This window comes from Geodermatophilus sp. SYSU D01176, assembly GCF_054050015.1.
Map to the genome: position 1 here is coordinate 1 of NZ_JBJGYN010000032.1, position 55035 is coordinate 55035.

53 protein-coding genes are annotated in these 55035 nt (G+C 74.4%); 26 read left to right on the forward strand and 27 right to left on the reverse strand.

Annotation, left to right across the window (positions count from 1 at the left end; translation table 11 throughout):
* Positions 1–90: 90 nt before the first annotated feature.
* Positions 91–1737 (reverse strand): toll/interleukin-1 receptor domain-containing protein, encoded by a 1647-nt coding sequence (locus tag ACI78Z_RS16605; protein WP_457037643.1) that lies wholly within the window; start codon positions 1735–1737, stop codon positions 91–93.
* Between the two features lie 466 nt (positions 1738–2203).
* Between ACI78Z_RS16605 and ACI78Z_RS16610 the strand changes: the two genes are divergently transcribed.
* From ACI78Z_RS16610 to ACI78Z_RS16620, 3 genes are all read left to right on the forward strand, one after another.
* Positions 2204–3142, forward strand: a complete 939-nt coding sequence (locus tag ACI78Z_RS16610; protein WP_457037644.1) for an integrase core domain-containing protein — start codon at positions 2204–2206, stop codon at positions 3140–3142.
* 160 nt (positions 3143–3302) lie between these two features.
* Positions 3303–4499, forward strand: coding sequence for a cyclase family protein (locus tag ACI78Z_RS16615; protein WP_457037645.1), 1197 nt, complete (start codon positions 3303–3305; stop codon positions 4497–4499).
* 319 nt (positions 4500–4818) lie between these two features.
* Positions 4819–5235: a PaaI family thioesterase gene (locus ACI78Z_RS16620; RefSeq protein WP_457037646.1), complete on the forward strand. Its 417-nt coding sequence runs from the start codon at positions 4819–4821 to the stop codon at positions 5233–5235.
* Here the strand turns inward: ACI78Z_RS16620 and ACI78Z_RS16625 are convergent, their stop codons facing one another.
* Positions 5236–6525: a hydroxyacid-oxoacid transhydrogenase gene (locus ACI78Z_RS16625; RefSeq protein WP_457037647.1), complete on the reverse strand. Its 1290-nt coding sequence runs from the start codon at positions 6523–6525 to the stop codon at positions 5236–5238.
* Positions 6526–6569: 44 nt separating this feature from the next.
* Here ACI78Z_RS16625 and ACI78Z_RS16630 point away from each other — a divergent pair, with 44 nt between their 5' ends.
* The 5 genes from ACI78Z_RS16630 (at position 6570) to ACI78Z_RS16650 (ending at position 12213) form a co-directional block, all read left to right on the forward strand.
* The gene (locus tag ACI78Z_RS16630) at positions 6570–7646 is read left to right on the forward strand and encodes a cyclase family protein (RefSeq protein WP_457037648.1); all 1077 of its coding nucleotides are present in this window, start codon (positions 6570–6572) and stop codon (positions 7644–7646) included.
* Positions 7647–7652: 6 nt separating this feature from the next.
* Positions 7653–9302: an AMP-binding protein gene (locus ACI78Z_RS16635; protein ID WP_457037649.1), complete on the forward strand. Its 1650-nt coding sequence runs from the start codon at positions 7653–7655 to the stop codon at positions 9300–9302.
* A 201-nt stretch (positions 9303–9503) separates the two neighbouring features.
* Positions 9504–10958 (forward strand): amino acid permease, encoded by a 1455-nt coding sequence (locus tag ACI78Z_RS16640; protein ID WP_457037650.1) that lies wholly within the window; start codon positions 9504–9506, stop codon positions 10956–10958.
* Positions 10959–11054: 96 nt separating this feature from the next.
* Complete coding sequence (locus ACI78Z_RS16645; RefSeq protein ID WP_457037651.1) at positions 11055–11666, forward strand: hypothetical protein; 612 nt, start codon at positions 11055–11057, stop codon at positions 11664–11666.
* A 46-nt stretch (positions 11667–11712) separates the two neighbouring features.
* Positions 11713–12213: a DUF2505 domain-containing protein gene (locus ACI78Z_RS16650; RefSeq protein WP_457037652.1), complete on the forward strand. Its 501-nt coding sequence runs from the start codon at positions 11713–11715 to the stop codon at positions 12211–12213.
* A gap of 89 nt (positions 12214–12302) precedes the next feature.
* On the opposite strand, the gene ACI78Z_RS16655 is transcribed toward ACI78Z_RS16650, so the two are convergent.
* The gene (locus tag ACI78Z_RS16655) at positions 12303–12881 is read right to left on the reverse strand and encodes a universal stress protein (RefSeq protein ID WP_457037653.1); all 579 of its coding nucleotides are present in this window, start codon (positions 12879–12881) and stop codon (positions 12303–12305) included.
* A gap of 187 nt (positions 12882–13068) precedes the next feature.
* Here ACI78Z_RS16655 and ACI78Z_RS16660 point away from each other — a divergent pair, with 187 nt between their 5' ends.
* Genes ACI78Z_RS16660 through ACI78Z_RS16670 form a run of 3 tightly spaced genes read left to right on the forward strand, consistent with a single transcriptional unit; the run spans position 13069 to position 14975 of the window.
* Positions 13069–14307, forward strand: a complete 1239-nt coding sequence (locus ACI78Z_RS16660) for a serine/threonine-protein kinase (protein WP_457037654.1) — start codon at positions 13069–13071, stop codon at positions 14305–14307.
* Positions 14308–14341: 34 nt separating this feature from the next.
* Positions 14342–14464: a hypothetical protein gene (locus tag ACI78Z_RS16665; protein WP_457037655.1), complete on the forward strand. Its 123-nt coding sequence runs from the start codon at positions 14342–14344 to the stop codon at positions 14462–14464.
* Between the two features lie 4 nt (positions 14465–14468).
* Positions 14469–14975 carry a mycothiol transferase gene (locus tag ACI78Z_RS16670; RefSeq protein WP_457037656.1) on the forward strand — a complete coding sequence of 169 codons (507 nt, stop codon included), beginning with the start codon at positions 14469–14471 and terminating at the stop codon, positions 14973–14975.
* On the opposite strand, the gene ACI78Z_RS16675 is transcribed toward ACI78Z_RS16670, so the two are convergent.
* The gene (locus ACI78Z_RS16675; RefSeq protein ID WP_457037657.1) at positions 14948–16003 is read right to left on the reverse strand and encodes an ion channel; all 1056 of its coding nucleotides are present in this window, start codon (positions 16001–16003) and stop codon (positions 14948–14950) included. The two genes, ACI78Z_RS16670 and ACI78Z_RS16675, sit on opposite strands and share 28 nt — an antisense overlap.
* 146 nt (positions 16004–16149) lie before the next feature.
* Between ACI78Z_RS16675 and ACI78Z_RS16680 the strand changes: the two genes are divergently transcribed.
* Positions 16150–17337: an acyl-CoA dehydrogenase family protein gene (locus tag ACI78Z_RS16680; RefSeq protein WP_457037658.1), complete on the forward strand. Its 1188-nt coding sequence runs from the start codon at positions 16150–16152 to the stop codon at positions 17335–17337.
* Positions 17338–17359: 22 nt separating this feature from the next.
* Here ACI78Z_RS16680 and ACI78Z_RS16685 read toward each other — a convergent pair whose 3' ends face one another.
* Positions 17360–17620 (reverse strand): hypothetical protein, encoded by a 261-nt coding sequence (locus ACI78Z_RS16685; protein WP_457037659.1) that lies wholly within the window; start codon positions 17618–17620, stop codon positions 17360–17362.
* A 126-nt stretch (positions 17621–17746) separates the two neighbouring features.
* Here ACI78Z_RS16685 and ACI78Z_RS16690 point away from each other — a divergent pair, with 126 nt between their 5' ends.
* Positions 17747–18331, forward strand: coding sequence for a hemerythrin domain-containing protein (locus tag ACI78Z_RS16690; RefSeq protein WP_457037660.1), 585 nt, complete (start codon positions 17747–17749; stop codon positions 18329–18331).
* A gap of 62 nt (positions 18332–18393) precedes the next feature.
* Positions 18394–18702 (forward strand): hypothetical protein, encoded by a 309-nt coding sequence (locus ACI78Z_RS16695; RefSeq protein ID WP_457037661.1) that lies wholly within the window; start codon positions 18394–18396, stop codon positions 18700–18702.
* A gap of 2 nt (positions 18703–18704) precedes the next feature.
* Here the strand turns inward: ACI78Z_RS16695 and ACI78Z_RS16700 are convergent, their stop codons facing one another.
* From ACI78Z_RS16700 to ACI78Z_RS16715, 4 genes are all read right to left on the reverse strand, one after another.
* Positions 18705–19466 (reverse strand): glycerophosphodiester phosphodiesterase, encoded by a 762-nt coding sequence (locus tag ACI78Z_RS16700; protein ID WP_457037662.1) that lies wholly within the window; start codon positions 19464–19466, stop codon positions 18705–18707.
* A 93-nt stretch (positions 19467–19559) separates the two neighbouring features.
* Positions 19560–22187, reverse strand: a complete 2628-nt coding sequence (gene nhaA / locus ACI78Z_RS16705; protein WP_457037663.1) for a Na+/H+ antiporter NhaA — start codon at positions 22185–22187, stop codon at positions 19560–19562.
* Complete coding sequence (locus tag ACI78Z_RS16710; protein ID WP_457037664.1) at positions 22184–23698, reverse strand: MFS transporter; 1515 nt, start codon at positions 23696–23698, stop codon at positions 22184–22186. The genes nhaA and ACI78Z_RS16710 overlap by 4 nt, the downstream gene beginning before the upstream one ends.
* A gap of 3 nt (positions 23699–23701) precedes the next feature.
* Entirely contained in the window at positions 23702–24430 is a 729-nt protein-coding gene (locus ACI78Z_RS16715; RefSeq protein ID WP_457037665.1) for a glutamine amidotransferase, read from the reverse strand.
* Between the two features lie 140 nt (positions 24431–24570).
* Between ACI78Z_RS16715 and ACI78Z_RS16720 the strand changes: the two genes are divergently transcribed.
* Genes ACI78Z_RS16720 through ACI78Z_RS16735 form a run of 4 tightly spaced genes read left to right on the forward strand, consistent with a single transcriptional unit; the run spans position 24571 to position 28260 of the window.
* Complete coding sequence (locus tag ACI78Z_RS16720) at positions 24571–24828, forward strand: hypothetical protein (protein WP_457037666.1); 258 nt, start codon at positions 24571–24573, stop codon at positions 24826–24828.
* Positions 24825–25655, forward strand: coding sequence for a hypothetical protein (locus tag ACI78Z_RS16725; protein ID WP_457037667.1), 831 nt, complete (start codon positions 24825–24827; stop codon positions 25653–25655). The genes ACI78Z_RS16720 and ACI78Z_RS16725 overlap by 4 nt, the downstream gene beginning before the upstream one ends.
* Positions 25655–27451: a fumarate reductase/succinate dehydrogenase flavoprotein subunit gene (locus ACI78Z_RS16730; RefSeq protein WP_457037668.1), complete on the forward strand. Its 1797-nt coding sequence runs from the start codon at positions 25655–25657 to the stop codon at positions 27449–27451. The genes ACI78Z_RS16725 and ACI78Z_RS16730 overlap by 1 nt, the downstream gene beginning before the upstream one ends.
* Positions 27448–28260, forward strand: a complete 813-nt coding sequence (locus ACI78Z_RS16735) for a succinate dehydrogenase/fumarate reductase iron-sulfur subunit (protein ID WP_457037669.1) — start codon at positions 27448–27450, stop codon at positions 28258–28260. Before ACI78Z_RS16730 ends, ACI78Z_RS16735 begins: the two co-directional genes overlap by 4 nt.
* 61 nt (positions 28261–28321) lie before the next feature.
* Here the strand turns inward: ACI78Z_RS16735 and ACI78Z_RS16740 are convergent, their stop codons facing one another.
* On the reverse strand, positions 28322–28540 hold the full coding sequence (locus ACI78Z_RS16740; RefSeq protein ID WP_457037670.1) for a hypothetical protein: 219 nt from the start codon (positions 28538–28540) through the stop codon (positions 28322–28324).
* A 224-nt stretch (positions 28541–28764) separates the two neighbouring features.
* On the opposite strand from ACI78Z_RS16740, the gene ACI78Z_RS16745 reads away from it, so the two are divergent.
* The gene (locus tag ACI78Z_RS16745; RefSeq protein WP_457037671.1) at positions 28765–30396 is read left to right on the forward strand and encodes a glycoside hydrolase family 13 protein; all 1632 of its coding nucleotides are present in this window, start codon (positions 28765–28767) and stop codon (positions 30394–30396) included.
* A gap of 258 nt (positions 30397–30654) precedes the next feature.
* Here ACI78Z_RS16745 and ACI78Z_RS16750 read toward each other — a convergent pair whose 3' ends face one another.
* Together ACI78Z_RS16750 and ACI78Z_RS16755 are read right to left on the reverse strand one after the other, a co-directional pair.
* Positions 30655–31143, reverse strand: coding sequence for a hypothetical protein (locus tag ACI78Z_RS16750; protein WP_457037672.1), 489 nt, complete (start codon positions 31141–31143; stop codon positions 30655–30657).
* A 142-nt stretch (positions 31144–31285) separates the two neighbouring features.
* Positions 31286–31735, reverse strand: coding sequence for a nuclear transport factor 2 family protein (locus tag ACI78Z_RS16755; RefSeq protein WP_457037673.1), 450 nt, complete (start codon positions 31733–31735; stop codon positions 31286–31288).
* A 108-nt stretch (positions 31736–31843) separates the two neighbouring features.
* Here ACI78Z_RS16755 and ACI78Z_RS16760 point away from each other — a divergent pair, with 108 nt between their 5' ends.
* The 5 genes from ACI78Z_RS16760 (at position 31844) to ACI78Z_RS16780 (ending at position 40238) form a co-directional block, all read left to right on the forward strand.
* A complete protein-coding gene (locus tag ACI78Z_RS16760; protein WP_457037674.1) occupies positions 31844–34690 on the forward strand; it encodes an FAD-binding and (Fe-S)-binding domain-containing protein in 2847 nt (948 codons plus the stop codon).
* 1 nt (position 34691) lies between these two features.
* The gene (locus ACI78Z_RS16765) at positions 34692–35840 is read left to right on the forward strand and encodes a MalY/PatB family protein (RefSeq protein WP_457037675.1); all 1149 of its coding nucleotides are present in this window, start codon (positions 34692–34694) and stop codon (positions 35838–35840) included.
* A 412-nt stretch (positions 35841–36252) separates the two neighbouring features.
* On the forward strand, positions 36253–39012 hold the full coding sequence (locus ACI78Z_RS16770) for an AAA family ATPase (protein WP_457037676.1): 2760 nt from the start codon (positions 36253–36255) through the stop codon (positions 39010–39012).
* Positions 39013–39112: 100 nt separating this feature from the next.
* Positions 39113–39808 carry a hemerythrin domain-containing protein gene (locus tag ACI78Z_RS16775; RefSeq protein WP_457037677.1) on the forward strand — a complete coding sequence of 232 codons (696 nt, stop codon included), beginning with the start codon at positions 39113–39115 and terminating at the stop codon, positions 39806–39808.
* A 1-nt stretch (position 39809) separates the two neighbouring features.
* On the forward strand, positions 39810–40238 hold the full coding sequence (locus ACI78Z_RS16780) for a hypothetical protein (protein ID WP_457037678.1): 429 nt from the start codon (positions 39810–39812) through the stop codon (positions 40236–40238).
* Here ACI78Z_RS16780 and ACI78Z_RS16785 read toward each other — a convergent pair.
* From ACI78Z_RS16785 to ACI78Z_RS16845, 13 genes are all read right to left on the reverse strand, one after another.
* A complete protein-coding gene (locus tag ACI78Z_RS16785) occupies positions 40208–40678 on the reverse strand; it encodes a hypothetical protein (protein ID WP_457037679.1) in 471 nt (156 codons plus the stop codon). The genes ACI78Z_RS16780 and ACI78Z_RS16785 overlap by 31 nt on opposite strands.
* A gap of 11 nt (positions 40679–40689) precedes the next feature.
* Positions 40690–41136 (reverse strand): hypothetical protein, encoded by a 447-nt coding sequence (locus tag ACI78Z_RS16790; protein WP_457037680.1) that lies wholly within the window; start codon positions 41134–41136, stop codon positions 40690–40692.
* 643 nt (positions 41137–41779) lie between these two features.
* A complete protein-coding gene (locus ACI78Z_RS16795; RefSeq protein ID WP_457037681.1) occupies positions 41780–42469 on the reverse strand; it encodes a response regulator in 690 nt (229 codons plus the stop codon).
* Positions 42466–43113, reverse strand: a complete 648-nt coding sequence (locus ACI78Z_RS16800) for a dioxygenase family protein (RefSeq protein WP_457037695.1) — start codon at positions 43111–43113, stop codon at positions 42466–42468. The genes ACI78Z_RS16795 and ACI78Z_RS16800 overlap by 4 nt, the downstream gene beginning before the upstream one ends.
* 10 nt (positions 43114–43123) lie before the next feature.
* The gene (locus ACI78Z_RS16805) at positions 43124–43270 is read right to left on the reverse strand and encodes a hypothetical protein (protein ID WP_457037682.1); all 147 of its coding nucleotides are present in this window, start codon (positions 43268–43270) and stop codon (positions 43124–43126) included.
* Positions 43271–43368: 98 nt separating this feature from the next.
* Entirely contained in the window at positions 43369–45516 is a 2148-nt protein-coding gene (locus ACI78Z_RS16810; RefSeq protein WP_457037683.1) for a putative bifunctional diguanylate cyclase/phosphodiesterase, read from the reverse strand.
* Between the two features lie 86 nt (positions 45517–45602).
* Positions 45603–46376 (reverse strand): glycerophosphodiester phosphodiesterase, encoded by a 774-nt coding sequence (locus ACI78Z_RS16815; protein WP_457037684.1) that lies wholly within the window; start codon positions 46374–46376, stop codon positions 45603–45605.
* Positions 46377–46529: 153 nt separating this feature from the next.
* The gene (locus tag ACI78Z_RS16820) at positions 46530–47111 is read right to left on the reverse strand and encodes a hypothetical protein (protein WP_457037685.1); all 582 of its coding nucleotides are present in this window, start codon (positions 47109–47111) and stop codon (positions 46530–46532) included.
* Positions 47112–47124: 13 nt separating this feature from the next.
* The gene (locus ACI78Z_RS16825) at positions 47125–48273 is read right to left on the reverse strand and encodes a zinc-dependent alcohol dehydrogenase (RefSeq protein WP_457037686.1); all 1149 of its coding nucleotides are present in this window, start codon (positions 48271–48273) and stop codon (positions 47125–47127) included.
* 124 nt (positions 48274–48397) lie between these two features.
* Positions 48398–49408 carry a cytochrome d ubiquinol oxidase subunit II gene (locus ACI78Z_RS16830; RefSeq protein ID WP_457037687.1) on the reverse strand — a complete coding sequence of 337 codons (1011 nt, stop codon included), beginning with the start codon at positions 49406–49408 and terminating at the stop codon, positions 48398–48400.
* A complete protein-coding gene (locus tag ACI78Z_RS16835) occupies positions 49405–50790 on the reverse strand; it encodes a cytochrome ubiquinol oxidase subunit I (RefSeq protein WP_457037688.1) in 1386 nt (461 codons plus the stop codon). Before ACI78Z_RS16835 ends, ACI78Z_RS16830 begins: the two co-directional genes overlap by 4 nt.
* A gap of 192 nt (positions 50791–50982) precedes the next feature.
* Positions 50983–51804, reverse strand: coding sequence for a sulfurtransferase (locus tag ACI78Z_RS16840; protein ID WP_457037689.1), 822 nt, complete (start codon positions 51802–51804; stop codon positions 50983–50985).
* Between the two features lie 66 nt (positions 51805–51870).
* Complete coding sequence (locus ACI78Z_RS16845) at positions 51871–52098, reverse strand: hypothetical protein (protein ID WP_457037690.1); 228 nt, start codon at positions 52096–52098, stop codon at positions 51871–51873.
* Positions 52099–52312: 214 nt separating this feature from the next.
* On the opposite strand from ACI78Z_RS16845, the gene ACI78Z_RS16850 reads away from it, so the two are divergent.
* On the forward strand, positions 52313–53281 hold the full coding sequence (locus ACI78Z_RS16850) for a beta-carotene 15,15'-dioxygenase, Brp/Blh family (RefSeq protein WP_457037691.1): 969 nt from the start codon (positions 52313–52315) through the stop codon (positions 53279–53281).
* Positions 53282–53296: 15 nt separating this feature from the next.
* Here ACI78Z_RS16850 and ACI78Z_RS16855 read toward each other — a convergent pair whose 3' ends face one another.
* Positions 53297–53899 (reverse strand): ATP-binding protein, encoded by a 603-nt coding sequence (locus ACI78Z_RS16855; RefSeq protein WP_457037692.1) that lies wholly within the window; start codon positions 53897–53899, stop codon positions 53297–53299.
* 183 nt (positions 53900–54082) lie between these two features.
* Between ACI78Z_RS16855 and ACI78Z_RS16860 the strand changes: the two genes are divergently transcribed.
* Positions 54083–54373 carry a DUF1540 domain-containing protein gene (locus ACI78Z_RS16860; protein ID WP_457037693.1) on the forward strand — a complete coding sequence of 97 codons (291 nt, stop codon included), beginning with the start codon at positions 54083–54085 and terminating at the stop codon, positions 54371–54373.
* Positions 54374–54478: 105 nt separating this feature from the next.
* Here the strand turns inward: ACI78Z_RS16860 and ACI78Z_RS16865 are convergent, their stop codons facing one another.
* Positions 54479–54907 (reverse strand): hypothetical protein, encoded by a 429-nt coding sequence (locus tag ACI78Z_RS16865; RefSeq protein ID WP_457037694.1) that lies wholly within the window; start codon positions 54905–54907, stop codon positions 54479–54481.
* Positions 54908–55035 lie beyond the last annotated feature (128 nt).

The following is a 55035-nucleotide window of genomic DNA, read 5'->3' on the forward strand; positions in this document are numbered from 1 at the left end:
GCCCTTGCGGGCCACGGCGATCACGTCACGACGGAACTCCGCCGGGAACGGCTTGGGCACGATGCTGATCCTTCCAGCGAGGCCGCAGCCTCACAGGCAAGGAGTCAACCGAACCGGGGGCAGTCCCAACACCTCGCCATCCGGGCTGAAGGCCACAGCATTGACGACGTCGGGGTGGGTGAATGGCTCACCCTGAGGCTGCCCGGTGGCCACGTCCCACAGACGCAGGGTGCCGTCAGCACTCGCCGAGGCGAGCAGCTCACCATCGGGACTGAAGGCCACCGCGTTGACGACATCGGTGTGGCCGGTGAGTGGCTCGCCTCGAGGCTGCCCGGTGGCCACGTCCCACAGACGAACCGTCATGTCGGGACTCCTCGAGGCGAGCAGCCTGCCGTCAGGGCTGAAAGCCACCGCAGTCACCGAATCGGTGTGACCGATGAGTGGCTCACCGCGAGGCTGCCCGGTGGCCACGTCCCACAGACGAACCGTCTCCTCAGCACCGCCCCAGGCGAGCAACGTGCCATCAGGGCTGAACGCCACGCTGTTGCCGCCGCCGGTGGGGCCGACCAGAGGTTCTCCGTGAGGTCGTGCGGTCCCCACGTCCCAGAGGCGCACGGTGGTGTCACCTGTGGAGGCGAGCAGCTCACCGTCGGGGCTGAACGCCACGGCTTGTACGGGAGCGGTGTGCCCCCTCAACGGTTCTCGGTAGGGCCGGCGGGAACCGACGTCCCACAACCGGACAGCGGCATCCTGGTCGCCCATGGCGAGCAGCCCTGCTCGGGGGCTGAACGAGACGGAGAAACTCCCGGGCGTCCGGTAGCGCTCGGATACGTGGTGGAGATTGGCGAGCCCGGTGACGAGCCCGGCCGGCGGCTGCGGCTGCTGCCCCCTCCCCACGCTCAGACTCTGCAGTCCCACGAGGACAGCAGCCTCCGGTCGGGTGTCGACGATCCTGTCCGACTGCGCCGCCAGGAGTCGAGATATCGCGAGGTCGCGCTGTTCTCGTGCCTCGTTCCGCTGCGCCAGGAACTGCACCGAGGACAACCCCGTGGCCAAGGACAGGACGACGAGCGCGGCGATGGCTGAGTTCCGCCAGCGGGTGGTGCGTCGCTGCTGCCGAATGTCCTCCCCGATCAGGTCCTCCTTGCCAACGCCGTGCAGTGGCGCGGCCAGGTCTGCGACCACCTCGCGGAACGCCGGGTGGCGCAGCGACACGTGTTCGTCATCCCGTATCGAGCGCGCATCCACCCAGAGGGGTTCTTCGCGGAATGCCCCTCTCAGGGCGGGTGGCAGTGCAGTCGATGCGACCGGGTCGAAGTCTCCGGTGCTGTGATCCCAGGTCAGGTCGCCGTCGGTCAAGGCGATCAGCAGGTTTTGTCGGGGCTTGTGCTCCAGCCACCAGGTCACCTCCTGGTTCACCCACTCAGAGGCTGCCGCTTCGGGGGAAGCCAGCAGGATGAAGAACTCCGAGGTGGCGAGTGCCTCTTCGATGGACGACCACAGCGCAGGCGTGGCCGACAAGCTGGTGGTGTCGCGGAATACCCGGAAGGCAGGCATCCGGTACCAGGGCTTGGCGAGCCGGTGCAGACCGCGCTGCAGCGCGGGGGCCAACTTGCCGTCGGCGGCGTGGCTGTAGGAGATGAACGCCCGATACCGGCCTTCTTCGGTCGGCTGTGCCGTGGCTGCCCGATTCTCCTCCTGCGCGGGCTGTTGGCCTGGAACTGCGCTGCTGTCCATGATCCCTGCTTCGGGCTTCTTCTGTGTCGTTGACAGAAAGCACTCGTGGACCGGGCTGCCCCACATCTCATCTGCACCGGGATCCGCCCGACCCGAGCGATCTGTCGCCGACCTATCAACAGGCGGCGACAGGAGCGGCCTGCCGTTCGAGTCTCGCTCGTCGGTGTCACTGATCCATCACCGAACCGACAGTGATCAGGCCGCGTGGTACCGCTGACCGTCACACGATGGTCCCTCCGCGTGGGTGACGTCCCGCCGGGTGGTGCAAGTCCAGGTCACGACCGTGTGGGTGATCAGGTGCGAGGGCCATCGTGTGATGGTCAGCGAGACCACGGCAATGGTTCTCGCGGAAGGACACAGCACACGATGGCCCTGGACCAGTCTGCCCTGCTCGAGGTGCTCGACGCACTGAAGGCCGCCGATGTCGAAGACCGAGTTCGCGGCGGCCACCACGATCTACTAGGCGTTGATCGACAACGGCACGGTCTACCCCACCCGCTTCGCCGGCGGCCGCGGTGGCCGCAACCACCTCGAGCTCGAGCTGCGCCGGCTGGGCATCGTGCAGAAGAACTCCCGGCCCAACCACCCCACCTGCGGCAAGGTCGAGCGCTTCCAGCAGACGCTGAAGAGGTGGCTCGCCGCCCAGCCCGCCCAGCCGGCCACGCTCGCCGAGCTGCAGGCGCTGCTCGACGTCTTCGTCCCGGCCTACAACCACCAGCGCCCGCACCGATCGCTGCCCCACCGGGCCACCCCCGCGACCGCCTACGCCGCCCGCCCCAAAGCCACGCCCGGCACCGACCGCGACCGCGACACCCACGACCGCGTCCGCGTCCGCACCGACAAGACCGATCGACCGGATGCGTCACCCTGCGCCTGGCCGGCCGGCTGCACCACATCGGCATCGGCCGAACCCACGCCGGAAGCCACGTCCTGCTGGTGGTCCAGGACCAGCACGTCCGCATCGTCGACACCGCCACCGGCGAACTCCTCCGCGAGCTCACCATCGACCCCACCCGCGACTACCGGCCCACCGGCAAGCCACCCGGACCCATCCCGGAAAAGCAGTAGGCCGGACCCACGAATCGTGGGTCCGGGCTATGCCGATGTCCTGCGACATCACGTGTTGAGCCAGGACACCACCCGCCCCACCGGTATATGTGCAGGTCAAGACCCGGCATCTGATCGCCGATCTGGACGGCAGGGCCCCGAGCCCACACTACGCACCGTCACGATTTGTAACGGACACCTCGAGTGCGGCGTCCATGCGTTCCGAGGGCGCGCCGAGGTCGTCTCGAAGAGCCCGGGGCAGACGTCGAGGGTCATCGCCGCCGAGCCTGCTGGTGGCCAGCGGCGCGAACGTCAAGGAGGGGAACGGGGAGATGTCCGTAGGACGGCGACCGCTTGACCGGCTGGGGCAGCGGGATCTCCGCGCGCCCCGCTCGGTGGGCGTCCAGCAGGCCAGGGGCTCGTCGGTCGGTTGCACGCGACGGGGTGGTCCGGAGGCCGTGTTGCCCGCGTCACACCGGCGCCCGTACGGTCGGACCCCCTGCGTCCTGAGGAGCACGATGCGTCCCGACCTGTTCGTGGCTCACACCGCCTTGTCCCGCCGCTCCGCCCTGGGGCTCGCCGGCGTGGCCGCTCTCGGTGTCGCTGGTCTGGCCGGCGCGTTGCCGGCCGCTGCACACGAATCCAGCGCAGGGATGGACGGCGCGGGCTACGACGACGTGATGTTCGACGTGGCTGTCGCCGAGGGCGGTGGCTGGGCGCCGTCCCGCTACGGCCCGACCGACCAGCGCGGCACGTTCAACGAGGTCACCGCCGCCAAGACCGCCGCCGCCCTGGGGCTCCTGGCCGACAGCCATCCGGTGAAGACCTACAACCTCGGTGAGCTGATGACTAACGGGTTCCCGGCTTACCAGACCACGCCGCCGCGGGTGTACCAGCAGCGGCTCACCGTCCTCGGGTACCAGCCGCCCGCTGGTTTCACCGAGGGCGGCGGGATCCTGCAGGGCACCGAACCGCTGGGTCCCAACCGGGTCAGCGTGCACGAGGAGCGCTTCCCCGAGGAGTACACGTACCAGATCGTCACGCAGCTCGATGGGCTGAACCACATCGGCGTCGGGCCGACCTTCTACAACGGCTTCCAGGGCCCGGACATCGCGACGTCCACCGGGACGACGAGGCTCGGGAACGAACACATGGGGCCGATCGTCACCCGCGGCATCCTGCTCGACGTGCTGGGCCTCAAGCTCGACGAGGGAGCGAGCGACGCGCTGTCGCGCAGCAAGGACGGCGACCCGGTGCTGCGCGACAACTACCGGATAACGATCTCGGACCTGACCGCCGCGGCGGCCCGCGGCGGCATCCGAGGCATCCACCCCGGCGACGTCGTGCTGCTGCGGACCGGCTGGAACAAGATCGCCCGGAGCGAGCCGGAGCGCTATCTGGCCCAGGAGCCGGGCATCTACCTGGCCGAGGCGCGTTTCCTGGCCGACCGACGCCCCGCCATCATCGGCTCGGACTCCTGGGCGCTCGAGGTGCTGGGCAACCCGGTGGTGCAGGCCGTGTTCCCCGTGCACCAGGAACTGCTCGTCAAGCACGGCATCCGGATCGGTGAGGGCATCATCACCGACGAGCTCGCGGCGGACGGTGTCTACGAGTTCGTCTACCTGACGACGCCGCAGTACGCGAAAGGCGCGACCGCGGGCAACGCGCCGCCGGCCGCGCTCGGACAGCCGGGGCGCGGCAGCGGCCGCGGATGACGAGGCAGCGCGACGCGGGGTGACCGGCCGGCCGCAGGTCGTGCCCCACGACGTGCAGCGGCGGGGAACTCGGCTTCGTCACGGACGTCGAGTCATGGCTGCTCCGGCGGAGCCGTACGTCATGGCCGGTGCTGCATCCAGGTCGACGAAGACCGCGGTCGGCGATGACCGTGGTGACGGCGGTGGCGCTGGTCGTCCACGACGTCGGCCACCCGGTCGAGACCGTGGTCCTCATGCGGAGGACACCACGGTCGGCCCGATCGGCTGACGGCTCCCGCGTGCGAGGTTCGATGCAGCCCCCGACGAGAGGTTGGTCCTCGTGCCGTCAGACCACGTGCTCGCCGCCCGGGTGCAGGCCGTGCTCGACATCCCGCTGAACCGGTTCCTGGGCATGCGGCTGCGGGACCCGGCGGACCCGTCGGCCGGCGTCTGGTTCCCGGTGGGCCCCTCCGCGCAGAACCAGGCCGCGGTGCTGCACGGCGGCGTCGTCACCACGCTGCTCGACACCGCGAGCTACCTCGCGCTGCTCCCGTCGCTGTCCGACGCCGAGCACGCGGTGACCCACGACCTCACGGTGTCGCTGCTCCGGTCGGTGGCCGCCGACCGGCGGGTGGACATCACCGCGACGGTGCTCCGCCGCGGCCGCGCAGTGGCCTTCATGCGCGCCGAGGCGACGGTCGACGGCGAGCTCGTCGCCGCCGCCCAGGTCACCAAGAGCGTCGTCCGGCTTGGCTGATCACCAGAGCGACAGCGACCGGCGGAAGATGCCGGCGATGTCGTCCTCGGTGACCTCGCGCGGACAGGTCGCCAGCAGCCGCTGCTGCTTCATCGTGCCCTCGACCAGGTCCGGGATGTCACCCTCGCCGAAGCCGACCGCCCCCACGCCGTTGGGGATGTCGATGTCGCGCATCAGGTCGGTCAGGACCAGGGGCAGGAAGTCCACCGGCTCGGTCGGGATGCCCGCATTGGGCGCCAGCAGCTGGGCCGCCCGCACGTGCCGCTCCGGGGAGGCCTCGAAGGTGAAGCGGAAGGCCTCCGGCGCGGTCAGCGCGACCGACATCCCGTGCGGGACCATCGGCTCGTCGGCCGGGTAGTCCTTGGGGTGGAAGTCCTTCACCTGCCCGGCGATCGGGTAGCCGTTGGCGTGCGGGATGTGCACGCCGGCGTTGCCGAAGCCCATGCCGGCGAAGGTCGCGGCCATGGCCATGTCCGTCCGGGCCTGGACGTCGTCCCCGTGCCGGACCGCCCGCCGGAAGGAACCGGCCAGCAGGGTGAGCGCCTTCTCGCACCACATGTCCGAGATCGGGTTGGAGCCGCAGTAGGGCACCCGCTGCTCGGGCGTCTTGTGCTCGTAGGTCGTGTACCAGCGCGCGGTGTAGCTCTCCAGCGCATGGCAGAGGATGTCCATGCCCGCGGCCGCGGTCACCCCTGGCGGCTGGGTGAGGGTCAGGTCGGGGTCGATGACCGCCAGCGTCGGGCGCAGCATGGCGTGGCTGATCCCGGTCTTCACCCGCGCGGCGATGACGTCCATGATGCAGACCGTCGTGCTCTCCGAGCCGGTGCCCGTCGTCGTCGGCACCGCGACCAGGGGCTTGAGCGGCTGCGACGGCGCCTGCCCCTTGCCGACGGGCACGTTGACGTAGTCCATGAGCTCGCCGGGGTTCGTGGTCAGCAGGTTGATCGCCTTGGCGGTGTCGATGGCCGACCCGCCGCCGACGGCGACGAACGCGTCCCACGGCCCCGACGAACGGGCCTCCTCGATCGCGGCGACCAGGCTGACGTCGGTCGGCTCGACGTGCACGCCGTCGTACACCCGGGCCTCGATGCCGAACCGCGCCATCTGGTCGGACACCCGCTGCGGGATGCCGGTGGCTGCCAGGCCCGCGTCGGTGACCACCAGCACGCGGCGGACGCCGTACCGGCTCAGGTCGTAGCCGATCTCGTCGGAGGCCCCGCTCCCGAACTTCAGCTGCGGCGACCCGTAGGTGAAGACGGACTCGGGGTGGGCGGGCGAGACGGTGGTCATGACGTCCCTCTCTGCGGGTCGGACGGCGGGTCGGACGCGGTCGGTTGCACCGACTGTTGCACGCCGGTTGTGGCGGCCACCACAGCGGCGGATCATCCACCGCACCGCCCCGCCCGTCCGCACGAGGGCACCCGCTCGCAGTCCAGGAGGCCCCCCTGACCGACGCGCCCCCCACCGCGCCCGCCCTCGACGACCTGCTCGCCGACTCGCCGACGAACTGGGGCAAGTGGGGGCCGGACGACGAGGTCGGCGCCCTGAACTACCTGGGCCCGGAGCAGGTGCTGGCCGCCGTCCGGCTGGTCAGCTCGGGCAAGGTCTTCACCCTGCAGCGGCTCATCGGCGACCCGAAGGGCGACCCGGTGTGGCCCGGCCGGAGACCCGCCCAGCGGACCCAGCTCCTCGACGAGTCGACCTGGGACTCCGCCGACGCGCCGCAGTTCCCCGGCGGCGCGCACTGCGCTGACGACAGGATCAAGGCCTTCCTCCAGGGCTCGACGCAGTACGACGGGCTGGGCCACGTCTGGTACGGCGGGAAGCTCTGGAACGGCTACGACGCCCGCACCACCATCGGCGGTCTGGACAAGGCCAGCGTCGAGCCGATCGCCCAGCGCGGCGTCGTCGGCCGGGCGGTCCTGCTCGACATGGCGCGCTTCCGCGGCAAGGACACCCTGGACAAGGGCGAGACCTTCAGCCACGAGGACCTGCTCGAGTGCGCCACGTCCCAGGGCGTGGAGATCCAGAAGCGGGACATCCTGCTCATCCGGACCAACTTCCTGCAGCTGTTCTTCGAGCAGGGCGAGGCCTTCTACGAGGGCTTCAACGAGCCGGGCCTGGTGTACAGCCCCGAGCTGGTGCAGTGGTTCCAGGACATGGAGATCCCCAACCTGGTCACCGACACCATCGCCAACGAGGTCACGGTCGACCCGAACCACGGCGTCGCCCTGGTCCTGCACAACGCGCTCATGCGCAACCTCGGGGTCACCCTCACCGAGATCGCCGACCTGGAGCAGCTCGCCGCCGACTGCGCCGAGGACGGGCAGTACGCCTTCCTCTACGTCGCGGCCCCGCTCAAGGTGGCCAAGGGCAGCGGCTCCCCGGTCAACCCCGTCGTCGTCAAGTAGGCCACCGTGAGCGACTACGACGAACGGCCCTGGCTGGCCCTCTACGGCGTCGAGCCGGCCGACTACGAGCCCGAGTTCGACGACGCGCTGAGCGTGTTCCGCGCCGGGCTGGCACGGGACCCGTCGGGCGACGCCCTGCGGTACTTCGACGGCGCCCTCCGCCGGCGGGAGCTCGACGAGCTCAGCGACGCCCTGGCCGCGGGCCTGCTCGCCAACGGGTTCGCCGCCGGCGACCGGCTGGCGGTCTACCTGCAGAACGTGCCGCAGTTCGTCATCGCGATGGTCGCCACCTGGAAGGCCGGCGGCGTCATGGTGTCGATCAACCCGATGAGCCGGACCCGCGAGCTGTCCTACCTGCTCGAGGACTCCGGGGCCACGGTGCTGCTGTCGCTGGAGTCGCTGTACGACCAGGTCGCCCGGGACGTCGTGCCGGACACCGACGTCCGGCTGGTGCTGACGACCAGCGAGCTGGAGTTCCAGACCCGTCACGACGAGCGGCTGTTCGCCGGGGTGAGCCGGCAGCGCCACGAGGGGACGACGGACCTCGGCGCGTTCCTGGCCGAGCACCGCGGGCAGACGCCGCCGCCGGTGCACCTCGGCCCGGACGACGTCGCGTTCCTGACCTACACCTCGGGGACGACGGGGGTGCCCAAGGGCGCCATGAACACCCACCGCAACGTCGTCTTCACCGCGCAGGTGTACCGCGACTGGACGCACGCCGGGCGGGACGGCGCGATCTTCGGCATCGCCCCGCTGTTCCACATCACCGGGCTGATCGGGCACATCGCGGTCAGCCTGCTGGTCCCGGCGCCGCTGGTGCTGGCCTACCGGTTCGACCCGCAGGTCGTCCTGGACGCCTTCCTCGAGCACCGGCCGGCCTTCACCATCGGCGCGATCACCGCGTTCAGCGCCCTGCTGAACGCCCCGGGGATGACCCGGGACCACTTCGCGTCGTTCACCTCGATCTACTCCGGCGGCGCGGCGATCTCCCCGGCGGCGGAGCGGCGGTTCCTCGAGGCCACCCGCAAGCAGGTGCACAACGCCTACGGCCTGACCGAGACGACCTCGCCCATGACGGTCACGCCGTTCGGCTCGCCGTCCCCGGTCGACCCCACCTCGGGAGCGCTGTCGGTCGGCGTACCGGCGCCGAACACGATCGTGCGCATCCAGGACGACGACGGGAAGGACCTCCCCATGGGCGAGGTCGGCGAGATCGTCGCCGACGGGCCGCAGGTCGTCGCCGGCTACTGGGGCAAGCCGGAGGAGACCGCCGCCAACCTGCCCGGCGGGGCGCTGAAGAGCGGCGACGTCGGCTTCATGGACCCCGCGGGCTGGGTGTTCATCGTCGACCGCAAGAAGGACATGATCAACGCGTCGGGCTACAAGGTGTGGCCGCGGGAGGTGGAGGACGTCCTCGCCGAGCACGCGGCGGTCCGCGAGTCGGCGGTCGTGGGCGTCCCCGACGAGAAGCGCGGGGAGACGGTGAAGGCCTTCGTCAGCCTGGTGGCCGGCGCGAGCGCCACACCCGAGGAGCTCATCGCGCACTGCAAGGAGCGCATGGCGGCCTACAAGTACCCGCGCAGCGTCGAGATCGTCGACGAGCTACCCAAGACCGTCACCGGCAAGATCCTCCGCCGGGAGCTGCGGGGGACCTGACCCGACGCAGTCCGACCCGGACCCTCCGTGGCGCAGCCGGTGGGCTCCGTCACGGGCGGCCGGGTCGCTGCCGGCCGGTCCCCGCCGCCCGTTGACGACGGGGACCGGGGTCAGCAGGCTCCCCCGGTCACCGCGTCCTCGGGACCGGACACGGACCGCGGCGTCCGGCACGGTCCCCGGACCCGACCGGGAGGGAGACCCGTGGCCACTCCGGAGGGGCGGTCGATCTGGCGGCGCATGCCGATCGACCGGATGGACGAGATCGAGCAGGACAGCGGAGCCGGCGCGCTGACCAAGAGCCTCGGGCTCTGGCAGCTGACCGCGATCGGGGTCGGCGGCATCATCGGCGTCGGGATCTTCTCCCTCGCCGGGCTGGTCGCCCACGGCGACGCGGACAACCCCGGCGTCGGGCCGGCCGTGCTGATCGCCTTCCTCGTCGCCGGGCTGGCCTCCGCTGCCGCGGCGCTGTCCTACGCCGAGTTCGCCGGCATGATCCCGCGCGCCGGCTCGGCCTACACCTACGGCTACGTGGCCCTCGGCGAGGTCATCGGGTGGTTCATCGGGTGGGACCTGCTCCTGGAGTACATCGCCATCGTCGCGGTCGTGGCGATCGGCATCTCCGGCTACCTGGAGGCCTTCCTCGACGGCTTCGGGGTCGCCCTGCCGGTCTCGCTCACCGCCTCGGCCGAGGAAGGCGGGGTCGTCAACATCCCGGCCGTCCTAATCTGCCTGCTGGTGACCTTCATCCTCAGCCGCGGGACCAGGACGTTCGGCCGCTTCGAACTCGTCGCGGTGGCCATCAAGATCCTGCTGATCCTGTTCATCATCGGGCTGGGCGTGTTCTACGTCGACGCCGGCAACTACGACCCGTTCCTGCCGGCCGGGTTCGGCCCGGTGCTCACCGGCGCCGCCACCGTCTTCTTCGCCGTCTTCGGCTACGACGCCATGAGCACCGCCGCGGAGGAGGCCGAGGACGGCAAGCAGCACATGCCCAAGGCGATCATCCTGTCGCTGGTCATCGCGATGGTGCTCTACGTGGCCGCCACGCTGGTGCTCACCGGCATGCAGGACTACCGGGAGATCGACCCGACCGCCGGCTTCGCCTCGGCCTTCAGCAGCGTCGGGCTGCCGGTCGTCGCGAGCATCATCTCCGTCTTCGCCGTGCTGTCGATCCTGACCGTGATGCTGACCTTCCTGCTGGGCGTCACCCGCGTCTGGTTCTCGATGAGCCGCGACGGGCTGCTGCCGCCGTGGTTCGCCCGGGTGGACCGCCACGGCACCCCGCAGCGAGTGACCTGGATCGCCGGCACCGGCTCGGCCCTGCTGGCCGGTGTCTTCCCGATCCGCGCCGTCGCGGACCTGACGAACATCGGCATCCTGTCGGCGTTCATCGTCGTGTGCGCAGCGGTCATCCTGTTCCGCTACACCCGGCCCGACGCGCCCCGCTCGTTCCGGTTGCCGTTCATGCCCTTCGTCCCCGCGTTCGGCGTCCTGTCGTCGCTGTTCCTGATCTGGCAGCTGCCCTGGGAGACCTGGGCGCGCTTCGGGGTGTGGCTGGTCATCGGCTTCGTCATCTACTTCACCTACGGTCGCCGGCACTCGCTGCTCAACCCGGACAGCCCGCACCACCGGCAGCGGCCGACCCCGACCCCCTGACGGGGTCACCCGGCGCCGGTGGCCCACCGCCGGTCCGCCTCGACCCCGTCCGGTGCGGTCGTCGACTCGGCGCCCCGGCCGCGCCAGGATGCGGCCGTGGACGACGACTGGGACGACTCGGTCTCGATGCGGCTGGCCGCCCTCGCCCTGGACCGGGGCCGGTTGACCGACGACCCGGTGACGGCGCTGGCGGTACGCGGCACCCTGCTGATCGACCCCGGACTGCGCGGCCGCGTGCAGGACACCGAGGACGCCGTCGAGTTCGACGACCGGCCCAGCGGCTTCGCCCCTGCCGACCGCCTACTGGCACAGGTGGCGGCGTCGCTCACCGAGCTGCTGCGCCACGGACCGGTCGACCAGGAGGACCTCGCCGCCGAGCACCTCCGGCGCGGGTCCTGGACGGTGCGCCGCGGGCTCCTCGGCATCCGCTACGTCGACCACCGGGCCGGCCGCACGACCGCCGACGAGCAGGCCCTCGAGGAGCGGCAGCGGGAGGCGTGGACCCCGGACGACGCGGCCCTCGCCGCCGTCGGCAGCACCCTCGGGCTCCTGGCCACGCCGCGGGAGCGGGCCGGCGAGCAGCTCCTCGCGCGCACCGGGCCGGTGCGCCGGCTGGCCGACCTGGTCGTCGACGAGGTCGACCGGGCGATCACCCGGGGCCGGTTCATGCGCGGAGCCGTCAGCTTCGCCGACGGTTCCCCCGGCTGACCGCGCCTCGACGGGCGCGGCCGCGCCGCGCGTCGCAGGATGGCGCGTGCCCATCGACCACACCGCCACGTTCCCGGCCGCCCCGGACGACGTCCTCGCCGTCCTCACCGACGAGGCGTTCCTCCGCGACTACGCGCAGGCGCTCGGCGCGCGGCTCGAGTCGGTGGAGGTCGTCCCGGGCGACGGCAGCCCGCGCACCGCGCTGCGGCTCGTCGTCCCCACGCTGGGGATCCCGGGCGTCTTCACCCGCTTCGTCGGCCGCGAGGTCGCCGTCGCCGACCGGCGCGACTGGGCGGCCGACGGCGACGGCGGCCACCGCGCCGTCCTGCAGGTGGAGTCCCGCATCCTCGGCCGGACGGCGGCGGTGCGCGGCGAGCGCCGGCTGCGCCCGACGGCCGGGGGCACGCGCTCGACGGTCACCGGGGAGGCGGAGGTCGACGCGCCCCTCGTCGGGCGGCAGGCCGAGGGCGCGGTCCGGGAGCTCGCGATGGTCGTGCTCCGCCGCGAGGACGACGTGCTGCGCCGCTGGCTGGGGACGCCGGACTGAGAGAGGACTCCCTTACCCCCGCCACTCGCAGGCTCGCGGCGGGACCCTGCACGGGGGCCGTCAGAGCTCGGAGCGGCCCAGCGTCCCCGTCAGGGGCCGCTGAAGTCGGCCGTGGCCCCCCGGAAGCGGCGTCGCCGCGCCCGCACCTGCTCCCCGTCGTGGCGGCGCCGCAGGTGCAGCCGCTCGTGGTGCGCCTGCGGCGAGTGCACGACGGTGACCGGGCACGCCGCGTGCAGGGCGCACTGCATGCTCGTCGAGCCGAGCAGCATGCTGGAGAACCCGCCGTGACCCCGGCTGCCGACCACGAGCAGGTCCGCGCCGGCCGACTCCCGGATGAGCGCGTCCGCCGCCGAGCCGAGGACGGCCGTCACGTGGATCTCCGGGTGCGGCTCCGGGACCTCGCGGAGCACCTCGGCGATGAACCCCTCGGCCCGCTGCACCGCCTCCGCCTCGGCCCTGTCGTACTCGAAGTCGCCGATCGCGTCGAAGTCCATCCACGCCTCCGGCGGACGGTGGGCGATGACCGCCTCGACCGGCACTCCCCGGCGGACGGCGTCCTCGACGGCGAACCGCACCGCGGCCCTCGCGCCCGCCGAGCCGTCCACCCCCACCACCACGCGGGGTCCGCGCGCCTGGGGCCCCTCGGCCCGTTCGGCCTGCTCGGTCATGACGGCCTCCTCAGCACCGCCCGCCGTGGGGCCGGGTGCCACCACGGGCGACCTGATCGTGGTCCGTTCCGCCGCCCGGGGACAAGGACCTCCGGTGCGGCCGGACACGCCGACCCGCCCCTGCCCGAGGAGGCCGGCGATGCGCTCGGGGGGCGCAGCGCCGCGGACTCCGGCGTACCGTCCGCGCATGACCGCCGATCCGGCGTCCGCCGAACGCCTGCTGGCCGGCCGCTACGCGCTGCGGGAGGTCCTCGGCCGCGGCGGCATGGGCGTCGTCTGGCTGGCCACCGACCAGCGGCTGGAGCGGCCGGTGGCGGTCAAGGAGGTCACCTTCGCGCTGCACCTGTCCGACCACGAGCGAGAGATGCTGCGCGAGCGCACCATGCGCGAGGCCCGCACCGCCGCCCGGCTGGACCACCCGTCGGTCACCTCGGTCTACGACGTGGTCGAGGAGGACGGCCGCCCCTGGCTCGTCATGGAGCTCGTCGAGTCCTGCAGCCTGCAGCAGGTCATCGACGGGCAGGGCCCGCTGCCGTGGCCGGCGGTGGCCCGCATCGGGCTGGACGTGCTGGCCGGGCTGACCGCGGCGCACCAGGCCGGGATCGTGCACCGCGACGTGAAGCCGGCCAACGTGCTGGTCGCCCCTGACGGGCGGGCCTGCCTCACCGACTTCGGCATCGCGACCGCCACCGGCGACCCGGCGATCACGACGACCGGCGCCATCATCGGCTCGCCGTCCTACATGGCGCCCGAGCGGGCCAACGGCGAGCCGCCCGGCCCGGCGGTGGACCTGTGGTCGCTCGGCGCGACGCTCTACACCGCCGTCGAGGGCCGTCAGGCGTTCGCCCGCGGCGAGCCGATGGCCACCCTCATGGCGGTCGTGACCGAGGAGCCGCCACCGCCGGTCAACGCCGGCCCGATCGAGCCGGTGCTGCGCGGCCTGCTCACCAAGGACCCGGCGCAGCGGATGACCGCCGAGCAGGCACGCCAGGGGCTGCAGGCGGCGCTGGACGGAGCACAGCACGGCCCGACCTGGTCGCCACCGCCGTCCCCACGGCCGCCGGACCCGGTGCCGGAGGTCGACCGGGTCGAGCGGATCGACGCCGCGGACCTCAAGGCACTGGCGGCCGCATCGGCGACGGTGATCGGAGCGGTGGCGCGGGACGCCCGGGACCAGGCCCGGCACCTGGCCGAGCGCCGCCGGGAGAAGCGGTCGCAGGAGCGGCAGCGCGCACCGGAGGCCCCGGCCCCCCAGCCGGCGCCGGCCCGTACGGGACGGCGGCCGGCGCAGCGCGCCGACACCCGGCCGCGGCGGCGCCGGTTCCGCCGTCGCTGGGTCGTCGTCCCGGTGCTCGTGGTGGTGGTCGCGCTGCTCGCCGTGGCGGCCGGCCTGGTGGTGCTCGCCGGCTACCTGCTCGGCTGGTGACGCGGACCGTCGCGACCTGCGGCAGGCTCGGTCCATGACGACACCACCCGCCGACCCGCCGCAGCCCCGCGACATCGCCCTGGAGATGGCGACGCCCGAGCAGGCCGCCGACCTGGAGGCGCAGAGCGATCCGGCGGACGCCCCGGACGAGGAGTGAGCACGTGCGCAGCCGCGACGTCCTGACCTACGCCTACTCGCAGGTCGCCGAGACCCTGGAGGGCACCGTCGAGGGGCTGGAGCCCGACGACCTCGCCCGCCGCGTGCAGCCCGGCGCCAACCCGATCGGCTGGCTGGCCTGGCACCTGCTGCGCATCCAGGACGACCACGTCGCCGACGTCGCCGGCACCGAGCAGGTGTGGACCGCCGAGGGTTGGGCCGGCCGCTTCGGCCTGCCGGTCGACGACGCGGCCACCGGCTACGGGATGAGCGACGAGGAGGTCGACGCCGTCCGGGTGCCCTCGGCCGACCTGCTGCTGGGTTACTCCCGGGCCGTGCACGCCCGGACGGCGGAGTTCCTGCGCGGCCTGTCCGACCACGAGCTCGACCGGGTCGTGGACACGAACTGGGACCCGCCGGTCACCCTCGGCGTCCGGCTGGTCAGCGTGCTCTCCGACGGCTTCCAGCACCTGGGCCAGGCGGCCTACGTGCGCGGCCTGCTCCGCGGCTGAGCCTCGACCAGCCGGGCGGGCTCGATCCGGCGCTCGGCGACGTAGTACAGCGTGGCCCCCTCGGGCACCGCGGTGTGCCAGGCGGGGCTGACCACCAGCGGCCCGCCGTCGGTGCGCAGCGCCAGCACCGTGGCTCCGAAGGTCCGCCCGAACCAGGTCTGGCAGTCGCCGAACGTGCGGTGCGGGAAGCCGGCGGGGAGGCGGGCGGAGTACGTGTTGCCGTGCCCGCCGCTGGTCATGAGGTCGCTGTAGACCTGCGCGATGCCGGGGTCGTTGGCCTCCTCGGTCAGCAGGAACGGCATGTGCCACTGCACCGCCTGGACGTCGGGGTGCACGTAGCGCAGCGTGTCCAGCCGGCCGAGGTCGCGCAGCGCGACGACCAGGTGGATGCCCGGGTTGGCGTGGGTGACGGCGAGCGCGACGGCGATGGCCTCGTTGTCGTCGCGGACGTCGACGACCGCGGTGCGGGCGCGGGCGACGCAGGCGCGGGCCATCACGGGGGCGGAGGTCAGGTCACCGCGGACGAAGTCCACGTCCACCCGCTCGGGCAGCGGGTCCTCGGGGACGTCGTCCCAGGTGCACAGGACCACGTGCGCGCGGTCCTCGGCGGTCAGCTCGGCGACGATGCGCGCCGTCCGCCCCGGCGTGTAGCCGAGCAGGACGACGTGATCGGTGAGGTCCAGGTCGACCAGCCCCCTCAGTCTCTTGCCGCGCCCCGTCTGCAGCGCCGCGGACAGCTGCGTGAACAGCAGGGTGAGCGTGACGATGCCGCCGACGATGACGTAGGCGCCGACGACGCGACCGCCGGTCGAGGCCGGGTAGACGTCGCCGTAGCCGACGGTCGCCGAGGTGACGACGAAGTACCACCAGTAGGTGCCCGGCGAGGCGATCCCGGTCCCGGCCGGCTCGACCAGCGCCATGGCCGCCCAGCTGGTCAGGAAGACGACGACCGCGACCGCCAGCGGCAGCCGCCACCCGGGCAGCCGCAGGCGCAGCATGCGCGCCAGACGCGCGATGAGGAACGGCACCCGCGGACCTCCCGACGACGACCGGGGCAACCTAACCGACGTGATCACCCGGCGGCGGCCCCCGCACGCCGGTCGTCCCCCGTATGGGGCGGGACCGGACGCCGACGGCCGGGCGGGTGGGCCGCCCCGGACGTAGCGTCCGGGCCATGAGCGAGCCGAGCCCCGACTTCTACGACCTGGAGGAACTCCTCGAGCCGGAGGAGATCGAGATCCGCGACCGGGTGCGCGCGTTCTGCGAGCGGGAGGTCACCCCGCGCATCAACGACTACTGGGAGCGCGCCGAGTTCCCCTTCGAGCTGGTGCCCAAGCTCGCCGGGCTCGGCATCGCCGGCGGCACCATCGAGGGCTACGGCTGCCCGGGGATGAGCAACGTCGCCGCCGGCCTGGTGGCCGCGGAGTTCGCCCGCGCCGACGGCAGCATCGGCACCTTCAACGGCGTCCACAGCTTCCTGGCGATGCAGTCGATCGCGATGCTCGGCGACGAGGAGCAGCGCGAGCGCTGGCTGCCCGCGATGGCCCGGATGGAGCGCATCGGCGCCTTCGGCCTCACCGAGCCCGCACACGGCTCGGACGCCGTCGGCCTGGAGACCTCCGCCCGCCGGGACGGCGACTCCTTCGTGCTCGCGGGTGCGAAGAAGTGGATCGGCAACGGCACCATCGCCGACCACGTGATCATCTGGGCCCGCGGCGAGGACGGCGCGGTCGGCGGCTACGTCGTCGACAAGGGGACGCCCGGCTACGAGGCCCGCGTGATGACCGGGAAGACGGCGCTGCGCGCGGTGTGGCAGGCGGAGATCACGCTGACCGACGTCCGGGTGCCCGCGGAGAACCGGCTGGCCCACTGCCGTTCCTTCCGGGACGTCTCGACGGTGCTGGACCGCACCCGCTACACCGTCGCCTGGCGGGCGCTGGGGCTGGCCACCGCCTCCTACGAGCTGGCCCTGGCGCACGCGCTGCGCCGCGAGCAGTTCGGCTTACCGATCGCCGGCTACCAGCTGGTGCAGGACAAGCTCGCCCGGATGCTCGCCGAGATCACCGCGATGCAGCTGATGTGCTGGCGGTTGTCGAAGCTGGCCGACGCCGGCCGGATGACCGCCGCGATGGCCTCCCTGGCGAAGATGAACCACGCCGCCAAGGCCCGGGCCATCGTCGCCGACGCCCGCGACATCCTCGGTGGCGACGGCATCCTCATCGACCACCACGTGGCCCGCCACCACGCCGACATGGAGGCCGTCTTCACGTTCGAGGGCACCGACTCGGTGCAGGCGCTCATCGTGGGCCGGGAGATCACCGGCCTGTCGGCCATCAGCGGACGGCGGCCCGAGCGCCGCTGAGCCGAGGGAGCAGCCCGGCCGCTCAGCCCGCCCGGCTGAGCGGCCGGGTCACCGACGTCAGCTCCCGGCACTCCGGGCACGCGGTGCGGCCGACACCGACCCGCTGCCACTCCTGCGATCCCCACACCTGCACGATCGCCCCGCAGACGGCGAGCTCCACCTCACCGTCCAGCTCGCTCGGCGGCCGGTGGGCCTCGACGGCGTGCCAGGGTGTGGCGTGCTCGGTCGGTCTGCCCGGGGACCATCGATCGGGGCGGGCGAACCCCACGGCGTAGGACTCCACGACCAGGTTGTGCCCTGCCTCACACCGGCAAAACGACACGATCCCGTCACGCCGGACGTCGCCGGCGGGTGTGTCCCCCGTTCCCGCGGGGAACACAGCAGGGATCCCGCACACCGAGGAGCAGCCGTGACCCAGACCGAGAGCCAGCGCGACGTGGTGGACCTGCTCAGCGCCGACCACCGCGAGTTCGACCGGATCTTCACCGAGCTCGAGGGCCTGGTCGGGCGGACCGGCCCCGACGTCCTGCGGCGCAAGCGAGAGCTGGTCGACGAGGTGACGATCGGCCTCGTCAAGCACTCCGTGGCCGAGGAGACCCGCGTGTACCCGCGCGTCGAGGAGCAGGTGGACCGCGAGGAGGCCGAGCACTCCAAGCACGAGCACGCCGAGGCCGAGGAGACCATGAAGCGGCTCGAGCGGATGGACCCCGACGACCCGCAGTTCGACACCGAGGTGGCCACGCTCATCCGGGAGATCCGGCACCACGTCGAGCACGAGGAGAGCCGGATGTTCACCGAGCTCCGGGCGAGCTTCACCCGCGAGCAGCTGGTGGAGATGGCCCGGGACGTCGAGCGGGTCAAGGCGATGGCGCCCACCCGGCCGCACCCGATGACGCCCAACGAGGGCGTGGTCCGCACCGTGGCCGGGCCGGTCGCCAGCCTGATCGACCACCTCCGGGACGCCGTCAGCGGCCGCGGCAAGCACGAGGGCTGAGCCCACCGGCCGCTCCGCCCGCGATACCGTCGGAGGGGTCGCGATCGCAGAGGAGCACGCCGGTGGAACCTGTCAGCCTGCTGGTCGGTGCGGCGCTGCTCGCGGCCGGGTTCCTCGGCGGCCGGCTCAGCCGGCGCAAGCCCACTCCCCCACCGGCGCCGCCCGCGCCGCTGTGCGGCTGCGGCCACACCCTCAGCCAGCACGACACCGAGACCAACACCTGCTACGCCGAGCTGCGGCGGGACACCTACGACAAGCGGGGCCGCTGGTCCGGGCACCAGTGGGTGCCGTGCACCTGCCGGCAGTACGTGGGCCCGCGCCCCATCGACGAGGTGTTCATGCCGCGGCTGCTGCCGCCGGCCACCGACTGACGTCAGCCGCCGTACCCGACCGGCTGCGGCAGAGCGCCGCGACCGACCCGGGTCACCGCGTCGGTGCACAACAGGTCGACGCCCAGCCGGGCCAGCCCGGCGGCCTCCCCCGGGTCGTCCACGATGCCCGCGGCGACCGCCAGCCCCCTCGCGTGCAGCCCGGCCACCACGGCCGGGTCGCGGCGGACGTGCTCGACCGACAGGTGCAGCTCGGTGAGCCCCCAGCGCCGCGCCCAGCCGGCCGTCCGGCGGGGGTCCTGCCACGGTTCGAGGATCACCGCCCCACCGACGGTGCCCCGCCCGGCGAGGGTCCGCGCGCTCAGCGCGTCGAAGGACGACGTGACGACCCGGTCGGCCCCCGGTCGCCGCCTCCGCCGCCGGTCGAGGTGCTCCGCCAGCAGCACGGCGGTCCGGGCGCGCCGGCTGCCGAGACCCGCCTTGACCTCGGCGACGACGAGCGCGCGTGCCGCCGCGGCGAGGTCGAGGACCTCGTCGAGGCTCGGTACGTGCGAGCCGCCGGGCAACCGGAGGCCGCGCAGCTCGGCGCAGCGGGTGTCCGCGACGACCGGGCCGGTGCCGGCGCCGGTGCCCAGCACCCGGCCGAGGTCGGGGTCGTGGGCGAGGACGAGGACCCCGTCGGCCGTGGCCCGCACGTCGACCTCCACCCCGTCGGCGCCGGCCTCCAGGGCGGCGGCCACCGCCGGCAGCGTGTTCTCGGTGAGCCGGGGGCCGGTGGGCGTGCCGCGATGGCCGATGACGCGCATGGCCCGGACGCTCGCCGTCCGCCACGACCGGCGGACGACGCCCACCTGCCGTGTCGGTGACCCACCCGTGAAGGCCTCGGGAGGGCCGCCCGGTCACCCCTGGGCCTCGACGGCTGCCAGCACCTCGTCGTCGGTCGGGTTGCGCAGCACCTGCCCGCGCCGCCAGACCACCACCGGCAGGTCGTCCTCGGACACCCCGAGCTCGGCGAGCAGCGCGGCGCCGTCCCCGGTGCTGTCGAGGTCGACGAAGACCGCGTCGAGCCGGCGGCTGGCGGCGAAGTCCTGCAGCCGCCGGCTGTCCGGGGAGCAGGGCCGGCCCACGATGCGCAGGTCCGCGGCGAGCTCGAGCAGCATCGAGCGGCGCAGCAGGAAGGCCCGCAGCACCAGCTCCTTGAGCCCGGCGTCGGCGGAGAAGACCTCGCGCATCCGGTCGTCGGGCACGCCGACCACCTCACCGCCGCGGATCACCACGGCGGTGAGCGAGACCGGGTCGGTGCTGAACAGGTCCAGCTCGCCGAGGAAGCGGCGCTCGCCGTGCACCGAGATGACCCGCTGGTCGGCCCGGCCGAGGTCCTCCACGACGGCGACCCGGCCGGACAGCACGACGTGGAAGTCGTAGCCCGGGTCGCCCTCCCGGAACAGGGTGTCGCCGGGGACGACCCGCCGGCGCGTCCCGAAGCGCTCGACCAGGGCCACCTGGGCGTCGGTCAGCTGCGGGAAGGCGCCGTCCCGGTCCGGGGTCTCCGGCAGGTCGGGGGGCAGGGGCGGCACGTCCTCGAGCGGGGCACGGCGCTCCCCGCTCCGCCGGGGGCCGAGCACCGGCAGCGCCGGGCTGCGGGCGCTGTCCCGCACGGGGTCGGCCGGGCCGTCGCCGCCCTCGGCGGCCAGCGCGGCGGCGAGGCTGTCGGTGTCGAACGGCCCGGTGTGCCGGCGCCCGTTGACGAAGAAGGTCGGGGTGCCGGTCACGCCGCTGGCCTCGGCCGACTCGACGTCCTCCTCGACCCGGCGGGCGAACCGGCCGGCCCCCAGGTCGCGGGCGAAACGCGGCACGTCCAGCCCCGCGGCCGCGGCGTGCTCCAGCAGGTCGGTCGGCAGCAGCCGGTCCTGACCGGCGAACAGCCGGTCGTGCATCTCCCAGAACCGGCCCTGGGCGCCCGCGGCCTCGGCCGCCTCCGCGGCCAGCCGCGCGTGCGGGTGGACGTCGACCAGCGGGACGTGCCGGAAGACGTAGCGCAGCCGGTCGCCGAAGCGCGCGCGGAGCTCCTCGACCGTCCCGGTGGCGCGGCCGCAGAACGGGCACTCGAAGTCGCCGTACTCGACCAGGGTGAGCGGCGCGTCGACCGGGCCGCGGACGTGGTCGCGGTCGACGTCGACCGGCGGGTCGAGCCGCACCGGCCGCGCTCCGGCGCCGGGGGGACGGCGGCGGTCGGCCAGCCGGAACAGCGCCCAGCCCAGCAGCGCCGCCAGCACCGAGGCGACCAGGACGCCGACCCGCGCCTGGTCGGCCCGCGCCTCGTCGTCGAAGGCCAGGTCGACGATGAACAGCGAGATGGTGAAGCCGATCCCCGACAGCGCCGCCCCGCCGGCCAGCTGCAGCCAGGTCAGCCCGGGGGCCAGCTCGCCCAGGCGCAACCGGACCGCGAGGCCGGTGCCCACCAGGATGCCGGCGAGCTTGCCGAGCACCAGCCCCGCGACGACGCCGAGGGTGACCGGCGAGCCGGCCGCGGTGCGCAGCGTCTCGCCGGTGAGCGGGACCCCGGCGTTGGCGAGGGCGAACACCGGGACGATCACGAAGCTGGTCCACGGCTGCCACAGCTGCTGCAGCCGCTCGCTGGCCGACACCGACCGGTCGATCGACAGCCGCGCGGCGCGGGCGAACTCCGGGTTGGGCGACTGCTGGTAGGCCCGCGCCCGCCGGGCGGCGTCCTCCACCTCCTCCCGCCGGGCCGGGTAGGCGGGGGTGAACAGGGCCATCACCACCCCGGCGAGGGTGGGGTGGACGCCGGACAGGTACATCGCCACCCAGACGGCGAGGCCCAGCACCAGGTAGGCCGGCCCCCGCCAGACCCTGAGGTAGCGCAGCCCGATCATGAGCGCCAACCCGGCCACGGCCACGGCCAGTGGCCCCGGGGCGAGGTCCTCGGTGTAGAACAGCGCGATCACCGTCAGCGCCCCGACGTCGTCGGCGATGGCCAGGGTGAGCAGGAACAGCCGCAGCTGCGCCGGGCACGCGGGCCCGACGAGCGCCAGCACGCCGAGCAGGAACGCGGTGTCGGTGGAGATCACCACGCCCCACGCCGCGGCGGCCTCGTCGCCGAGGGTGAACGCGACGTAGACCAGCGCCGGCACCGCCAGGCCGGTGACCGCGGCCAGGGCGGGCACCGCGGCCCGCCGCCGGTCGGTGAGCTCGCCCATCACCAGCTCGCGCTTGATCTCCAGCCCGACGACGAAGAAGAAGAACACCATCAGGCCGTCGTTCACCCAGTGCTGCAGGTCCAGGGAGAGCTCGGCGGAGGCGAAGCGGACGGCGAACTCGGTGTGCCAGAAGGCGTCGTAGCTGTCACCCCAGGGCGAGTTGGCCCACAGCAGCGCCGCGACGGTGGCCGCGAGCAGCAGCCCGGCACCCCCGGCCTCGGTGCGCAGCCGCTGCCGCAGCGGCGCGACCCGCGCGAGCAGCCCCCACCCGCCGGGCGTGGACTGCTGGCTGACGCTGGTGCTCACCGCATCCCCTCTCCGGTCACGGCCGGGTGCACCTGCGGCCCGGTGACGCCGCAGTGCGCGCACTCCTCGATGGGCAGCCGCTGCCGCGGCCCGGGCTCCGCCGTCGCCAGGGGCCGGCGGACCAGCACCGCGGCGACGACCGCCCCGCCGGCCAGCAGGCCGGCGCACACCAGCACGGCCGTGCGGAAGCCGGCGCCGAACGCGGCCGGGTCGCCGACCCCCGTGCCGCCGAGCCCGGCCACGGCCGGCACGACCGCGACGGCCAGGAGACCGGCGGCGCGGGCCACGGCGTTGTTCACCCCGGAGGCGACGCCGGCCAGCCGGTCGGGCGCGGAGTCCAGCACCGTCGCGGTCAGCGGCGCGACGAGCAGCGTGAGCCCGGCGCCGAACAGCATCGTCGCGGGCAGCACGTCCATGACGTAGGAGGCGTCCGGGCCGATCCGCACCATGAGCAGGGCGCCGACCGCGGCCACCAGCGGGCCGGCGACCAGCAGCGGCCGCGGGCCGATGCGCTGGGCCAGCGCGCCGACGCGCGCGGAGAACACCAGCATCAGCGCGGTCAGCGGCAGCAGGGCGGTGCCGGCCGGCAGCGGGTCGAACCCGGCGACGACCTGCAGGTGCAGGACGAGCACCACGAAGACCACGCCGAGGGCGGCGTAGACCAGCAGGGTGACGGCGTTGGCGGCGGTGAACTGCCGGGAGGCGAACAGCGTCGGGGGCACCAGCGGGGCCGGGGAGCGGCGCTGGACGACGGCGAAGGCGCCGAGCGCGACCAGCCCGGCGGCGACCCACGCCCACACGCCGGGGCCGGAGCCGGGCTCGCCCGCGGCGGTGAGCCCGTACGTCAGGGCACCGAGGCCCGCGACGACCAGCGCCGTCCCCGGCCAGTCCAGGTGCTGCGCCGCCTCCGGGTCCCGGGACTCGGGCACGTGCCGGACCGTGACGGCCACGATGACGGCGGCCAGCGGCAGGTTGAGCAGGAAGACCAGCCGCCAGTCGATGCCCACCAGCCAGCCGCCGACGAACGGCCCCACCGCGCCGGCGACCCCGCCCAGCCCCGACCAGGCGCCGACGGCCGCGGCCCGGTCGGGCCCGGAGAAGGACGCCGAGATGAGCGCCAGGCTGCCCGGGGTGAGCAGCGCGCCCCCGACGCCCTGCAGCGCCCGGGCGGCGACGAGCGTGCTGACATCGGGCGCCAGGCCGCACAGCAGGGACGCCGCGGCGAACCACACGGTGCCGACCAGGAAGACGCGCCGCCGGCCGAGCCGGTCGCCCAGCGAGCCGCCCATGAGGATCAGCGAGGCGAGGGTGAGCGTGTAGGCGTTGACCGTCCACTGCAGGCCGGTGAAGCCGGCGTCGAGCTCGGTGCCGATCCGCTCCAGCGCCACGTTCACCACGGTGGCGTCCAGCAGCGCCAGGCTGGAGCCCAGCACGGTCGCCAGCAGCACCCACCGGCCCTGCGGCGTGCCCATCCGCAGGCCGCCGTCCGGCAGCACCGGTCCCCGGGTCACGGCTCAGCCGTACCGGGCGACGAAGGTGGCCAGCAGCCGGCTGGGCTCGGTGACCACGGCCTGGCTCACCCGGGCGATGAGGTCGTCCATCTCCGCGGGCGGGAAGTAGCCGGCGTGCTGGTACACCCGCACGCGGGTGACCAGACCGGCGATGTCGAGCTCGGGGTGGAACTGGGTGGCGTAGACGTGGCGGCCGATCCGGAACATCTGCACCGGACAGCCGGGCGAGGTCGCCAGCAGCACCGCCGACGGCGGCAGCACGCGGCAGGCCTCCTTGTGCCCGACCAGCGCGTCGAACACGTCGGGCATGCCGGCGAGCAGCGGGTCGGCCCGGCCGGCGTCGGTCAGCGTCACCGGCACGCAGGAGACCGGCTCGCCGTGGGTGCGGTCGACCACCCCGCCCTGGTGCACGCCGAGGGTGCCGATGCCGTAGCAGGCGCCGAGGAAGGGCAGGTCGCGGGCGACGACCTCGTCGAGCAGGGCCGACACCTCGGCCTCGACCCGGCGCTGGACGGCGGACTTCCCGTCGGCCGGGTCGCTGGAGTTGAACGGCCCGCCGCCGAGGAAGACCCCGGCGTAGTCGTCGAGGTCCAGCGGCGGCAGCGGCCCCGCCTCCAGCCGGATGCGCCGCAGCCGGCCCTCGTCGAGGCCGGTGGCGCGGAGGAAGGCGGCGTACTCGTCGTCCGCGGCCTCGTCCTCGGGACGCGAGGCCAGCAGCAGGAAGGGCCGCACGGGTGCCGATGCTAGGGCGTGTCCGACGGGGTGGCCGGGCCGTCACCGCCCGCTGCCGAAGTCCTTCCGCGGGCCGGGCTTCCGTGATCGACTGCGCGGACCGTCCTCGGCGGCGGGAGAACCGGCACCTGGAGGCAGCGATGTCCCTGGAGCAGGACGTGGCGGCGGCCCGTCGGGCCGTCGCCGCGCTGGAACAGGCGTGCACCCCACTCGCCCGGCACTCCGGGGACACCGTGGACGCGCGCCGGCTGCGGATCGACGTCGCCCGGCGGCGCGACGACCTCGCCCTCCTGTGCGGCGCGGCGCGCACGGCCCCTGCCGCCCCGGGGCCGTCCGCCGCCGTCTGGGACGACGGTCACGACCCCGGGCGCGGCACGTCCGGCCGCGCGCTCCGGTGACGACGACCGCGCCGCGCGGGACGGGGGCGGCCTCCCCGGGACACGGGAACGGAGGACCGGCCCCGCGGCGCGCGGCCATCGCGGCGCGGACCCTGCGCACCGACCGGTGGTGGCTGCAGCCGCTGCTGACCGTGCTGGCGCTGGTCGCCTTCGTCGTCTACTCGACGGTCCGCGCGTTCCAGAACGCGTACTACTTCTCCGAGCCCTACATCTCACCGTTCTACTCGCCGTGCATCACCACCGGCTGCGAGGGCGAGACGTTCCCGGAGCTCTTCACCGGCCCCGCGTGGATCTCCCCGGCGATCTACATCCTCGTCGTGCCGCTGGGCTTCCGGCTGACCTGCTACTACTACCGGAAGGCCTACTACCGGTCGTTCTGGCTGTCCCCGCCGGCCTGCGCGGTGGCCGAGCCGCACCGGCGCTACACCGGCGAGACGCGTTTCCCGCTCATCGGCCAGAACGTGCACCGGTACTTCTTCTACCTGGGGCTGCTGTTCAACGTCGTCCTCACCTACGACGCCGTCCTCGCCTTCCGCGACGAGACCGGTGCGTGGGGGCACATGGGCCTGGGGACGCTGGTGCTGCTCGCCAACGCCGCCCTGCTGTGGCTGTACTCGCTGTCCTGCCACTCCTGCCGGCACATCGTCGGCGGCCGGCTCAACTCCTTCTCCCGGCACCCGCTGCGCTACCGGTTCTGGACGGTCGTCTCGCGGCTGAACGCCCGGCACATGCAGTACGCCTGGATCTCGCTGTTCGGCGTCGCGTTCGCCGACTTCTACGTCTTCCTGCTGGCCACCGGCACCATCTCCGACCTGAGGTTCTTCTGATGGAACTCGAACGGCACTCCTACGACGTCGTGGTGGTCGGGGCCGGCGGCGCGGGCCTGCGGGCCGCGATCGCCGCGCACGAGGCCGGGGCCCGCACGGCCGTCGTCTGCAAGTCGCTGCTCGGCAAGGCGCACACCGTCATGGCCGAGGGCGGCATCGCCGCGGCGATGGGCAACGCCTACCCCGAGGACGACTGGCGGGTGCACTTCCGGGACACCATGCGCGGCGGGAAGATGCTCAACCACTGGCGGATGGCCCAGCTGCACGCGCAGGAGGCCCCCGACCGGGTGCGCGAGCTCGAGGACTGGGGTGCGCTGTTCGACCGCACCCCCGACGGGCTGATCAGCCAGCGCGACTTCGGCGGGCACCGCTACGCCCGCCTGGCGCACGTCGGCGACCGCACCGGGCTGGAGCTGATCCGCACCCTGCAGCAGCGCACCGTGGCCCTCGGCGTCGACGTCTACATGGAGTGCACCGTCACCCGGCTGCTCACCGACGACGAGGGGATCACCGGCGCGTTCGGCTACTGGCGGGAGTCCGGGCGGTTCGTCGCCTGGGAGGCGCCGTCGGTCGTGCTGGCCACCGGCGGGATCGGCAAGGCCTGGAAGGTCACCTCGAACTCGTGGGAGTACACCGGTGACGGGCACTCGCTGGCACTGGCGGCCGGCGCCGGGCTGGTGAACATGGAGTTCGTCCAGTTCCACCCCACGGGGATGGTCTGGCCGCCGTCGGTACGCGGGATCCTGGTCACCGAGAGCGTCCGGGGCGACGGCGGCGTGCTGCGCAACTCGGCGGGCAACCGGTTCATGTTCGACTACATCCCCGACTTCTTCCGCAAGGAGACGGCGGAGACCGAGGACGAGGCCGACCGCTGGTACGACGACAAGAAGAACAACCGGCGCCCGCCCGAGCTGCTGCCCCGCGACGAGGTGGCCCGGGCCATCAACAGCGAGGTCAAGGCCGGGCGCGGGTCGCCGCACGGCGGGGTGTTCCTCGACATCGCGTCGCGCCGGCCGGCCGAGTACGTGCGCCGGCGGCTGCCGTCGATGTACCACCAGTTCAAGGAGCTGGCCGACGTCGACATCACCGCCGAGCCGATGGAGGTCGGCCCGACCTGCCACTACGTGATGGGCGGCGTCGAGGTCGACCCGGACACCGCCGCGGCGTCCGTCCCGGGTCTGTTCGCGGCCGGCGAGGTGGCCGGCGGCATGCACGGCTCCAACCGGCTGGGCGGCAACTCGCTGTCGGACCTGCTGGTCTTCGGCCGGCGCGCCGGTGCCGCCGCCGCCGAGCACGCGGCCAAGCGGGCCGGCGTGGTGGCGCTGCGCGAGGAGGCGCTCGCCGAGGCCGCGCGGGCGGCCCTGGCGCCGTTCGAGCGGGAGGGCGGCGAGAACCCGTACGCGGTGCAGTCCGAGCTGCAGCAGACGATGCACGACCTGGTCGGCATCATCCGCACCGCCTCGGAGATGGAGCGCGCGCTGGAGCGGATCGCCGTGCTGCGCGAGCGGGTGGCGGCGCTGTCGGTGGAGGGGCACCGGCAGTACAACCCCGGCTGGCACCTGGCGCTGGACCTGCCGCACCTGCTGTCGGTCAGCGAGTGCGTCGCGCGGGCCGCGCTCGCCCGGGAGGAGAGCCGCGGCGGGCACACCCGCGACGACTTCCCCGCCACCGACGCGGCGTGGGGGCGGATCAACCTGGTGTGCACCCGGACGCCGGACGGCACGGTGGCCGTGACCCGGCAGCCGCTGCCGGAGATGCCACCGGAGCTGGCCGAGGTCTTCGAGGAGGCACCGTGACCGAGCCTGGGGAACCGAGCATCGGTGCGGACGGCGACGGCGCGGGCGGTCGCGGCGGTTACGACGCCACCTTCCGCGTCTGGCGCGGGGACGCCTCCGGCGGGGGGCTGCAGACCTTCACCGTGACGGTGAACGAGGGCGAGGTCGTCCTCGACGTCATCCACCGCCTGCAGGCCACCCAGGCCGGCGACCTCGCCGTCCGGTGGAACTGCAAGGCCGGCAAGTGCGGGTCCTGCAGCGCGGAGGTCAACGGCCGGCCGCGGCTGATGTGCCTGACCCGGATGAGCACCTTCGCCGAGGACGAGACGGTGACCGTGACCCCGCTGCGGACCTTCCCGGTCATCCGCGACCTGGTCACCGACGTCTCCTACAACTACGAGAAGGCCGCGCAGATCCCGGCGTTCACACCGCGGCCGCGGGACCCCGACGGCAACCACCGGATGCAGCAGGTCGACGTCGACCGGCCGCAGGAGTTCCGCAAGTGCATCGAGTGCTGGCTGTGCCAGGACACCTGCCACGTCATCCGCGACCACGAGGAGAACAAGGCCGCCTTCGCCGGGCCGCGCTTCCTCATCCGGCTGGCCGAGCTCGACATGCACCCGCTCGACGTCGTCGACCGGCGCAACGCCGCCCAGCAGGAGTTCGGCCTCGGCTACTGCAACATCACCAAGTGCTGCTCCGAGGTCTGCCCCGAGGGCATCCACCTCACCGACAACGGGATCATCCCGCTCAAGGAGCGGGTCGTGGACCGGAAGTACGACCCGCTCACCTGGCTGGGGTCGAAGATCCGGCGACGTCGTCCGGACTGATGAAGGCCCCCTCTGCCCCCCGCCACTCGCAGGCTCGCGGCGGGACCCTGCAGAGGGGCCGTCAGTCGTCCTGCTGGGCGGCCCGGCGCTCGGCCCCGGTCTCCTCCGCGTAGCCGACGTCCTGACCGGCCACCCGCCCGACGAACGTGTCGGACTCGCCGGTCCCGGTGGTGGCCCGGGCGTCGGGGGCGTCGTCCGGCCCGCCGCCCGTGGCGCGGGTCAGCGCCTCGGCGTCGTCGCGGTCGACGTCGTCCTCACCGGGCCGCGGATCTGTGTCCATGTCGCCGTCCTCCGGAGGTGTCTGCGGATCGGTCCCGCCGTACCCCGCGGGCCCGGGCGGCTCACCGGGATCCCGCCCCCGGCGCGTCCCGGTGAGCCGCCCAGGCCCATCCGCACCGGGCGTCACAGACGACCTGGGCGGTTGGCGGGTTCTGCCAGCACCGCCAGCCCGATTCGTGGGACCTGCTGCACAACCCGCGGCCGTGATCAGCCGATTGTGGCGGCATGGCACGCCGCCTCTCCCTCGCGAGGACCCAGACCCAGCGCCGGGTCGCCCCCGCAGCCGCGCCCGCCCCCTGGTGGCGGGACGCGGTCGTCTACCAGGTGTACCTGCGCTCGTTCGCCGACAGCGACGGCGACGGCATCGGGGACCTGCGCGGGCTGCGGCAGCGGCTGCCCTACCTGTCCTGGCTCGGCGTCGACGCGGTGTGGATCAACCCGCACTACCCGTCGGGTGGCGCGGACGGCGGCTACGACGTCGTCGACTACCGGGCGGTCGACCCCGACTACGGCGACGTGTCCGACCTCGAGGCCCTGGTGGACGACGCCCGCCGGCTGGGCCTGAAGGTCGTCCTCGACGTCGTCCCGAACCACACCTCGGACCGGCACCCGTGGTTCCAGGCCGCGCTGGCCGACCCGGACTGCCCGGAGGCCGCGCGCTACCACTTCGCGCCGCCGTCGGAGCAGCCGCCGAACAACTGGCAGTCGCTCTTCGGCGGGCCGGCCTGGTCGCGCACCCCGGACGGGCGCTGGTACCTGCACCTGTTCGCCCCCGAGCAGCCCGACCTGAACTGGCGCGACCCCGTCGTGGCCGAGGACTTCGAGCGCACGCTGCGCTTCTGGCTGGACCGCGGCGTCAGCGGCTTCCGCGTCGACGTCGCCTACGGCCTGTTCAAGGACGCCGGCCTGCGGGACAACCCGGGCAGCTACTCCCCCACGCTGTTCGGCCACGGCCCCGAGCAGGCCATGACCTGGAACCAGCCCGAGGTGCACGACGTGTGGCGCCGGTGGCGCTCGGTCTGCGACGAGTACCCCGACACGATGCTGGTCGGCGAGGTCTGCCTGGCCGACCTGGAGCAGGTCGCCCTCTACTCCCGGCCCGACGAGCTGCACCAGTCGCTGTCGTTCCGGCTGCTGAAGTCGACGTGGGCGGTGGCGCCGTTCGTCGAGGCCATCGCCGGTGCGCTGGACGCCTACGGCCGCGTGGGTGCGCCGGTGTCCTGGGTGCTGGGCAACCACGACAAGGAGCGGCAGGTCACCCGCTTCGGCGGCGGCGAGGTCGGCACCGCCCGGGCCCGCGCCGCGGCGCTGCTGACGCTGGCGCTGCCCGGCTCCGCCTACCTGTACGCCGGCGACGAGCTGGGGCTGCCGCAGGCGCACGTGCCCGACGAGGCCAAGCAGGACCCGATCTTCCACCGCAGCGGCGGCGCCCGCGCCGGTCGCGACGGCTGCCGGGTGCCGATGCCGTGGAACGCGGCCGAGGGCGTCGGCTTCTCCCCCGAGGGGGCCGCCGAGCCGTGGCTGCCCATCCCGGCCGACTGGAACCGCTACGCGGTGTCGGTGCAGGCGGGCCAGGGCGGCTCGACGCTGACCCTGCACCGCCGTGCGCTGGCGCTGCGCAAGGCGCACCCGGCGTTCGGCTCGGGCTCGGCGACGGTCACCAGCCGCGGCGACGTGCTGACGATCCGGTCGGTCGGCGGCGGCGAGGCGGTGCGCTGCGTGGTCAACATGGGCAGCGAGACGGTGCTGGCCGGCTGCCCCGGGCAGGTGCTGCTCGCCTCCACCGCGGCCGTCCGGCGCTCCGGCGGCACGGTGGCGCTGCCGCCGGACAGCGCCGTGTGGCTGCTCGAGGACTGAGTCCGGCCGGCAGCGCCGGCGACTGTGCGCCCCGGTGTCGTGTCAGCTCGTGCTGAGACGACACCGAGCGCACACGTCGTCAGCCCGACGGTCAGCTCCAGAATTCGTCGTCCGCCCGTGGATCGACCGCCAGATGCCAGTGTGCCCTCGGAACTGGTGGACGAGCCCGTCAGGAGTGGTCTCTCAGGTGGCCGGCACGACGCACACCAGGGGTGCGGTGCGTGTGTCCGCCTGACGCCGGTGGTCGGCAGCAGGCTCCTAGTCGGACGCCCCGTCGGGCGCCGCGGTCCGCGTGACGTAGCCGAGGCCCGCCGGGCGCTCGCCGGCCACGTCCAGCGCCTCGACCGCGCCGACGTCGTCCAGCCCGTCCCGGCCCGTGAGCTCGAAGAGCTCGACCTGCTCCTCGATCCACCGCTGGTGGCCGTTCCACGCGGTGAGCGCGGTGGTGCCGAGCACGGTGGCGATCCGCTCCCACGAGGCACCGGCGCGCCGCGCGGCGTGGATGCCGCGGTGCTGCGCGTCGTAGGCCCGGCGCGCGACGCCGACGCCGAGGTCCACCATCTCCAGGGCCTCGTCGAGGTCCAGCGGCTCGACGTGCCCGCGCAGGTGGTCGGTCCAGGAGTGCGAGGGCCGGACGGCGGGGCACGGGACCGCCGCCGCGCTGTCCCGACGGTTCAGGAAGTCCATCCGGGTCACCGCCGTGACGATCGGGATCTCGACCTCGAGGAGTGCGCGCCTGCCCGTCATGGGGACCGAGGATCGGCGACCCGGACGCCGTGGTCGGGCACGACCGCGCGTGTCAGCGGCCGCGGTGCGGACACGCGGCCGGGCATCACGCTCCCGGCCGGGCAGGTCACCGAGCGCGGCCGGCCGCCCCGTGTCGCCGGTGTCAGTCGGCGGTCACCGCGTCGGCCGCGGTCCGCAGCCGGACGGCGTCCAGCGCGGTGAGCGCACCGAGCTCGTCGGCGACCATGACGACGTCGGTGATCCGGCCGTCGGCCAGCGTGAGCACGTCGACCACCCGCAGCCAGAGCTCCCGCCCGGTGGCCGGCAACGGTCCGGCGGACGTCGGCCAGGTGCCGACCTGCCGGCCGCCCATGCGGAACGCGACGGCGACCCGGTCCCCCTCCTCGACGACCGACAGCACCTCGCGCCGCACCGGGGCGAAGGTGTGCTGCACCGCCCGCGCCCGGTCGACGAGGTCCGCCGTCGACACCCGCGCGCCGTTGACCGTCACCGGGTCGGCGTAGAGCTCGCGGAAGGCCGCGGCCGCCGCGGCGTCGTCCACGGGGAGGGGGTCGGACCACAGCCGCAGCAACCGCTCGACGTCGAACGCCACCGCCCCATGCTCGCCGGGACCGGCGGACCGCCCCAGGGCCCGACGTCCCGCCGACCGGCCGGCGCGGTGTACAAGGAGGGGGCACCCACCCGCGGCACGAGGAGCTCCATGGCCCTGACCAGCAGCCCGGCGACCGACCTGACCGAGGCGCTGCGCCGCGCGGGTGTCGGCGACGTCGACGACTCCGGCCTGGCCCGGGCCCTGTACGCCTCCGACGGCTCGCTGTACCGGGTGCTGCCGCGCGCGGTGGTGCGTCCGCGGCACCCGGACGAGATCGAGGCCACCCTCGCCGTCTGCCGCGAGCTCGGCGTGCCGTTCACCGCGCGCGGCGCCGGTACCTCGATCGCCGGCAACGCGGTCGGCCGCGGGGTCGTCCTCGACACCAGCCGGTACCTGTCCCGGGTGCACGCGGTCGACGCCGAGGCGAGGACGGCGACCGTCGACCCCGGCGTGGTGCAGGCGGCGCTGCAGACCGCGGCCCGGCCGCACGGGCTGCGCTTCGGCCCCGACCCGAGCACGCACAACCGCTGCACGATCGGCGGGATGATCGGCAACAACGCCTGCGGCTCCCGCGCCCTGGGCTACGGCCGGACGTCGGACAACGTGGTGGGGCTCGACGTCGTCACCGGGGCCGGCGAGCGGCTCACGCTCGATCCGGGTGCCTTTCGCGCGCGAAAGGCACCCGAGGGTGGGGTGCTCGGCGAGCTGCGGCGGCTGGTGGACGGCGAGCTCGCGGCCATCCGCACGGAGCTCGGCCGCTTCGGCCGGCAGGTGTCGGGCTACTCGCTGGAGCACCTGCTGCCCGAGCGGGGCTTCGACGTCGCCCGCGCGCTCGTGGGCAGCGAGGGCACCCTGGCGGTGGTGCTCGGCGCGACCGTCCGGCTGGTCGCCGACGCCCCGTTCCGCGGCCTGGTGGTGCTGGGCTACCCGTCGATGGCCGACGCCGCCGACGCCACCCCCGGCCTGCTGCCGCACGGGCCGACCGCCGTCGAGGGGCTCGACCAGCGGATCGTGCAGCGGCTGCGCGACGTGCCCGCGGCCGTCGTGCCGGACCTCCCCCGCGGCGACGGCTGGCTGATCGTCGAGCTGACCGGCGACAGCGTCGCCGAGGTCGAGGCGAAGGCGCGCGGCGTGCTCGCCGACGCCGCCGCGCTGGACACCCTGGTCGTCACCGACGTCGCCGAGGCCGCCGCCATCTGGCGGATCCGGGAGGACGGCGCGGGTCTGGCCGCGCGCACCTCCGACGGGCGCCCCGCGCACGCCGGCTGGGAGGACGCCGCCGTCCCGGTCGAGCAGCTCGGCGCCTACCTGCGCGAGTTCGAGGCGCTGCTGGACCGGCACGGGCTGCAGGGCGTCCCGTACGGCCACTTCGGTGACGGCTGCGTGCACGTGCGGATCGACTTCCCGCTCGGCACGGGTCCCGACCGCGGCCGCGAGGCCTACCGCGCCTTCGTGCAGGAGGCCGCCGCGCTGGTCGCCCGCTACGGCGGCTCGGTCTCCGGCGAGCACGGCGACGGCCGGGCCCGCAGCGAGCTGCTGTCGCACATGTACTCCCCCCACGTGCTGGGACTGTTCGAGCGGGTCAAGGGACTGTTCGACCCGGCCGACGTGCTCAACCCCGGCGTCCTGGTGCGCCCCGCGCGGGTCGAGGACGACATCCGGGTGGCCGCGGCACCGCGGCGGACGACGGACCTGGCGCTGGCCTACCGGCACGACGGCGGGGACTTCTCCGCCGCGGTGCACCGCTGCACCGGCGTCGGCAAGTGCCGGGCCGACCTGCAGGCGAGCGGCGGGGTCATGTGCCCGTCCTGGCCGGCGACCCGGGAGGAGAAGGACACCACCCGCGGCCGGGCGCGGGTGCTGCAGGAGATGCTCGCGCCGGGCGGGCCGGTGCGGGACTGGCGCTCGCCGGAGGTGCACGCGGCGCTGGACCTGTGCCTGTCCTGCAAGGGCTGCTCCCGGGACTGCCCCACCGGCGTGGACATGGCCTCCTACAAGGCCGAGGTGCTGCACCAGAGCTACCGCCGCCGGCTGCGCCCGCGCGCGCACTACACGCTGGGCTGGCTGCCCCGCTGGGCCGACGTCGCCGCCCGCGCGCCCCGGCTGGCCAACGCGGTGACGCGCTCGCGCCTGGGCGGCCGGCTGGCCAAGTGGGGCGCCGGCGTCGACCAGCGCCGCTCCCTGCCGGCCTTCGCCGCACGCACCTTCCGGGCGGCGTGGGCCGCGCGACCGGAGCAGGCCGGCGACGGTCCGCCGGTCGCGCTGTGGGTCGACTCGTTCACCGACCACTTCGCGCCCGAGGTCGCCGAGGCCACGGCCGCGGTGCTGGAGGACGCCGGCTACCGGGTGCAGGTGCCGCCGGCCGAGGCCTGCTGCGGGCTGACCTGGATCACCACCGGCCAGCTGGACGCCGCCCGCCGCAACCTCGGCCGCACGATCGAGCTGCTCGCCCCACTGGTGGACGACGGCGTCCCGGTGGTCGGCGTGGAGCCCTCCTGCACCGCGGTGCTGCGACACGAGGCGCTGGAGCTGGTCGGCGGAGCGGCCGCGGAGCGGGTCGCCGCGGGCACCCGCACGCTGGCCGAGCTGCTGCGGGAGACGCCGGGCTGGACACCGCCGTCCCTGGCCGGGGTCGAGGTCGTCGCCCAGCCGCACTGCCACCACCACGCCGTCCTCGGGTGGGCGACCGACGAACGACTGCTGCGCGAGGCCGGCGCGACGGTGACCCGGGTCGGCGGCTGCTGCGGGCTGGCCGGCAACTGGGGCGTCGAGCGCGGCCACCACGAGGTGTCGGTGGCGATCGCCGAGCACCAGCTGCTGCCCGCCGTCCGGGCCGCGGGGCCGGACGCCGTCGTGCTCGCCGACGGCTTCTCCTGCCGCACCCAGCTGGACCAGCTCGCCGGCCGCGACGGCCTGCACCTGGCCCAGCTGCTCGCCCGGGCGACGGGGGCCTGACGTGTTCGACCACCTCACCGTCGAGGACCTGCGGGCGGGCGGCAGCCTCAAGTGGTCGCTGTACCCGGAGGCGATCGGGTCGTTCGTCGCGGAGATGGACTTCGGCACCGCGCCGGCGGTCACCGCGGCGCTGCACGCGGCGGTGGACGGTGCCGTGTTCGGCTACCTGCCGCCGGCGCTGCTGCAGCGGATGTCGGAGGCCTATGCGGCGTGGTCGGCCGACCGGTACGGCTGGACGGTGCCGCCCGAGCGGGTGCGGCCGCTGGCCGACGTCCTGGCCGGCCTGGCCGCCGCGATCGAGCACTTCTCCCGCCCGGGCAGCCCGGTGGTGCTGCCGACGCCGGCCTACATGCCCTTCCTCACCCTGCCGGGCGTGCTGGGCCGCGAGGTCATCGAGGTGCCGATGGCCCGGGACGGCGACCGGTACGTCTACGACCTCGACGCGCTGGACGCCGCGTTCCGGGCCGGCGGGCACCTGATGGTGCTGTGCAACCCGCACAACCCCATCGGCCGGGTGCTCGAGCCCGCGGAGATGACCGCCGTCGCCGAGGTCGTCGACCGTCACGGCGGGCGGGTGTTCTCCGACGAGATCCACGCGCCGCTGGTGTACCCCGGGCACCGGCACGTGCCCTACGCCTCCCTGGGCGAGGTGCCGGCCGGGCACGCGGTCACCGCGACCTCGGCGTCCAAGGCGTGGAACCTGCCGGGCCTGAAGTGCGCGCAGCTGGTCCTCTCCAACGACGCCGACGCCGCGACCTGGGCCCGGGTGGGGCTGCACCCGGAGCACGGCGCCTCCACCCTCGGCGTCGTCGCGAACACCGCCGCCTACACCGGCGGCGCCGGCTGGCTGGACGACGTCCTGGCGTACCTCGACGCCAACCGCCGGCTGCTGGCCGACCTCGTCGCCGAGCACCTGCCCGGCGTGCGGTACACCCCGCCGGAGGGCACCTACCTGGCCTGGCTGGACTGCCGGCAGCTCGGGCTGGCCGAGCCCGGCCCGTTCTTCCTCGAGCGGGCCGGGGTGGCCCTCACCGACGGGCTGCTGTGCGGCACCTCCGGCCGGCAGTACGTCCGGCTGAACGTCGCCACCCCGCAGCCGGTGCTGACCGAGGTCGTCGGGCGGATGGGCGCCGCGCTCGCCGCCCGCTGAGCACGCGGCCCCGTGCACCGCACCGCGGCACCGCTGTCCACATCGGCGTGCTCGACTCGAGCACGGTGACGGACCTCGTCGCCGGGTCCGGACCGCGGTTCCGCGAGCGCGGACGGACGGAGTCGAGGGGTGTGCCCGGCGACTGGCAGCTGCACCTCGTGGAGCACAGCGCCTGACCGGACGGCAGGCACGGCCCTGACACGTCGGCCCAGTACCGGGCGTGGAACGGCAGAGCCGCGATCGTACGGCCCGGCCGTCGGCTGGTCCTGCACCACGGTGCTCCGCATCCGACCGCTCGGCCAGCTGCCGGCCGGGACCGGCCTGGTGCCGACCTGAGGGCCGCCGGTCACCCAGTCCCGGGCGGCACCGGAATCGGTTCCACCGAGTGCCGGATGATGCCACGCTCGGAGAGGTGTCGCCGATCCCCCCGCGACGCCTGGCCGTGCACGGCCGACGCGAGGAGCAAGCCGTCATCGCGTCCGTCCTCGATGGGCTTCGTCGGGGACGGAGCGGCGTCGTCGTCGTCCGTGGGCCGGTGGGGATCGGCAAGTCGACGCTGCTGGAACTGGGCGCGGAGGGCGCCGAGGACCTCCGCGTGCTGCGCGCCCGCGGGGTCGAGTCCGAGACCGAACTGGCCTTCGCAGGCCTGCACCAGCTCCTGCACCCGGTGCTCGACCGGATGCGCCTGCTCCCCACACCTCAGCGCCGGGCGCTGGCATCGGCGCTGGGCATCGAGGACGGCCGGCCGAACGCGTCGCCGGCCGACCGGTTCCTCGTCGCCCTCGCCGTCCTGGGCCTGCTGGCGGCGGCGGCCGAGGAGTCACCGGTCCTCTGCCTCGTGGACGACGCCCACTGGCTCGACCACGCCTCGGCCAGCGCGCTCCACTTCGTCGCCCGCCGGCTCGGCGACGACCCCATCGGCATGGTCTTCGCCGTCCGGGACCCTGATCCCCACCACTTCCCCACGGCTGATCTGACGGAGCTGCAGCTCGGGGGCCTGGACGTCGACGGAGCCGCCGCGCTGCTGTCGGACCGTGCGGGAGCGACCGTGGAGCGGGAGGTGTGCGAGCGACTCGTGCGCTGGACCGGGGGGAACCCGCTCGCGCTGAGTGAGCTCCCGTCGGTGCTCACCACGGAGCAACTGGCCGGACTGTCTCCGCTGCCGTCGCCACTGCCGCTGCCGAGCCACGTGGAGCGGGTGTTCGCCGATCGAGTGCAGCGGCTGCCCGAGGACACCAGGACGCTGTTGCTCGTCGTCGCGGCCGAGGACAGCGGAGAACTGGCTCGCGTGACGCGGGCTGCCCGCATGCTGGGCCTGTCGGACGCCGTGCTCGAGACCGCCGAGAACAGCGGGTTGGTCGACATCCGGGAGCGGCAGATCGGCTTCCGGCATCCCCTGGTCCGAACGGCCGTGTACCAGGCAGCCCCCGCACTCCGACGCCGGGAGGTGCACCGTGCCCTCGCACGAGTGGCGAGCCGGGCGGGCGACGCCGACCGCCGGGCATGGCACGCGGCGGCAGCCGCCGTGGAACCCGACGAAGCGGTCGCAGACGGGCTCGAGCAGGCCGCAGCCCGGGCCAGCGGCAGAGGCGGGTTCGAGGCCGCGGCAGCCGCCCTCGTGCGGGCGGCCGGCCTGACGCCCGACGGCGCCGACCGCTGCCGCCGTCTCGTCGCGGCCGCCGGGAACGCCTGGACCGCAGGCCACCTCCGGGATGCGTCCCACCTCCTCGACGTGGCCCGGCCGCTGGCCTCCGGCCTCCCGCTGCGCGCGGAGATCGACCGGCTCCGGGCGTGGCTGGAGTTCAGCATCGGATCCCCCGCCACGGCACACCGCATCGTGATCGACGCAGCCGACGCGATCGCCTCGAGCGACAGCCCCCGGGCGCGCCACCTGCTCGCCGCCGCAGCCGAGTCGGCCTGGCTCGCCTCCGACCACGGGGTCGGCGCCGAGATCCGGCGCGTCATGGCACGGCTCGACCCGCCCCGGAACGACCGCGATCGAGTACTGGCCGATGGGCTCGCCGGCTTCCTCGCCCTCCTCGAGGGGCGGCCGGACGAGGCCGTCCCCCTGGTCGCCCGGTCCCTGCGCACCGCCGAACGGCTCGGCGACCGGGACCTGCTGGCGGCGGCAGCCCAGCACGCCCACTACATCGGCGACGACGACGCGGCGCTGCGGTTGGCCACCAGAGAGGTGGCGCAGGCCCGAGCGGCCGGCGCCGTCGCCGATCTGGTGCTCGCGCTGCCCCGGCTGGTGCACGCGGAACTGCTGCACGGGCACTGGACGGCGGCGGCAGCCGCGGCCGAGGCGTTGCGCCTCGCCGAGGGCATGGGCCACGCCGAACTGTCCGCCCTCCCGCTCGCCTGGCTCACCCTGCTGGCCACGCTCCGGGGGGATCGCGACAGGGCACGTGCCTACGCGGTTCGGGCCGAGACGCTCGCGGAGACGCACGCCCTCGGTGTCCACCGCCTTCCCGCGCTGGAGGTCATCCGCTGGGCGCGAGCCACGGAGAAGCTCGCCGCGGCGCGCCCGGCGTCAGCGTTCGTGCTGGTGGACGACCTCCACCACCCGGTGGTCACGCTGATGGCGACGATGGACCGCGTCCAGGCGGCCGCCCGGTCGGACCACCGCGACCGCGCCCGGCACTGGCTGGCAGGGATCGAAGCAGTCGCCACCGCCAACCGCATGCCCTGGGCCGAGGCCCTGGCCGCCCACTGCCGCGGTGTGCTGTCAGAGGGAACCGTCGCGGCCCAGCACTTCGCCGAGGCGCTGCGGCGGCACGAGGACGCCCATCGTCCGTTCGACCACGGCCGGACGCTCCTGGCCTACGGAGAGGTCCTGCGCCGCTCCCGGAGGCGCGTCCAGGCGCGCGCTCATCTCGCCGCGGCCCTCGACCTGTTCGAGAGCACGGGAGCTGTGCCGTGGGCGGAGCGCGCCCGGTCGGAACTGCGCGCGTGCGGGGAGACCACCCACCGGCGTGACCCCGCCGCGCCGCAGCGGCTCACCCCGCAGGAACTGCAGGTGGCTCGGTTCGTGGCCACGGGGTTGCCGACCCGTGCGGTGGCCGCCCAGCTCTTCCTGAGCCCCCGCACGGTCGACTTCCACCTCCGAAACGTCTTCACCAAGCTGGGGATCAGCTCCAGAGCAGAACACGCCGCGCACCGGCTGGAGTGACCCCGAACAGGAGGGGGATCCCGGCATTTTCGCCGGTACGTCCTCGCCGCCCCCAGGCCTAGCGTCGGTCCACCCGATCGAGCCGCCGCAAGGGGTCGCCATGACCACCCCCCTCGAACCCGACCTGCGCCCCAGCTACCTGGAGCACCGCGCCATGCGCACGGACGCCGCCCGCCTCACCCAGCTCGTCGCCGCCGCCCGGCCGTCCGACAGCGAGCGGCTGGAGGCCCTGGCGGCCTGGTACGGCCACTACGAGCGGGCCATCCACGACCACCACACGGCCGAGGAAGCCGTGGTCTATCCCGCGCTGCTGGAGCGGGACCCGTCCTTCGCCGAGGCCGACGGGCAGCTCGAGGGCCAGCACTGTGTGCTGGCCGACCGCCTCACGGTCGCACGCGAGAGCCTCGGCGGTCTCTCGACCGCGGCCGGCGGAGCGGCCTGGGAGCAGGAGCACGCAGACGCTGTCGGCGCCGCACAGGCACTGCGGGAGATCATCGACACGCACACGCACCACGAGGAGGACGTGGCGTTCTCCCGGTACCGGCGGGCCTTCACGGCCGAGGAGTTCGCCGACCTCGGCAAGGCCGCCTGGAAGGTGGTGGGCGCCCGCGCCGTGGTGTTCGCCGGGCCGTGGGTCCTCGACCACGCCACCCCCGAGGAGCGCACCCGGACGCTCGCGGCGCAGCCCCTGCTGCTCCGCGTGCTCTACCACCTGTGGCTGCGGCCACGCTACGTGCGGCTCGCGCGGCCGCTCCAGGTCCCGGGTCCCGGCACATCACTCCGAACGGAGGCCTGACATGCCCACCATCCCGTGGCGCACCGCGACCACCCCGGAACCCACGCAGCAGTACGTCGTCCTGGCCAGCCGGCTCCCGCTGCGCTCGATCACGCGAGTGCCGTGGTTCACGGGCCTCACCGTGTCCGTCGTCCGGCAGCTGGAACGGACCGACGGGCTCGTGGGCTACAGCCTGCGCGCCCAACCGCTGGCCAAGACGTTCTGGACGCTGTCGGCGTGGGCCGACCAGGAGGCGCTGGGCGCCTTCGTCCAGAAACTGCCGCACCGGGCCGTGATGGCGAAGCTGCGCCCGCACATGAGCGCCACGCGCTTCGCGAGCTGGACCGTGCCGGGCAGCGAGCTGCCCGTCGCATGGGTGGATGCGACCACCCGGCTGGTCGGCGCCGAAGCGTCGGGGCCTCACGGACGACGGCCGCCGGGGCCCGGCTGAGCCGCGCCCTGGCTGAGCCGCACCCTGGCTCGAGCCGCCCCGTCCGCGGCGCCGGACCCGAGCAGGTGCCTGGCACGAGCCGCCGCCAGGGCACCGACGCCGAGGGTGCCGGCCACGAGCAGGACCTGCACGCACACCAGGGTCCGGGGCAGTCCCGGCTTGCCGAACTGGCCGTCGAAGAAGCCGGACAGTGCGCTGACCACACAGGCCCCGGCCAGCAGCCCGGCCGCCACGGCTCCGCGGCGGTCGGGCCAGCGGACGGCGCCCGCGGTGAGAGCGGCCTGAGCGGCCATCATCGGGACGGGCGCGGCGGCGACGGCCCGGCCGGACCACGCGTCGGCCGGCGCGTTGTGGCCCAACGCCACGGCCAGGCTGCCGCCGAGGCCGTCGATGACCAGCAGTCCGGCGGTCGCCGTGCCCAGCGCCCGGCCACTGCCCACCGCCGGGAGCATCACCGCACCGCCGTCAGGTCCCCGGCCGTCGCGCCGGCCCCGTGCCGGACCAGCCCGACGCCCAGCGTCACCATCCCCACGACGAGGACCACGGCTCCCACGTAGGCGAGGTTCACCAGGGCGTTCGGTTCGGTGGCATCCGGGCTGAGCACGGACAGGAAGTAGGCCACCGGGAGGAGGATCGCCGCGGTGGGGAACGCGAGACGGACGAACCAGCGGGTGCGCTCGCCCAGCGCGGTCTCGTCGACGTAGCGGAGGGCGACCAGCGAGAGGATCAGGAGCACTCCGGCGTGCGCATGGCCGGCTCGCCACAGGTCCTGCCGGAGCGGATTCGTCGTGTAGCCGGGGTCGTTCACCAGCAGCGTCAGCACGCTGACCCCACCGATGACCACGGTCGGCATGAGGATCAGGAGCGCGCCGGCAACCCGGCGGGACTGCGGGCTCATCGGACACCTCCCTCGGAGGACTCGAACGATGGACGACGCGGACGGTAGGCCGAACCGCACCGATGGCGTACCGGTGAAATTGCCGGAGCTCGCGCCGTGGTGCCGTGGCGACAGCAGGGTCGACCCCGGCCGCCCCGTCCGGGCACAGGGGGGTGTCAGCGGCCACCCGGGGTCTCGCCGGGTCCCCCTCGCTACGCGCCCAGCTGGAGGACGACCTGGCCCCCGATGACCTCGGGCACGCTCCCCGTCGCCCGGGGCACGTCCTCCCGGACCAGTCCGCCGCCCACGCGGGTGGACTCTTCGTCCCGCCTCGTCCTCGTAGACGCTCACGCTGAAGCCGCCGCCCAGGGACGGCGGTCGGTCATCGCGTTCCACACGGCGTGGACCTCGTCGTAGCCCTGCTCCCCCCGCCCGGTCACGGGGCCCGACACCCACGTGCGGAGGTCGTCCGGCTCGGGTCGCAGCGTCGACGTGGTCGAGGAACGCCCTCGTCCGGCCAGGTCATCGCGGGCCACCATGGTCGGCCGGGCACCGAGAGCAGGTCCAGGAGACAAGGCCTGTGCGTGGTCCAGGGCACCGCCACGGTGGAGAGCCGGTCAGATCCGCGCGGAGCGCCCACCGGGACGCAGCGTGCCGGTCCCGGTCACGCGGCGGCGGAGAGCAGCAGCCCGAGCTGCTGGGCCTTCACGACCGCCTCCAGCTGGGAGTGGACCCCGAGCTTGGTGTACAGCGACTTCGCGTAGCCGCGGCAGGTCTCCAGGGTGATCCCCAGGACCCGGGCGATGGCCTTGACGTGCATCCCGCAGCCCAGGCACTCGAGCACCTCCTGCTCGCGGCGGGTCAGCTGCGGCTGCACCTCGTCCACCGGTGCCGGGCGGGTGCCGCCGTTCGGTGCGCCGGTGAACGTGGACGGCGCGATCAGCATCTGGCCGGCCCGCACCCGGCTGAGGATGTCGAGCATCTCGGCCAGGGACGAGTCCTTCGGGATGAAGGCGGACGCGCCCGCCTGGGTGGCCCGCACCACCCAGTCCGGGTCGCGATGGTCGCTGACCACCGCGACGACGGTGAGCGGGGCGACCTCTCGCACCCGACGGGTGGCCGACAAGCCGTCCTGCCGGGGCATCTGGATGTCCATCACCACGACATCCGGCTGCAGGTCCTGTGCCATGGCGACGGCCTGGGCACCGGAGTGCGCCGTTCCCAGCACGGCCATCCCGGCGGCCTGGAGGGCGCCGGCGAGCAGTTCGGCGAACGCACGGTGGTCGTCGACGACCAGCACGCGAGGCGCCACCCGAGCGGCGGACCGATCGAGGTGGTCGAGGGCGAGTGTCACGATCGTCTCCAGGGCTGGCCGTGATGGGCGGGGTCCCCCGCCGACAGCCACGACCCTGACTCCCCGACCGCAGGCTCACCGCGACGCATGCACGAGGAATGCGCAAGACCGTCGGGCCGACGGGTCAGTTCGACGGGGCGCCGGGCGGCGGCCTGGGCGGGGACGGCGCCGACGGCGAGTCGGACGGCGTAGCCGCTGGTGACGTCGCCGGTCACGGTGCCCAGCTGGCTGGCGCCGCCGTCGTCCCCGAAGACGTTGTCGCCGGTCAGGCTGACCCGCGACAGGTTGTCCACCGAGGCCTCGTAGCCGGTCGTCGCGTAGACCGCCTCGCAGGCGTCCTGCGGCAGTGCGACCTGGGAGGTGGCGATGGCGTTCGCCGCATCTGTGGTGCTCCCCTGGTCCGGGTAGACCTCGACGTGGACGTGCGGCCAGCGCCCGTCGTAGCAGGCCGGGAAGACGCTGGTGAAGCGCACCAGGCCGTCGGCGTCGGCGACCTGCACACCGCGCAGGTAGTTCTGGTCCTCGATGCCCGCGGAGTACAGCGAGTAGCCGCCCTCACGGCTGCAGTGCCAGACGTAGACGGCGACCCCCTCGAAGGGCGCCCCGCCGTTCGCGAGGTCGGCGACCATGAGCTCCAGGGTCATCGGCACGCCCTCAGCGGTGCCGCTGTACTCCCCGAAGCCGGCGGCGGCTGAGCAGCGTCCCGACGTCGAAGCCGAGCCCCTGGTCGACGAGCTCCTCGTCGGGCCGGGGCAGGGGGCGACCCTCGTAGGTCGGGGTCGGGTCGGAGGGCTGGTGCACGGGTGCTCCTGAGGGTCGTCGTCGCTACTGACCGCGACGCTACGGACCTCCACCGTCATGCCCCTGGGTGCCGGCTGGGAGATGCCTGCGAGCCCCGGTCAGATCACCCGCAGCGCCTCGGGCACCCGTGCCACCGACGGGTGCAGCCCCGTCCGCCACCGGAAGGCGGCCGTGTGCGGCAGGGCCATCGGCAGCAGCCCGGGCGCCGCCGGGCGGGCGAGCAGGAAGCCGCTGGCCGAGTCCACCCCGAGGGCACTGAGGACACGCAGCTGCTCGAGCGTCTCCACGCCCTCCGCGACGACGTCGGCCTCCAGGGCGTGGGCGAGGGTGACGATGCTCGCCAGCACCGCCTCCCCCCGCACCGTCCCGAGGTCGTGCACGAAGGACCGGTCGATCTTGATGACGTCGACCGGCAGGTCGCCCAGCCGGGCCAGCGAGCTGTAGCCGGTGCCGAAGTCGTCGATCGCGATCGCGACGCCCATCGCCCGCACCTGCTCCAGCACCGCGGCCAGGCAGGACGAGTCGGCGACGGTGGACTCGGTGACCTCGATGCCCAGCCGGTCCGCGGTCAGCCCCACGCGGGCGAGGTGCCCGGCGATCAACCCGGGCATCCGGTGGTCGGCCAGCTGCTGCGGGGACACGTTGAACCACACCCGCAGGCCGGGGACGTGCGCCCACCGGGCCGCCTGCTCGACCGCCCGGGCGAGCACCCACTCGCCGATCCGGGAGATCAGCCCCGACTCCTCGGCGATGGGGATGAAGTCCGACGGCGGGACCACCCCGCGGACGGGATGGCGCCAGCGGACCAGTGCCTCGACGTGGGTGATCCGCTCGACGCGCAGGTCGAAGGCCGGCTGGTACTCCAGGAAGAGCTCGTCGCGGTCCAGCGCCAGGCGCAGGTCGCGCTCGGTGCGCACCCGGTGCACCGACTGCAGGTGCATCTGCTCGTCGAACCAGACCGCCCGCTCCCGTCCGGCCGCCTTGGCCCGGTCCACCGCGGCGTCCGCCTCGCGCAGCAGCGTGTCCAGGTCGGCCGGACACGCCGACGACGACAGCCCGATGCTCGCGGTGACCGCCAGCCGTGCGCCGGTCTCCCGCGGCCGGGAGACCGCCTCGATGACCGCGGCCGCCATCCGGTCGGCCGCCACGGCGGGGGCGTCGAACATGACCAGGACGAACTCGTCGCTGGCAAAGCGTGCCACCAGCTCGGTCGACCCGGCCAGGTCGGCGAGGCGCCGGGCGACATCGGCGAGCAGCGCGTCGCCGGCGGCGTGGCCCAGGCTGTCGTTGACCAGCCCGAAGCGGTCGAGGTCCACGAACAGCACGGTCATCCCGGCTCCGGGCCACCGGTCGAGGACCGCGCCGACCTGCTGCACCAGCCCGGCGCGGTTGGGCAGGCCGGTGAGCTCGTCGTGGGTGGCCCGGTGGGCGAGGTCCTGCTGCGCCCGCTCGGCGTCGGTGCGCGCCCGGCGCTCGGCGGCCAGCAGCCGCTCCCGCTCCTCCTCCATGGCCCGCCGCTCGCCGACGTCCCGGAAGTACACGCCGAGCCCGCCGCGGCGCAGGGGGAAGACCCGCGTCTCCGCCCACAGGTCGGCGGCCGCGTAGTGGGCCTCCACCGTCACCGGTCGCCCCGTCCGCACGGCCTCGCGGTAGGCCTCCTCGAAGGGCGTCCCGAGCAGGTCGGGGAAGCGCTCCCACAGGTCGCGGCCGACGACGTCGTCCCGCGATATCCCCAGCCGGGCCTCGGCCTGCGCGTTGACGTAGGTGACCCGCCAGCCGGCGTCCACCCCGACGTACATGTCGCTGAAGGACTCGAGGCTGTCGACCACCTCGGCCGCCGCGCGCCGGCTCTCCGCCGTCCGGGCCGCCTCCGCCTCCGCCGCGGTCATGTCCCGGAAGATGACGTAGGCCCGGGTGACGCCGCCGTCGGAGAAGAGCGCGCTGGTGACCTCCGCGGGGAAGGTCGACCCGTCGCGCCGGCGTATCCGCAGCACCCCGCGGTAGGCGCCGTCCCGGCCCCGGACGGCCGCGGCCTCCGCCCAGGCCGGATCCCGCAGGTCGGCCAGGTCCTCCCGGCCGAGCTGGGACACCTCGGCCTCGGACCAGCCGAGCAGCTCGCACGCCCGCGCGTTCGCCCGGTGGATGCGCCCGTCCGGCGAGGTCAGCAGGAACCCGTCGATGCCCTGCGTGAACATCGCCTCGTAGACGTCGCTGGGCAGCGTCGCGCAGCGCGGGGTCTCCGACATGGGAACGGAGTCGACCGGAACCCGGTTCCGCTTGATCGGGTTCCACAATTGGGGTGAGGGACGCCGGCCCCGGCGCCGACCGCGTCTCAGGGGACCCCGAGGGCCTCCAGGGCGGCCGGGACCGCGTCCACCACCACGGCGTCGGCACCCGCGTCGAGCAGCGCACCGGCGAGGTGGACCTCCGGGCACCAGACCATGAGGCGGCGCCCGGCGCCGTGGACGAACGGCAGCGTGCCGGCCACGGTGGCCGGGTCGACCGTGCCGGCACCGCGGTCGGCCAGCGATCCGACGTGCAGCCCCAGCGCGTCGACGTCCATGTGCGCGCAGGCGGCGACCGCGACGTCGACAGGGAAGTGGTGCCAGGTGAGCCAGCCCAGCGGCAGCGTGGGGACCCGGGCGCGCAGCGTGCCCAGCGCCGCGGGGTCGAAGGACGTGACCAGCAGCGGCCGACGACGGGCCTCGGCCGCGACGACGGGGACGAGCAGGGCCGCGGTGGTGCGCGCCGGCGGTCGCAGGCTGTCGTCGATGGCGGACTTGAGGTCCAGGTCCAACCCCACCCCGGGGGCCAGCTGCTCCAGCAGCGTGTGCAGCCGCAGCGTGCCGCGCCGGTCGGCCTCCGCCGCACCGACGTCGGCCACGCGGGTGCCGTCCGGGTACGCCTCGTCGTGCGCCACCACCAGGACGTCGTCCGCCGTCCGCCGGACGTCGGCCTCGACCCAGGTCATCCCCAGCTCGGCCGCTGCCGTGAAGGACCCGAGGGTGTTCTCGCGGTGGCCGCGGACGACCCCGCAGCCCAGGCCCCGGTGCCCGATGAGCGCCGGCCCGGTACCGAACACGCGGGCCGCGGCGCGCGGGGACACGGTCCCGACGGGCGCACCGCGTGGACGCGGCACCCCGGTGGGCATCATGGCGGCGTCCCCTCTGTTCGGGACGGGGGTCGAGCGGGCCGTGCGGCGTCCATTCCACCCCCGCGGTCCACGCACGTCGATGGGGAACCGCGCCGTTCGGTCAGGTCAGCGGCGCAGGGCCCGCACCACCCGCCGGACGCCGGTGTACGCCACGGCGGCACCGGCCACCCACGGCCCCGCCACGACGACCGGGTCGACGAGGTGGTGCCGGGCATCGGAGCGTCCGCGCCGCGAGCGCAGCCCGCCGCGGGTGAACTCGCCGCGCAGTCCGGACGCCGGCACGTCCGGGCGCAGCGTGGCGAACGAGCGCAGGTGGCTGCCCCAGGCGTCGATCCGGTCCCCGACGACCAGCAGCGCCCAGTGCGCCAGCCGACCTTCGCTGAAGCGGCGGTAGGCGAGCCGGCGCACCGCGCCCGACGGCCCGGACAGCGGCTGCGCGGTGCCGAACACCGGCGTCACGAAGGCGTGCTCGATCGACCGCTCCCGGCCCTCGCCGCCGGGCTGCCGCTCGGGGAAGTCCCAGTGCGCACCGGTGTCCGCCGGGTACTGCAGCCTCGGGTACGACGGCCGGTCCGCGGGGTCGAGATCGGCGCCCCAGCCGGGGATCCGGGCCCGCAGCTCCTCGCGGGTCGGCGGCGGGGTGCGCTTGTCGCGGACGTAGGCGCTGGGGATGTCGGGGTCGGTCATCGTCGGCGCTCCCTCAGCCCGCGGTGGGCAGGATCAGCGGCTTGATGCAGCCGTCGAGCTTGGCGGAGAACACGTGGTAGGCCTCGGCGATGTCCTCCAGGGGGAACCGGTGGGTGACCACCGCCCGCGGCGTGAGGTGGCCGTTGCGCACGTGCTCGAACATCCGCGGCCACTGGCGCTTCACCGGCGTCTGGTTCATCCGCAGGGTGAGCCCCTTGTTGAGCGCGTCGCCGAACTTCACCGCATTGGGGATCGGCCCGTAGGCGCCGACGACGGAGACCGTGCCGCCCTTGCGCACCCCGTCGATCGCCCAGTTCAGCGCCACCGGCGAGCCGCCCTGCAGCTTCAGCTTGGTCCCGGCCACGTGCTGGAGGAGGTTGCCGTCGGCCTCCGCGCCGACCGCGTCGATGACGACGTCGGCGCCGAGGAAGTCGGTCTGCTTCTTGAGCGCGACCACGACGTCGTCGTGCTCGTCGTAGTCCAGCGTCTCGGCGTAGGCCATGGTCCGCGCCTTCTCCAGCCGCTCCTGCAGGTGGTCGACGACGATCACCCGGCCCGCGCCCATGAGCCACGACGACTGGGCGGCGATCAGGCCGACCGGCCCGGCCCCGAGGACGACGACCGTGTCGCCCTCGGCGATGTCGCCCAGCTGCGCGCCGAAGTAGCCGGTCGCGGCGGCGTCGGTGAGCAGGACGGCGTCCTCGTCGTGCATCCAGTCGGGGATCCGCACCGGCCCGACGTCGGCGAACGGGACCCGCACGTACTGCGACTGGCCGCCGTCGTACCCGCCGGTGGTGTGCGAGTAGCCGTAGATGCCGCCCACCGCGGTGGCGTTCGGGTTGACGTTGTGGCAGTTGGAGTACAGGCCCCGGGCGCAGAACCAGCACGAGCCGCAGAAGATGTTGAACGGCACCATCACCCGGTCACCGACGGCCAGGTTCCGCACCGACGACCCGACCTGCTCGACCACCCCGATGAACTCGTGGCCGAACGTGTGCCCGATCCGGGTGTCCGGCATGAGGCCGTGGTACAGGTGCAGGTCCGAGCCGCAGATGGCGGCCAGCGTGACCTGGACGATCGCGTCGTTGGGGTGCTCGATGGCGGGGACGTCCTTCTCCTCGACCCGCACCTTGTAGGGACCCCGGTACACCATGGCCCGCATCGGCCGACCTCCTCGCACTCCCGGGAACGTGGCGACACCCGCCGCCCCGCCGGCCGGGTCGACAGCGCCTCCGACCCTGCCCCGCCTCGTCCCGGCGGGCCAGTCGAGACCGGTGCGGTGCGGATCAGGAGGACGACCGGCCCGCCGGCGGCCGTTGGAAGAGCACGTACAGGTAGACCAGCGAGGGCAGCAGGACGACCGCGCCGGCCCCCAGGGCCACCAGCATCGCCACCAGGGTCGCCCGGCCGCGGGCCGCCTCCTCGACGGTCACCTCGGGCACCAGCACGTACGGATACTGGGCCACCGCCCAGCCGACGAGGATCGCGGTCACCGCCAGGCCGGACGCGGCGCGCGCGGCGCCGAACCGCCGCGTCCACAGCAGGCCGAGGGCGACCAGGCCGGCGAGCACCGACAGCGCCACCACGGGCAGCGCCCGGCCGGTGAGCCCCGCGTACAGCTGCGGGGCGTCGGCGCGGAGCACGAACAGCCCGGCGAGGCCGACCGCACCGGTGACCGCCGCCGTCCCCAGGGCGCGGGCGCGGAACTGCTCGACGAGGTCGTCGGCCCCCTCCCGCCGGGCGTCGGCGCAGAGGAACACCGCCGCCAGGTAGGCGCAGACCAGGACGGCGAGCACACCGCCGAGCGCGGACGTGGGGTTCAGCCAGCTCGTGACCACGTCGCCGGCGGCGATGCCGGCGGGCACCCGTCCCGAGGCGACGGCCCCCACGACGCTGCCGAGGAAGTAGGGGGTGGCCAGCGAGGAGAACGCGAACGCCGCACCCAGCAGTCGCCGCATGCCCAGCGTGGTGGTGCTCTTGCGGAAGGCGAACGCGGCCCCGCGGGCGATCATCCCGAAGGCGGCCAGGGTGAGGGGGACGTAGAGGGTGGTGACGACGGCCGCGAAGGCCCCGGAGAACGCCGTCCAGAGGACGACGAGCACGAAGATCAGCCAGACGTGGTTGGCCTCCCACACCGGGGCGATGGAGTGCTCGATCAGCTCGCGCTGGCGGGCGCCGCGGCGGCTGCCGCCGGCGAGCAGGTCCCAGATCCCGGCACCGAAGTCGGCCCCGCCGAAGAGCCCGTAGGCGATGAGCCCGACGAACATGACGGCGAGCACCACCTCCGCGAGCGTCACCGGACGGCCACCTCACCGGTGCCCCGGTCCGGCGGCTCGGCGTCCACCTCCTGCGGGGCCGGGGTGCCGGGACGCGCGGCCAGCCGCCGCAGCACGTACACGGTGAGCGCGGTCAGCACGGTGTACACGGCGACCACGGCGTAGAAGCCGAGCCAGAGCCCGGGCGCGGGGCTCACCGCGTCGGCGGTGCGCAGGATGCCGTAGACGACCCACGGCTGGCGGCCGACCTCGGTGACGACCCAGCCGGCCTCCATCGCGACCACCGCCGCGACGCCGGAGACCCCGACCGCCCACAGGAACCAGCGTGACTCCGGCAGCCGGCGGCGGCGCCACCAGGCCCAGCCGGCGACGACGGCCAGGAGCAGCAGCGCCGACCCGAGTCCGACCATCACGTCGAAGGCCAGGTGGACGACGTTGACCGGCGGGCGCTCTTCGACCGGGAACTCCTCCAGCCCCAGGACGACGCCGTCCGGGTCGTGGTGCACCAGGAGCGACAGCCCGTTCGGAATCTCCAGCGCCCAGCGCATCTCCCCGTCCGTGTACCAGCCGCCGACGGTGAGCGGCGCCCCCGCGGTGGTCTCGTACTGCCCCTCCATCGCGGCGAGCTTCACCGGCTGGTTGTCGGCGACGGTGTTGGCGATCCAGTCGCCGACGCCGATCTGCACCGGGCTGATCACGGCGGCGAACGCGAGCGGGATCGCCAGCCCCAGCCGGTGGTGCCGCTCCCGCCGGCCGCGGAGCATGCCGACGGCGTACACCGAGGCGATGGTGAAGCCGGTGACCATGTAGGCGGCCAGCAGCATGTGCACCACCTGCGGCCACGTGGAGGGGCCGAACATCGCCGCCCACGGCTGCGCGTCGACGACCCGGCCCTCCTCGTCGAGGCGGAAGCCGGTGGGGTTGTTCATCCACGCGTTGGCCGCGACGACGAAGAACGCGCCCGCCATCCCGGAGATGATCATCGGGACGGCGCTGAGCACGTGCGCCCGCGGGGAGAGCCGGTCCCAGCCGAACAGGTAGACGCCGACGAAGATCGCCTCGATGAAGAAGGCGAACCCCTCGAGGACGAACGGGAAGCCGTAGACCTCCCCGAAGCGGTCCATCAGGCCGGGCCAGAGGATGCCCATCTCGAACGACAGCAGCGTGCCCGACACCGCACCGGCGGCGAACAGGATCCCCATCGCCTTCGCCCAGGTCCGCGCCAGGCCCAGCAGCTCCGCGTCGCCGCGCCGGTGACCGCGCCACTCGGTGACCACGGTGATCAGGGGGAAGGCGATGCCGAAGCAGGCGAAGACGATGTGCCAGCCGAGGGACAGCGCCATCTGCATCCGCGCCGGGTACAGGTTCTCGGCCGCGTCGGCGAGCACGTCCAGGTGGTCCACGCGGGTCTCCGCTCGAGAGCCGGGTGGGTGCAGGATGGGCCGCGTCCCGGGTGCGCGCAACGGGGACACCCGGCCCGGCCCCGCCGCGAGGGGAGCGGGGGCCCGCCGCCGTCGAGGAGCCGGCCACGTCCGCGGCCGTGCCGGTGCCGCGCCCGGGCACCCCGCTCGCCGCCCGGCCCTGACCTCCCCGGGTCAGGCCGGCCGGTCCCCCACGGCCACCGGGCGGTCGGGGTCGGCGCTGTACTGCGACCACGAGCCCGCGTGGAGCCGGCCCTGCGGCAGGCCGGCCAACTCCAGGGCGAGCAGGTCGTGGCAGGCCGTCACCCCGGAGCCGCAGTAGGCGACCACGTCGCCGTCGACGGTCACCCCCGCCGCGGCGAAGGTCGCGCGCAGCTCCCCGACGGGGCGGAAGCGGCCGCTGCCGTCCAGGTTGGCCCGGGCCGGCACGTTGACCGCCCCGGGAACGTGCCCGGCCCGCGGGTCGACCGGCTCCCGCTCGCCGCGGTACCGCTCCGGGTCGCGCGCGTCGAGCACCACCGCCGCCTGGTCGAGGACGTCGTCGACGCCGGCCAGCCGCTCGGCCGGCCAGGGCCGGGGGGTGAACACCGCCGGGGCCCGGTCCGGCGGTGCCTGCTCGAGCGGGCCGTCCCACACCGCCGTCCCGCCGTCGAGGAGCGCCGCCTCGTGCCCGGTGACCCGCAGCATCCAGACCAGGCGGGCGGCGACGAGACCGCCGACGTCGTCGTAGGCCACCACGGGGTCGCCGTCACCGATGCCGAGCCCGGCCATGCCCTCGGCGAACACCTCCGGCTCCGGCAGCGGGTGCCGCCCGACGCCGGGGCCGGCGGGCCCGGCCAGCCAGCGGTCCAGGTCGACGAAGACCGCTCCCGGCAGGTGGCCGGCGTCGTAGGCGGCCCGACCGGACCGCCCGTCCAGGTACCAGCGCACGTCGGTCAGCACGACGTCGGCGCGGTGGGCGCGCAGCCACGGGAGGTCGACGACGGGAGGCAGCACGGCCGCGACCCTACGACCGCCCGGCCCGCGCCGGACCCTCCGGTCCTGCACGCGGGGAGGGCCGTCTCAGCCCCGGGGCAACCAGGTCAGCACGTCGTCCCTGCTGTCCGCGCCACCCCGGAACGCCTGCACCGCCTCGATCGCCCGCACGGTCCGCCACTGGCCGGGCGCCCAGGCGCGCAGCACCAGTCCCTCGTCCGTGAACGCGATGAGCGCTCCCGACTCGGTGACCAGCATCCCGGCCTCGACCCGCTCGTCCTGGTCCTGCGAGACCTGCACCGTCCACGCCGGCATAGCGTGCTCCCCCTGGCCCGGGGCATCGGTGTCCGACACCTGGTGTCACGAATCAACCCGGGGTTGCTCCCCTCGTCAACGCCCGGCGCGCGCGCCTTGGCACTGCGTGACGGAACCGCGCCGGACGGAGATCCGGGCGCCGCCCGCGTCGCGGTTGGCCACCACCCGGCGGGGTACCGGCCGGTCCGCGTCCGCCGGCTCCTGGAGGGATCGAGTGACGCCTCCGGACACCCTCGCCCCCCGACGGCTCGTCACCACCCCCGCCGGAGCCGCGACGGCGGTCTCGGGCGCGGCCGTGGCCGCCGCCGTCGTCGTGCAGGTCGCCGTCCCCGGCGGATGGGGGCACGCGGCGGGGGTGGTGCTCGTGGCGGGGCTGCTGCTCGGCCTGCCGCACGGGGCGGTCGACCACCTGGTGCCCGCCGCGCGGCTGCACTGGCCGGCTGCGCGGGTGGCCGGGTTCGCGGCCGGTTACGCCGCGCTGGCCGCCGCCGCGTGGCTGGCCTTCCGCAGCTGGCCCGGCCCCGCGCTGCTGGTGTTCGTCGCCGTCTCGGTCTGGCACTTCGGCACCGGGGAGACCGCCTTCGCCGACCTGCGGGCCGACCGCCCGGTGCGGCGGCGGGCACCCGCGGCGCTCGTGGCCGGGGCCGTCGTGCTGCTGGTGCCACTGGTCCGCGGCGCGGCCGAGACCGCGGCGGTCGTCGCCGCCGTCGTCCCCGGCTCCGACGGGACGCTGCCGGCCGGTGTGCGGACGGCGGTGCTCGCGCTCGTGCCGGCGGCCGCGGCGCTCCTGGCCGGGGATCTGCTGCGACGGCGGCAGCTGGTGGAGGCGGCCGAGCTGGCGGGTCTGGTCGTCCTGGTGCTCGTCGTCCCGCCGCTGGCGGCCTTCGGCGTCTACTTCGGCTGCTGGCACGCGGTGCGGCACGTCGCCCGCGTGGTCGCCGAGGACCCGGGCAGCGCCGCCGACCTGGCCGCCGGGCGGCTCGGCCGGCCGCTGCGCCGCTTCGCGGTCCGGGCGGCGCCGCCGACCGCCGCCGTCCTCGTCGTGCTGGCCCTGCTGTGGTCGGCCGCCGGCGGCTGGCGCGCGTTCGTGGCCGCCGACCTGCCGCTGCTGGCCGCCCTGACGCTGCCGCACGTCCTCGTCGTCGGCTGGCTGGACGCCGCTCCCCGGCCGCCGGACCGGTGACCGACGCCGCCGGCCTCAGGGCGCGGGCCGGCCGAGGACGTCGGCGAGGGCGAGGCGGTCGGCCCGCGGCCGGTCCACGACGGTCACCGCCTCCGTGCCGGGAACGCCGGCCGGCTCCACCACGGCCCGCAGCAGCGCATCCCAGCGGGTGGCGTGCCGGCGCATCGACCGCCCGGGGATGCCGCGGCCGCGGGCGGCCTGCCCCCTCTCGGCGAGCTCCCGCGACGCGTCGAGCAGGACCAGCCGCACCGGGCGGCCGGCCCGCCGCGCAGCGCGCAGGACGGCGGACCGCCACCACGGCCGCGTCCAGGGGTCGGTGAGGACGACGGCCGGCGCAGGCCCGGCCACGGCGCGCAGCACCCGCACCCGGTGCCAGGCGTGCACCAGTGGCCGGAGGAGGCGGTACGGCACGCGCACGCCCGCCGCCTGCACCCGGGCGGCGACGTCCTCGGAGTCCAGGGCGACGACCCCGGACGCGTGCTCGGCCATCAGCCGGCGCAGCAGCGTCGTCTTGCCGCTGCCGGGCAGCCCGCCGATGACCACCAGCACCCCCTGCGGCGCCGCGAGCCCGCGAGCCCGCGGGGCCCCGGCGGCGACCGGTCCGGTCTGCACCACCACCTGCGGCCACCTCCTCCCGTCTTCCCGCCCATGGTCCCCGGCACGGCTCGGAGACCGCCGGGGAACGGCTGTGGGAACGCTGTGGGAAGCGACCGTTCACGTTCCGCCGACGCACCGCTGACCTGGGCATTAGGGCAGCCTCAGATGGCTGGCGGGTCACCTGTGGACGTGCCAACCTGGGGCATGACCTCGCTCCAGGACATGCCCCAGGTTCAGGACTGCGCCGTCAGCAGCTGCTCGTACAACGCCGAGCACAGCTGTCACGCCGGCGCGATCACGGTGGGTGGCGACCACGCCCACTGCGGCACCTTCGTGGAGATCAGCTTCCGCGGGGGTCTCGACCGCAACGGCCTGGTCGGCGCCTGCCACCGCTCCGACTGCGTGCACAACGACAAGCTCGAGTGCCACGCCCCCAGCGTGCGGGTCGGGCCGAGCACCGACGCCGCCGACTGCCTCACCTACGAGGCCAGGTGACCTGAGGGGACGGCCCCGCTGCAGGGTCCCGCTGCGAGCCTCGGTCGGCCCTGCTGCAGGGTCCGCTGCGAGCCTGCGAGCAGCGGGGGCAGCGGGGTCCTCCGGCTACGAGGCCAGGTAGCCCAGGTCCCCCACCGACTCGGCCGTCAGACCGCCGGCCGGGTCGGCACGCAGCGCGCCGTCGGCCACGGCCAGTGCCGCGACCGGGTCGTCGTCGTCCACCAGGACCGCGCGGCCACCGGTGGCCACCGGGCGCAGGGCCGCGAGGACCGCGCGGCGGTCCGGGGCGGCCAGCCCCTCGGTGAGCCGGTCGACGAGCACGATCGTGGCCCCGGCCTCGCGCACGGCCTCGATCGCCTCGATGCGGCGGTGCACGTCGTCGTCCGCGGTGGCCGCGACGCGCTGCACGCGGACGGCCGAGTGACCGGAGGCGCAGCGCCCGCTGTCGTCGTCGAGCGCGGCCATCACCCGGCGGCGGGCTCCCGCCGGGCCCAGCAGCACGGTCACGTCCCCGACCGGCAGTCGCAGCCCCACGCGGCCCTCCCTCGCCTCGCTCCACCCGCCGTCCGACGGGTAAGGCGAGGCTAACCTCTATCGCGCGCCGCCGTCCACCCCTCCCCGGACAGCACCGCGGCGCCGCCCCCCGCCGGGGGACGGCGCCG

Bases quoted from the DNA above. Each gene is read 5' to 3' on its own strand.
- ACI78Z_RS16760 (WP_457037674.1), top strand. From the start codon at position 31,844: ATGGCCCTGACCAGCAGCCCGGCGACCGACCTGACCGAGGCGCTGCGC.
- ACI78Z_RS16720 (WP_457037666.1), top strand. From the start codon at position 24,571: ATGTCCCTGGAGCAGGACGTGGCGGCGGCCCGTCGGGCCGTCGCCGCG.
- ACI78Z_RS16810 (WP_457037683.1), bottom strand. From the start codon at position 45,516: ATGTCGGAGACCCCGCGCTGCGCGACGCTGCCCAGCGACGTCTACGAG.
- ACI78Z_RS16605 (WP_457037643.1), bottom strand. From the start codon at position 1,737: ATGGACAGCAGCGCAGTTCCAGGCCAACAGCCCGCGCAGGAGGAGAAT.
- ACI78Z_RS16845 (WP_457037690.1), bottom strand. From the start codon at position 52,098: ATGCCGGCGTGGACGGTGCAGGTCTCGCAGGACCAGGACGAGCGGGTC.
- ACI78Z_RS16660 (WP_457037654.1), top strand. From the start codon at position 13,069: ATGACCGCCGATCCGGCGTCCGCCGAACGCCTGCTGGCCGGCCGCTAC.
- ACI78Z_RS16625 (WP_457037647.1), bottom strand. From the start codon at position 6,525: ATGACCACCGTCTCGCCCGCCCACCCCGAGTCCGTCTTCACCTACGGG.
- ACI78Z_RS16745 (WP_457037671.1), top strand. From the start codon at position 28,765: ATGGCACGCCGCCTCTCCCTCGCGAGGACCCAGACCCAGCGCCGGGTC.
- ACI78Z_RS16740 (WP_457037670.1), bottom strand. From the start codon at position 28,540: ATGGACACAGATCCGCGGCCCGGTGAGGACGACGTCGACCGCGACGAC.
- ACI78Z_RS16800 (WP_457037695.1), bottom strand. From the start codon at position 43,113: ATGACCCTGGAGCTCATGGTCGCCGACCTCGCGAACGGCGGGGCGCCC.
- ACI78Z_RS16730 (WP_457037668.1), top strand. From the start codon at position 25,655: ATGGAACTCGAACGGCACTCCTACGACGTCGTGGTGGTCGGGGCCGGC.
- ACI78Z_RS16655 (WP_457037653.1), bottom strand. From the start codon at position 12,881: ATGACCGAGCAGGCCGAACGGGCCGAGGGGCCCCAGGCGCGCGGACCC.
- ACI78Z_RS16680 (WP_457037658.1), top strand. From the start codon at position 16,150: ATGAGCGAGCCGAGCCCCGACTTCTACGACCTGGAGGAACTCCTCGAG.
- ACI78Z_RS16820 (WP_457037685.1), bottom strand. From the start codon at position 47,111: ATGACCGACCCCGACATCCCCAGCGCCTACGTCCGCGACAAGCGCACC.
- ACI78Z_RS16860 (WP_457037693.1), top strand. From the start codon at position 54,083: ATGACCTCGCTCCAGGACATGCCCCAGGTTCAGGACTGCGCCGTCAGC.
- ACI78Z_RS16780 (WP_457037678.1), top strand. From the start codon at position 39,810: ATGCCCACCATCCCGTGGCGCACCGCGACCACCCCGGAACCCACGCAG.
- ACI78Z_RS16790 (WP_457037680.1), bottom strand. From the start codon at position 41,136: ATGAGCCCGCAGTCCCGCCGGGTTGCCGGCGCGCTCCTGATCCTCATG.
- ACI78Z_RS16750 (WP_457037672.1), bottom strand. From the start codon at position 31,143: ATGACGGGCAGGCGCGCACTCCTCGAGGTCGAGATCCCGATCGTCACG.
- ACI78Z_RS16825 (WP_457037686.1), bottom strand. From the start codon at position 48,273: ATGCGGGCCATGGTGTACCGGGGTCCCTACAAGGTGCGGGTCGAGGAG.
- ACI78Z_RS16700 (WP_457037662.1), bottom strand. From the start codon at position 19,466: ATGCGCGTCATCGGCCATCGCGGCACGCCCACCGGCCCCCGGCTCACC.
- ACI78Z_RS16775 (WP_457037677.1), top strand. From the start codon at position 39,113: ATGACCACCCCCCTCGAACCCGACCTGCGCCCCAGCTACCTGGAGCAC.
- ACI78Z_RS16665 (WP_457037655.1), top strand. From the start codon at position 14,342: ATGACGACACCACCCGCCGACCCGCCGCAGCCCCGCGACATCGCCCTG.
- ACI78Z_RS16615 (WP_457037645.1), top strand. From the start codon at position 3,303: ATGCGTCCCGACCTGTTCGTGGCTCACACCGCCTTGTCCCGCCGCTCC.